Annotated in this window: 47 protein-coding genes and 2 pseudogenes (1 of these 49 only partly in view); 15 read left to right on the top strand and 34 right to left on the bottom strand. The window is 66.4% G+C overall.

Going from position 1 to position 57,671, the window contains the following annotated elements; genetic code table 11:
* The first annotated feature begins 267 nt into the window (after positions 1 to 267).
* Positions 268 to 651, top strand: a complete 384-nt coding sequence (locus tag PQB87_RS35855) for a c-type cytochrome (protein ID WP_489245020.1) — start codon at positions 268 to 270, stop codon at positions 649 to 651.
* 212 nt (positions 652 to 863) lie between these two features.
* Entirely contained in the window at positions 864 to 1,247 is a 384-nt protein-coding gene (locus tag PQB87_RS35850) for a hypothetical protein (RefSeq protein WP_059687148.1), read from the top strand.
* Positions 1,248 to 1,359: 112 nt separating this feature from the next.
* Here PQB87_RS35850 and PQB87_RS35845 read toward each other — a convergent pair whose 3' ends face one another.
* From PQB87_RS35845 to PQB87_RS35805, 9 genes are all read right to left on the bottom strand, one after another.
* Positions 1,360 to 1,680 carry a high-potential iron-sulfur protein gene (locus PQB87_RS35845; RefSeq protein WP_027792793.1) on the bottom strand — a complete coding sequence of 107 codons (321 nt, stop codon included), beginning with the start codon at positions 1,678 to 1,680 and terminating at the stop codon, positions 1,360 to 1,362.
* Between the two features lie 140 nt (positions 1,681 to 1,820).
* The gene (locus tag PQB87_RS35840; RefSeq protein WP_027792794.1) at positions 1,821 to 2,162 is read right to left on the bottom strand and encodes a cytochrome C oxidase subunit IV family protein; all 342 of its coding nucleotides are present in this window, start codon (positions 2,160 to 2,162) and stop codon (positions 1,821 to 1,823) included.
* Between the two features lie 8 nt (positions 2,163 to 2,170).
* Complete coding sequence (locus PQB87_RS35835; RefSeq protein ID WP_111939430.1) at positions 2,171 to 2,917, bottom strand: heme-copper oxidase subunit III family protein; 747 nt, start codon at positions 2,915 to 2,917, stop codon at positions 2,171 to 2,173.
* Positions 2,914 to 3,525, bottom strand: coding sequence for a cytochrome c oxidase subunit 3 (locus PQB87_RS35830; RefSeq protein WP_489245019.1), 612 nt, complete (start codon positions 3,523 to 3,525; stop codon positions 2,914 to 2,916). Before PQB87_RS35830 ends, PQB87_RS35835 begins: the two co-directional genes overlap by 4 nt.
* Positions 3,522 to 5,276 (bottom strand): cytochrome c oxidase subunit I, encoded by a 1,755-nt coding sequence (ctaD, locus tag PQB87_RS35825; RefSeq protein WP_489245018.1) that lies wholly within the window; start codon positions 5,274 to 5,276, stop codon positions 3,522 to 3,524. Before ctaD ends, PQB87_RS35830 begins: the two co-directional genes overlap by 4 nt.
* A 13-nt stretch (positions 5,277 to 5,289) precedes the next feature.
* Positions 5,290 to 6,441, bottom strand: a complete 1,152-nt coding sequence (locus PQB87_RS35820; protein WP_489245016.1) for a c-type cytochrome — start codon at positions 6,439 to 6,441, stop codon at positions 5,290 to 5,292.
* 104 nt (positions 6,442 to 6,545) lie between these two features.
* Positions 6,546 to 7,061: a hypothetical protein gene (locus tag PQB87_RS35815; protein WP_059687142.1), complete on the bottom strand. Its 516-nt coding sequence runs from the start codon at positions 7,059 to 7,061 to the stop codon at positions 6,546 to 6,548.
* Positions 7,062 to 7,258: 197 nt separating this feature from the next.
* On the bottom strand, positions 7,259 to 7,768 hold the full coding sequence (locus PQB87_RS35810) for a hypothetical protein (RefSeq protein WP_027792800.1): 510 nt from the start codon (positions 7,766 to 7,768) through the stop codon (positions 7,259 to 7,261).
* 119 nt (positions 7,769 to 7,887) lie between these two features.
* A complete protein-coding gene (locus PQB87_RS35805; RefSeq protein ID WP_027792801.1) occupies positions 7,888 to 8,103 on the bottom strand; it encodes a DUF3820 family protein in 216 nt (71 codons plus the stop codon).
* 165 nt (positions 8,104 to 8,268) lie between these two features.
* Between PQB87_RS35805 and PQB87_RS35800 the strand changes: the two genes are divergently transcribed.
* Entirely contained in the window at positions 8,269 to 8,457 is a 189-nt protein-coding gene (locus PQB87_RS35800) for a hypothetical protein (protein ID WP_021156550.1), read from the top strand.
* Positions 8,458 to 8,649: 192 nt separating this feature from the next.
* On the opposite strand, the gene cuyB is transcribed toward PQB87_RS35800, so the two are convergent.
* The 3 genes from cuyB to PQB87_RS35785 form a co-directional block, all read right to left on the bottom strand.
* The gene (cuyB, locus tag PQB87_RS35795; protein WP_489245015.1) at positions 8,650 to 10,110 is read right to left on the bottom strand and encodes a cysteate racemase; all 1,461 of its coding nucleotides are present in this window, start codon (positions 10,108 to 10,110) and stop codon (positions 8,650 to 8,652) included.
* Positions 10,107 to 11,381 carry a dicarboxylate/amino acid:cation symporter gene (locus PQB87_RS35790; protein WP_489245013.1) on the bottom strand — a complete coding sequence of 425 codons (1,275 nt, stop codon included), beginning with the start codon at positions 11,379 to 11,381 and terminating at the stop codon, positions 10,107 to 10,109. Before PQB87_RS35790 ends, cuyB begins: the two co-directional genes overlap by 4 nt.
* Positions 11,382 to 11,545: 164 nt before the next feature.
* A complete protein-coding gene (locus PQB87_RS35785) occupies positions 11,546 to 12,460 on the bottom strand; it encodes a LysR substrate-binding domain-containing protein (RefSeq protein ID WP_059485557.1) in 915 nt (304 codons plus the stop codon).
* On the opposite strand from PQB87_RS35785, the gene PQB87_RS35780 reads away from it, so the two are divergent.
* Positions 12,432 to 12,794: a hypothetical protein gene (locus PQB87_RS35780; protein WP_301861426.1), complete on the top strand. Its 363-nt coding sequence runs from the start codon at positions 12,432 to 12,434 to the stop codon at positions 12,792 to 12,794. The genes PQB87_RS35785 and PQB87_RS35780 overlap by 29 nt on opposite strands.
* A 19-nt stretch (positions 12,795 to 12,813) precedes the next feature.
* Here PQB87_RS35780 and PQB87_RS35775 read toward each other — a convergent pair whose 3' ends face one another.
* Together PQB87_RS35775 and PQB87_RS35770 are read right to left on the bottom strand one after the other, a co-directional pair.
* Complete coding sequence (locus tag PQB87_RS35775) at positions 12,814 to 13,476, bottom strand: OmpA family protein (RefSeq protein WP_489245010.1); 663 nt, start codon at positions 13,474 to 13,476, stop codon at positions 12,814 to 12,816.
* 127 nt (positions 13,477 to 13,603) lie between these two features.
* Positions 13,604 to 18,406, bottom strand: coding sequence for a YadA-like family protein (locus tag PQB87_RS35770; protein ID WP_489245008.1), 4,803 nt, complete (start codon positions 18,404 to 18,406; stop codon positions 13,604 to 13,606).
* A gap of 1,437 nt (positions 18,407 to 19,843) precedes the next feature.
* On the opposite strand from PQB87_RS35770, the gene PQB87_RS35765 reads away from it, so the two are divergent.
* The 4 genes from PQB87_RS35765 to PQB87_RS35750 all read left to right on the top strand — a co-directional run bounded on the left by PQB87_RS35765 (position 19,844) and on the right by PQB87_RS35750 (position 27,120).
* On the top strand, positions 19,844 to 20,677 hold the full coding sequence (locus PQB87_RS35765; RefSeq protein WP_059485554.1) for a response regulator transcription factor: 834 nt from the start codon (positions 19,844 to 19,846) through the stop codon (positions 20,675 to 20,677).
* Positions 20,670 to 23,018, top strand: coding sequence for a sensor histidine kinase (locus tag PQB87_RS35760; protein ID WP_489245006.1), 2,349 nt, complete (start codon positions 20,670 to 20,672; stop codon positions 23,016 to 23,018). The genes PQB87_RS35765 and PQB87_RS35760 overlap by 8 nt, the downstream gene beginning before the upstream one ends.
* Before the next feature lie 284 nt (positions 23,019 to 23,302).
* Positions 23,303 to 24,823 (top strand): sensor domain-containing diguanylate cyclase, encoded by a 1,521-nt coding sequence (locus PQB87_RS35755; RefSeq protein WP_174415539.1) that lies wholly within the window; start codon positions 23,303 to 23,305, stop codon positions 24,821 to 24,823.
* Between the two features lie 335 nt (positions 24,824 to 25,158).
* On the top strand, positions 25,159 to 27,120 hold the full coding sequence (locus PQB87_RS35750; RefSeq protein ID WP_489245004.1) for a phosphatase PAP2 family protein: 1,962 nt from the start codon (positions 25,159 to 25,161) through the stop codon (positions 27,118 to 27,120).
* 169 nt (positions 27,121 to 27,289) lie between these two features.
* On the opposite strand, the gene PQB87_RS35745 is transcribed toward PQB87_RS35750, so the two are convergent.
* The 20 genes and pseudogenes from PQB87_RS35745 to PQB87_RS35650 form a co-directional block, all read right to left on the bottom strand.
* Positions 27,290 to 28,933, bottom strand: coding sequence for a DUF2334 domain-containing protein (locus PQB87_RS35745; RefSeq protein WP_174415541.1), 1,644 nt, complete (start codon positions 28,931 to 28,933; stop codon positions 27,290 to 27,292).
* 17 nt (positions 28,934 to 28,950) lie between these two features.
* Positions 28,951 to 29,217 (bottom strand): hypothetical protein, encoded by a 267-nt coding sequence (locus PQB87_RS35740; protein ID WP_124672355.1) that lies wholly within the window; start codon positions 29,215 to 29,217, stop codon positions 28,951 to 28,953.
* 720 nt (positions 29,218 to 29,937) lie between these two features.
* A pseudogene (locus PQB87_RS35735) lies at positions 29,938 to 30,211 on the bottom strand (hypothetical protein); the annotation flags it as partial.
* A gap of 14 nt (positions 30,212 to 30,225) precedes the next feature.
* Positions 30,226 to 31,413: a M20 aminoacylase family protein gene (locus tag PQB87_RS35730; protein ID WP_489245002.1), complete on the bottom strand. Its 1,188-nt coding sequence runs from the start codon at positions 31,411 to 31,413 to the stop codon at positions 30,226 to 30,228.
* Between the two features lie 69 nt (positions 31,414 to 31,482).
* A pseudogene (locus PQB87_RS35725) lies at positions 31,483 to 31,590 on the bottom strand (aldehyde dehydrogenase family protein); the annotation flags it as partial.
* Between the two features lie 36 nt (positions 31,591 to 31,626).
* Positions 31,627 to 32,598, bottom strand: coding sequence for a threonine/serine dehydratase family protein (locus PQB87_RS35720; protein WP_233345101.1), 972 nt, complete (start codon positions 32,596 to 32,598; stop codon positions 31,627 to 31,629).
* An 11-nt stretch (positions 32,599 to 32,609) separates the two neighbouring features.
* The gene (locus tag PQB87_RS35715) at positions 32,610 to 33,602 is read right to left on the bottom strand and encodes an ornithine cyclodeaminase family protein (protein WP_027791935.1); all 993 of its coding nucleotides are present in this window, start codon (positions 33,600 to 33,602) and stop codon (positions 32,610 to 32,612) included.
* 591 nt (positions 33,603 to 34,193) lie between these two features.
* Positions 34,194 to 34,385 (bottom strand): ATP-binding cassette domain-containing protein, encoded by a 192-nt coding sequence (locus PQB87_RS35710; protein WP_489245001.1) that lies wholly within the window; start codon positions 34,383 to 34,385, stop codon positions 34,194 to 34,196.
* Between the two features lie 256 nt (positions 34,386 to 34,641).
* Entirely contained in the window at positions 34,642 to 36,099 is a 1,458-nt protein-coding gene (locus tag PQB87_RS35705) for an aldehyde dehydrogenase family protein (protein WP_489244999.1), read from the bottom strand.
* Positions 36,096 to 37,373: an NAD(P)/FAD-dependent oxidoreductase gene (locus tag PQB87_RS35700; protein WP_489244997.1), complete on the bottom strand. Its 1,278-nt coding sequence runs from the start codon at positions 37,371 to 37,373 to the stop codon at positions 36,096 to 36,098. The genes PQB87_RS35705 and PQB87_RS35700 overlap by 4 nt, the downstream gene beginning before the upstream one ends.
* A gap of 93 nt (positions 37,374 to 37,466) precedes the next feature.
* Positions 37,467 to 38,792, bottom strand: a complete 1,326-nt coding sequence (locus PQB87_RS35695) for an NAD(P)/FAD-dependent oxidoreductase (RefSeq protein WP_059686167.1) — start codon at positions 38,790 to 38,792, stop codon at positions 37,467 to 37,469.
* A 2-nt stretch (positions 38,793 to 38,794) separates the two neighbouring features.
* Positions 38,795 to 39,529: a cupin domain-containing protein gene (locus PQB87_RS35690; protein WP_059686169.1), complete on the bottom strand. Its 735-nt coding sequence runs from the start codon at positions 39,527 to 39,529 to the stop codon at positions 38,795 to 38,797.
* Positions 39,530 to 39,620: 91 nt separating this feature from the next.
* Positions 39,621 to 40,085, bottom strand: a complete 465-nt coding sequence (locus PQB87_RS35685) for a helix-turn-helix domain-containing protein (protein ID WP_021156530.1) — start codon at positions 40,083 to 40,085, stop codon at positions 39,621 to 39,623.
* A gap of 107 nt (positions 40,086 to 40,192) precedes the next feature.
* The gene (locus PQB87_RS35680) at positions 40,193 to 41,470 is read right to left on the bottom strand and encodes an NAD(P)/FAD-dependent oxidoreductase (RefSeq protein WP_059686272.1); all 1,278 of its coding nucleotides are present in this window, start codon (positions 41,468 to 41,470) and stop codon (positions 40,193 to 40,195) included.
* Positions 41,471 to 41,667: 197 nt separating this feature from the next.
* Positions 41,668 to 43,542, bottom strand: coding sequence for an ABC transporter ATP-binding protein (locus PQB87_RS35675; RefSeq protein ID WP_489244995.1), 1,875 nt, complete (start codon positions 43,540 to 43,542; stop codon positions 41,668 to 41,670).
* Positions 43,542 to 44,501 (bottom strand): ABC transporter permease, encoded by a 960-nt coding sequence (locus PQB87_RS35670; RefSeq protein ID WP_489244994.1) that lies wholly within the window; start codon positions 44,499 to 44,501, stop codon positions 43,542 to 43,544. Before PQB87_RS35670 ends, PQB87_RS35675 begins: the two co-directional genes overlap by 1 nt.
* A 30-nt stretch (positions 44,502 to 44,531) precedes the next feature.
* Positions 44,532 to 45,485: an ABC transporter permease gene (locus tag PQB87_RS35665; RefSeq protein ID WP_060375682.1), complete on the bottom strand. Its 954-nt coding sequence runs from the start codon at positions 45,483 to 45,485 to the stop codon at positions 44,532 to 44,534.
* A gap of 79 nt (positions 45,486 to 45,564) precedes the next feature.
* On the bottom strand, positions 45,565 to 47,151 hold the full coding sequence (locus PQB87_RS35660) for an ABC transporter substrate-binding protein (protein ID WP_318828865.1): 1,587 nt from the start codon (positions 47,149 to 47,151) through the stop codon (positions 45,565 to 45,567).
* Positions 47,152 to 48,028: 877 nt separating this feature from the next.
* Positions 48,029 to 49,567: a methyl-accepting chemotaxis protein gene (locus tag PQB87_RS35655; RefSeq protein ID WP_048027390.1), complete on the bottom strand. Its 1,539-nt coding sequence runs from the start codon at positions 49,565 to 49,567 to the stop codon at positions 48,029 to 48,031.
* A 174-nt stretch (positions 49,568 to 49,741) separates the two neighbouring features.
* The gene (locus tag PQB87_RS35650; RefSeq protein WP_111939448.1) at positions 49,742 to 50,410 is read right to left on the bottom strand and encodes a haloacid dehalogenase type II; all 669 of its coding nucleotides are present in this window, start codon (positions 50,408 to 50,410) and stop codon (positions 49,742 to 49,744) included.
* Between the two features lie 431 nt (positions 50,411 to 50,841).
* On the opposite strand from PQB87_RS35650, the gene PQB87_RS35645 reads away from it, so the two are divergent.
* The 7 genes from PQB87_RS35645 to PQB87_RS35615 form a co-directional block, all read left to right on the top strand.
* Positions 50,842 to 51,702 carry a GNAT family N-acetyltransferase gene (locus PQB87_RS35645; protein WP_027792827.1) on the top strand — a complete coding sequence of 287 codons (861 nt, stop codon included), beginning with the start codon at positions 50,842 to 50,844 and terminating at the stop codon, positions 51,700 to 51,702.
* 12 nt (positions 51,703 to 51,714) lie between these two features.
* Positions 51,715 to 52,641, top strand: a complete 927-nt coding sequence (locus PQB87_RS35640) for a 2-hydroxyacid dehydrogenase (RefSeq protein ID WP_059555402.1) — start codon at positions 51,715 to 51,717, stop codon at positions 52,639 to 52,641.
* Between the two features lie 161 nt (positions 52,642 to 52,802).
* Complete coding sequence (locus PQB87_RS35635; protein ID WP_489244992.1) at positions 52,803 to 54,203, top strand: aspartate aminotransferase family protein; 1,401 nt, start codon at positions 52,803 to 52,805, stop codon at positions 54,201 to 54,203.
* Between the two features lie 85 nt (positions 54,204 to 54,288).
* Positions 54,289 to 54,780, top strand: coding sequence for an Lrp/AsnC family transcriptional regulator (locus PQB87_RS35630; RefSeq protein WP_006749694.1), 492 nt, complete (start codon positions 54,289 to 54,291; stop codon positions 54,778 to 54,780).
* A gap of 99 nt (positions 54,781 to 54,879) precedes the next feature.
* Complete coding sequence (locus PQB87_RS35625) at positions 54,880 to 56,352, top strand: NAD-dependent succinate-semialdehyde dehydrogenase (RefSeq protein WP_060197022.1); 1,473 nt, start codon at positions 54,880 to 54,882, stop codon at positions 56,350 to 56,352.
* Between the two features lie 131 nt (positions 56,353 to 56,483).
* Positions 56,484 to 57,080, top strand: a complete 597-nt coding sequence (locus PQB87_RS35620; protein WP_048027395.1) for a TetR/AcrR family transcriptional regulator — start codon at positions 56,484 to 56,486, stop codon at positions 57,078 to 57,080.
* 50 nt (positions 57,081 to 57,130) lie between these two features.
* Positions 57,131 to 57,671: the 5' portion of an MFS transporter gene (locus PQB87_RS35615; protein WP_489244991.1), read on the top strand. 941 nt of this gene lie beyond the right edge of the window; the window shows 541 of its 1,482 coding nt (coding positions 1–541); it begins with the start codon at positions 57,131 to 57,133; its stop codon lies off the right edge, out of view.

The raw sequence follows: 57,671 nt of genomic DNA, 5'->3' as shown, positions 1-57,671 counted from the left end.
CGGTGCCGGAACGCTGCGGCGGATGCCCGCAGGCGCGGCGCACGCGCCGCAAGGGTTGCACCTGTGCGGCCCGATTTCGACGGACACTATACTGTATATTCATACAGTTTTCCATGACGACCCTGAGGGCGGCATGGGATGGCGGTGGGGGCCGGAATGAGCGATGCGGACGCCCGGTCGTCCGACCCGGTTCAGTCAGGCGCGGCCATTCCGCGATGACGCGTTTATACTCCCCGACCCGGCAATCCGCGTGATACGACAAGGAAAATGAAAGCAAGAGCATTGCTCATCACTTCGCTGGGAGCGTGGGTGTTGACTCAGCCTTCACTCGCCTTCTCGCAAAACGTCAACGGAAAAAATCTCTTCATACAGAGATGCGCGATGTGCCATGGCGCAGATATCAAGGGCAGCGGGCCATTGGCCGGGAAAAGCAATCCCCCCACGCCCGACCTCACGACTGCCGCGTTCAAAAAGCGGCTCCATGATTATCCAGGCGTCATCGTTTCATCGGTAATACTTCGCCCGAACGGGGACCTGATTCCGAGAACCTTGAGGGAGAACGGCGTAAAGCTGGCGCCGCATGCCTGGACCGTTCAGGATTTTCGCGACCTGAATCAATACATGAGCGACGTGATTTCCAGCAGCCGATGATTCCGTGTCGACCGGCTGACCGCTCCGGGTCGTTTCGAGCCGGTAACATACCGCCGACGCGCTATCCGGCGGAGGCATCCACCTTCCGAAAATGGTGCCGTTGCCCGGGTCAGACTTCGGCACACAAGCGGTGTATTGCGCCATCCGGATTCGACGCACCTGCCCCGGCGCCGCCCGTGCGATGATGCGCGCTGACCAACATGAGAGATGGAATGACGACTACCTTCGACGAGGCGACAACGGCGGCGATCGCCGCGTTTGCCGAACTGGATTTCTACACGGCCGTGCAAGCGATGCGCGCCGAAGCCGACTACGACCGCGAAATAGACCAGTGGATCTCGCGCTACATCGACGAGCACGGCGGCGGCGCGGACGATGCGGAATACGACGCGTTGCACGCGCAGGCCCAGGCAACCCCGGAATACGCGCAGTTCGTCGATGCGGCTCGCCGGGAGATCCTGGAATACTTCGACGTGACCGACGACCAACTGGACTGGATGGTCCTGCTGCGCAATGACGACAGCGACGAGCTTTGGGCGGAAGTCAACCGGCAGCGAACCGCGCTCGGAACCGGTGAAGTGCGCGGCGATCTCTGACCCTTGCCTGCCATCCGGATCTCGCGTCGCGCCGGGTGCGTGGCTCGAGTCCGATCAGCCATGAGGTGGGCCGGGCGTCACGTATCCCGGCCACCCGCTCGCCCCTGCCCGTCTACGCCTTTTTCGCGTAAGCGCCGCACCAGCCTTTCGCATTGACCTGCTTGCCGCCGAATATGGTGCACGGCGCCGTGGCCGCACCGGTCTTGCCCTGGAAGAACTGGCAATTCGCGCAGGCCTCGCCCGCCTGAAATTTCGGGAATTTCGCATGGTCGACCCGGCTTGCATCCGTCTTGTAGCCGAGGGCCTGGGCGTTTGCATCCGTTTCCTGCACGGCACCGGCCCCGGCATCTGCCGCGGCCGCGCGGCGTCCAACGGCCAGCGCGGATGCCAGAACGGTGGTGGCAGCAATAAAACGTCGGCGTGAAAACTTCATCTTGCCCTCCTCGATGTTTGCGTGGCCGGATGACCGGCATCCTCCGATGCCGCGACGCCTCCCGGCGCACAACCGCGGCCCGTCACCGTGCCCGTCGCGCCGCGACACGTTCATCCCCTGCGAACCGCCTTGCGAAGGAATCAGCGAAAAAACAATTCCCGCATCCCGAACGTGTGATGCGCCTCGGCCGCCATCAGCACCATGAGCACCAGCAGGCACAGCGGCGGCACGAGAATCGCGTACACCAGCGCCAGCCGCTCCCACATCATGTGCATGAAGATCGACACGATCAGCCCGGCCTTGGCGATCATCAGCACGACGATCAGTACCCAGCGCAACAGGCCCTGCACGTTGAAATAGTCGACCAGGTACGACAACGTGCTCAGCACGAACAGCAGGCCCCAGATCTTCAGGTAGAGGCCGATCGGATGCTGCTGGCCGTGCGCGGCGTCGGGTCGGTCGGCGGGATCGGTATGGTCCATGGCCTGCCTCACCACAAGTAGAACAGCGCGAAGATGAACACCCACACCAGGTCGACGAAGTGCCAGTACAGGCCGGCGATCTCGACGATCTGGAAGTTGCCGTGTTCGGTGAACCCCGGCTGCAGGATCTTGCGTGCGATCAGCAGCAGGTAGATCACGCCGCAGGTCACGTGAAAGCCGTGGAACCCGGTGATCGTGAAGAAGCACGCGCCGAACTGCGCCGCGCCCAGCGGATTGCCCCACGGGCGGATGCCTTCCCGGAAGATCAGGTTGCTCCATTCGAACGCCTGCAGCGACACGAAGGTGGCGCCCAGCAGCGCGGTCGCCAGCAGCAGCGCGGCGGCGGGCCTCGCGTTGCGCCGGTAGCCGAAGTTGACGGCCATCGCCATGGTGCCGCTGCTGCTGATCAGCGTGAACGTCATGATCGCAATCAGCAGCAACGGCACCTCCACGCCGCCCACGCTGAGCCCGAACACCTTCGCGGTATCGGGCCACGGCGCCGTGGTCGACATGCGCACCGTCATGTAGCCGATCAGGAAGCTGCTGAAGACGAACGTGTCCGACAGCAGGAAGATCCACATCATCGCCTTGCCCCACGGCACCTTGAAGGCTTCGCGATCGGCCGACCAGTCCGTGACGATGCCGCGCCAGCCGTCGGGCCGGGCGTCGGGCCGGCTGTCGGCAGATGGCGCATCGGCAGGCGGGGCCGCGGGCGAACCGGCGGCGGGTCCGGAGGGGGCCGTGGGCGCGGTCATGGCGCGGCTCCATACAGCGGCCCGCAGACGGCGGCGACGATCCCGGGGGTCAGCCACCACATCGCCGCCAGCAGCACAAGCCACACCGCGAGCAGGAAATGCCAGTAGAGCGCGCACAGATCGATGACACGCCGGGCCCGGAACGGGTCCGCGCGCCGGGGCTGCGCGATCGTCACCGCCCACGCCGCCAGCCCGCCCAGCACATGCAATCCGTGCAGGCCGGTGAGCAGGTAGAGGAAGCTGTTCGACGGATTGACCGCAACGGTCTGCCCGCCAGCCGACAGCAGGTGCCAGGCGATCAGTTGCCCGGCCACGAACACGGCCGCCAGCACGCCGCCGCACACGAGCCACGCGGTGCGGTGCAAGGTCGGTTGCCGGGCTCGCTGCATGGCGACGCTGGCCAGCGCCAGCGCGCCGGTGTTCCACCACAGCAGCGCCGGATGCGGGATCGGCTGCCAGTCGGGCTCGCGCATGCGCATCGCATAGGCGAGCAGCAGCAGCGAGAACAACGTCGTCGCGACCGCCATGAAGACGATCAGGCCGGTGCGGCCCGCATTCGGCAAGCCGGGTGGCGCGTCGTGAACGAAGGGGCGCGGCAGCGTGGTCATTCGTGGGCCTCGCCGGGGTGAAGCGCCGGGTGGGCCGGTTCAGGCACCGTCGCGGGCGGCTGGTTTTGCGGCACGAAATCTTCCTCTTGCCCCGGCGGACTGTATTCGTATGCCCAGCGGTAGACGACGGGAAGCGCCGCGCCCCAGTTGCCGTGCGCGGGCGGCGTTTGCGGCGTCTGCCATTCCAGCGTGGTGGCCCGCCACGGGTTGCCGTCGGCGCGCCGGCCGTGCACGAGGCTCCACGCCAGGTTGAACAGGAACAGCAACTGCGCGGCCGCGACGATCAGCGCGACGACGGTGATGAACGTGTTGAGCGTCTGCGCCGAATGCGGGATGAAGCTGTAGCCCTGATACGCGTAATACCGCCGCGGCATGCCGAGGATGCCGAGATAGTGCATCGGGAAGTAGATCGCATAGGTGCCGACGAAGGTGATCCAGAAGTGCGCGCGCCCGAGCGTGTCGTGGAGCATGCGGCCCGTCACCTTCGGGTACCAGTGGTAGAGGCCGCCGAACACCACCAGGATCGGCGACACGGCCATCACCATATGGAAGTGCGCGACCACGAAATACGTGTTCGACAGCGGGATGTCCACGCTCACGTTGCCGAGGTAGAGCCCGGTCAGCCCGCCCAGCACGAAGGTGCTGATGAAGCCGATGGCGAACAGCATCGGCACGGTCAGGTGGATATCGCCGCGCCACAGCGTCAGCACCCAGTTGTAGACCTTGAGGGCGGTCGGCACGGCGATGATGAGCGTGGTGGTGGCGAAGAAGAAGCCGAAATACGGATTCATGCCGGCGATGAACATGTGGTGCGCCCAGACCACGAAGCTCAACGCGCCGATGATGACGATGGCCCACACCATCATCCGGTAGCCGAAGATGCTCTTGCGCGCGTGCGTGCTGATCAGGTCCGACGCGATGCCGAAGGCCGGCAGCGCGACGATGTAGACCTCCGGATGCCCGAAGAACCAGAACAGGTGCTGGAACAGCAGCGGGCTGCCGCCGGCATGCTTGAGCGTCTGCCCCATCGACACCACGGCCGGCACGAAGAAACTGGTGCCGAGCGTCCTGTCGAACAGCATCATCACCGCCGACACGAACAGCGCCGGAAACGCCAGCAGCGCCATGATGGTCGCGATGAAGATGCCCCACACCGTGAGCGGCATGCGCATCAGCGTCATGCCGCGCGTGCGTGCCTGCAGCGTGGTGGTCACGTAATTCAGGCCGCCCATCGTCGCCGCGACGATGAAGATCGCCAGCGACACGAGCATCAGCACGATGCCCCATTCGACGCCCGGCGTGCCCGGCAGGATGGCCTGCGGCGGATACAGCGTCCAGCCCGCGCCGGTCGGCCCGCCCGGCACGAAGAAGCTCGCCACCAGCACCAGCACGGCCAGCAGGTAGACCCAGTAGCTCAGCATGTTGAGAAACGGGAACACCATGTCGCGCGCGCCGAGCATCAGCGGGATCAGGTAGTTGCCGAAGCCGCCGAGGAACAGCGCCGTCAGCAGGTAGATCACCATGATCATCCCGTGCATCGTGACGAACTGGTAGTAGTGGTTCGCGTCGATGAACGCGAACTTGCCCGGGAAGCCGAGCTGCAGCCGCATCAGGTCGGACAATACGAGGCCGACCAGCCCGATCGCGATGGCCGTCATCGCATACTGCACCGCGATGACCTTGTGGTCCTGGCTCCAGACATAGCGGGTCCAGAAGCTGTGCGGGGCGTGGTCGCTGTGCGCGTAGGTCATGGTTTCTGCTCCGCTATTGCCTGGCCGCGGTACCGGCCGGAGGCGGCCCGCCTTGCGCCTCGATATATGCCACCAGTGCGGACAGTTCCTGGTCGCTCAGGTCGAAGTGCGGCATGATCGGCGAGAACCCCTTCACGACCCGCGCCGCCGGATTGCGGATGAACGCGCGCAGATAGGCCTCGTCCACCTGCGCGGTGGTGCCGTCGGCCATCGTTTCGGTCTTGCCGTACAGGCCCTTCCAGGTCGGGCCCACGAGCGGGCTGCCGTCCACGGTATGGCAGGCGACGCAGCCCTTGGCCGCCGCGAGCGTCTTGCCCAGTTCGGCGAGCGCGTGCGCGCTGCCGCCGGCAGCGGCGGGGGTTGCCTGCACGCGGGCAAGTTGCTGCCGCGCGAAGGTGGGCTGCTGCGCCAGCCAGCGCGAGAACGCGGCTTCGTCTTCCACGACCACCACGCCGCGCATGCCGGAGTGTCCGATCCCGCAGAGCTGCGCGCACAGGATGTCGTAGCGCCCTGCCTTGGTCGGCGTGAACCAGAAGGTGGTCACCATGCCCGGCACCATGTTCATCCGCGCCCGGAACGGCGGAACGTAGAAATCGTGCAGCACGTCGCGCGAGCGCGTCAGCACCTGGACCGGCCGGTTGAGCGGCAGGTGCACCTCGGGCGTCTCGATCAGGTAATTGTCACGGCCGTTGTGGTCGGCGGGGTTCAGGCCGAACGGGTTGTCGTTGCTGATGTAGCGCACGTCCGTCGTGCCCAGCTTGCCGCCGGGGCCCGCGAAACGGAAGCGCCATTGCCATTGCTGGCCGAGCACTTCCATCTGCAGCACGTTGCGCGGCGGCCGGATGTAGTCCGCGTAGACGAACAGCCCCGGCGCCAGCAACGCCGCCACGCCGACGGCGGTCAGGCCGATCAGCCACCATTCCAGCGGCCGGTTGTGCGGCTCGTAGGCCGCGCGATGCCCGCTGCGGTGGCGATAGCGCACCAGTGCGACGACGATGAACAGGTTGATGGCGATGAAGAATGCACCGGTGATGACGAGCGTGATCGTCAGCATGTCGTCCATGCGCACCCAGTTCGACGCGATCGGCGTGATCCACCACGGACTGGCAAAGTGAAACCCCACCGCCAACAGGATGATCAGGACCAGGGCAATCGCAAGGGCCATAGGCCGCCTCGCTGCGTATCACTCGCCGGCGCCGCCGACACCGGGTTCCATGTCTCCCGCGAACGCCGGGTGGTCAGGCTCGGCGCGGCGGAAAACGCGATGTATCAGTCGTCCACGTTCCGCTTGCGCAATCGCTCCAGCCTGCCGTAGGTGATGGCCGCAACCACGCCGAACAACAGGTTGGCCAGCAACGGCCCGGAACCCCGCTCGGAGACGAACCACGGGAACACGGCCGTCATGACGTAGAAGTTCCACCCATACGCGACGATCCCGAACGCCAGCCCGATGGCGGCTTCCATGCCCACGCTCGAATCGAAGCGGAAAGGCGCCATGATCGCGGCGAGCATCACCCCCATGATCGCGCCGAGCACGTAGTGCAGCAGCAGCGCCATCGCGACGATTTCAAGGTTGAATTGCGTCATCTGGCCGAGCGCGCTGCGGCCCATCACCATCGCCGCGATCTTGTGTGTCGGTTGCCACGGGCTCGAGCCGAGCACGAGTGTCGACCAGACGAATTCCAGCGCGATCACCAGCGCACCACCTGCGAGACCGGCCACGGCGGCGGCGACCCAGTCCGGCGTCCGACGCGCCCAATGGTGCGATTGCATGTGCAGTTCCATACGACCTCCTTGCCGACGCTTCGACGTCGGCGCTTCGGTTCCGGGGGCGTCACGCGCGTCGGGCCTGCGTCACTCGAGCGATCCGGAAGCAGGGTTGCGTGCGCAACAGGCGAACGCCCTTCTCCGCGCGCGGCCGTGCGCTCGACGAAATGCGTCGATGAACCCGGGTATCGGGCAGGCCGGCTTGCTGTCGCGCGTCAGGGGAAGATCGGTGTCGTGGGCTCGGCGCCTTCCAGGTCAGCCGTCGGAAAGTGCCTGGCGACCATCTCCTCGATTTCCTGCTCTCGCAATGCCGGCACATCGGCCATGATCAGGATCTGGCCTTCCTGTATGGCCTCGCGAAATCGCTGGAGTCGCGCGTTCGGCTCGGCGATGCCGATCATCGCGGCGGTCCACGCCCCGAAACCCGCTCCCGCCAGCGTCAACCCGACAACGGCGCCGCCTGCGATCACGAGTTCCGCCGGGGGAAATACCAGCGCGACGAGGCCGATCAGTGCACCCGCCGCGCCGCCAAGCGCGACGCCGCGCTCGAGCGCATGCACGACATCGCTGCTTTGCAGCAACGATGCTTCGGGCAACTGATCGAGTGTGACGCTGTGATCGGCGAGGACGTGGATATGGCGCCAGATGATACGTGCGCGCAATAGATCGTCGACGATGGCCTTGGCCATCTGCGTATCGGGTACGAGGAAATAAAGGCGTCTCATGTTGGCACCCCTTTGTGCCGTCAACTACTCTTTCCATTCTATGTCAGCAACGGCAACACAGTAGGTGCGCGCGGGCCAGCGCCGGTGCCCTATGCAAAGCCGTTCGGCCCCGAGCGACGCTATCCGCGTTTGCGCAACGGCTCCAGCAAGTCCCGCAGGCCGTTGTGGTCGATTTCATGCATCAGCGCAAGCTGCCGGCCGATTTCGCCGCGCGGGAACCCTTCGCGGGCCAGCCAGTTGAGGTAAGGCCCGGGCAGGTCGGCAATGAGTCGGCCCTTGTACTTTCCAAAGGGCATGGTGACGGTGACGAGGTGTTCGAGATCTGGGGTCTGCATGCCGGTATTGTGCACGGCTTTCCGCTCCCGTCGCACGCCAGTGCTGACATCCGACGCGGCAAACCCTCCGGCGACCGCCTTGCGGAAACGGGCGCTGCAAACCGCCCGCGCCCCTTTTCTGGCCTGCTAGACTGAAATTTCCCCCTGCAAACGATGGAGGGAATCATGTTGTCCGTCTATGTCGTGAAGACCGGCGAGCAGTTCCTGTGCACCGCCGAGGATGGCGATATCGGCATGGCACCGGCGGTTGAAGATGCCACGTCGTTTCGTTCGTATGAGGAAGCGGAAATGGCGGCGCACCTGCATGCCGACCCCGGATACGAAATCGTCGCTGTTTGCGTGCTCAGACACTGACGTGGCGCCCGCTACCGGGCGCCCGGTTTGTCGGCCTCCGGAAACTGCTTCGTCACGCGCGCGGTCGTCGCGGAATTGAACAAGACCAGCATCGGCTGATCCACGCCTGCGTCGCCCGAACCGCGCGGCACATCCGACACCCGCCGGCCGCCGCGTCGAAGGCGGCGCGGCCGCTTAATCTCAATCTCAAGCTCAACCACCGGCAGCCGTCGCATACGCCACGCATTGACGCGCGAGCACGTCGGTCGGATCGACCAGCGTCGCACGCCCACCGTTCGGCGCGACATATTCGCGGCCCGGCAGCAGGATCGGAAGCTCGGTACAGCCGAGAACGATCACGTCGATACCGTCGGCAATCAGCGCGTCGACGGCGGCGCCGATGTCCGCTTTGCACTGGCCGGTCGTAAAGCCGGCCTTGACACCCCGCTCGCCGTAGATCGCTTCCATCACGCGTGCCTGCAGTGCCGGCGCCGGCGCGACCTGTCGGAATCCATACGATTCGAGCGCCTTCTCGTATACGCCGCTTTCGATCGTGCCCGACGTTGCCAGCACGCCGACCTCGCGCAGCCACGGATACGCATCGCGCAGATGGGCGGCCGTCACGGTCAGCATGTTCACGATCGGAATGCCGAGGTGCGGTTGAACCCGCTCGACAAACGCATGCGCGGTATTGCACGGAATCGCGATGAGATCCGCCTCCCCGTCCTCGAGCCGCCTGCACGTCGCATATAGAGAGATCGTGGGGTCGGTACCGACACCGACGAGGTTCGCCGTCCGGTCCGGGATCTGCGGATTCTGTTCGACCAGCAGCTTGATGTGCTCCTGGTCGCGCGAAGCCGGCGTGTTTCGAACGATCTTGTCCAGGAAGTCCACCGTCGCGGCCGGCCCGACGCCACCGACGACCCCGATCTTGAATACCGGTGCACGGGCCCCGCATCGGGTCGAAACCGCGTACTGCGCATACGCGAGATTCGAATCGATCAGCGGGATCCGCAGCGGCCCGATTTCGTCCGCCACAAGCGCGATCTCCGTCAGCCCCGGAACGATGACCTCCGCGCCCTGGTCCGCCAGATCCTCGCATGCGTCGCGCAGCAGCTCGACCGGCCGGCCGCGAAGATTGCCGCGCTTGATGCCGTCCGCCCCGTAGATCGCCTCGGTGACGGGATCGACATCGCCGCGCGGCCGCGGATGGACGATCTCGAACTGCGGCGCCGGGAAATACCGTTCGAACAGCCCGTCGGCCCGCACATGGTCCGAAGCCAGCACGCCGACGCGTATGGCGCCGGGATACGTGCGCTGCACGTGGCTGCGAACGGCTTCGACGATGTCCACGATCGGCAGGCGCGTATTGGCCTTCAGTTCGTCGATGAAGGTGTGGCTCAGGAAGCACGGCAGCACCACGGTCGTCACGCCGCGTTTCTCGAACGCGCGGATCATGTCGAACACGTACAGCTTGCGCGCCGTCGTCGCCGCGCTGCCCGAACCCGAACCCCTGAACGGGTGCTGCTCGAAGATCAGGTCGACGTGATCCTCGTCGGACGACGCGGGCGTCGCCCTCACCAGCTTGAAGAACACGTCGGCGCTTCCCAGCGGCCCGAGGCCGCCGACCACGCCGAACGTCCGTCCCGTGCCTGCGATGTCCCGGTGCGTCATGCGTTCAGCTCCCGCGGATCGAACGCGGCGCTGTCCGGCTGCGCGGCGCGCGCGCCCTCCCACTTCGCGATCACGGCCGTCGCCACGCTGTTGCCGATCACGTTCGTCATCGTGCGGCCCATGTCGAGCACCTGGTCGATCGCCAGGATCATGGCCACGCCGGCGGCCGGCAAATGGAACATCGGCGCGACGGCCGCGACGACGACCACCGATCCGCGCGGCACGCTCGCCATGCCCTTGCTGCTCAACATCAGGATCAGCAGCATGAACACCTGCTGCGAAAGCGGCATGTGCACGCCGAACGCCTGTGCGATGAAGAGGGCCGCAAACGCCTGATACATCATCGAGCCGTCCAGGTTGAATGCATAACCGAGCGGCAGCGTGAAACCGACGACCTTCTTGCCGACACCGAACTTCTCGAGCTGCTCGGTCAGGCGCGGATACGCCGCTTCGCTGCTGGCGGTCGAAAACGCGATCAACGCGGGTTCGCGCACGGCCCTCAGCAACGCGCCGACGCGCCGCCCGAGGAACAGGTATCCGGCGCCGATCAGGATCGTCCAGAGGACGAGCAGCCCGAGATAAAACGCGCCGATCAGCTTGCCGTACGTGTAGATCACGTCGAGCCCGCGCAGCGCGACGGACGACGCGATCGCACCGAAGACACCGAGCGGCGCCGCGCGCATCACGTAGTTCGTCAGGCGCAACATCACCGGCACCATGCCGTCGATCGACCGGATGACGATGCCGACACGCGGATCGTGCTTCAGCGCGCTCAGCGCGATGCCGAGAAAGACGGAGAAAACGAGAATCTGCAGGATGTCGTTGCGCGCCATCGCGTCGAGCAGGCTGGTCGGAAACGCATGCGTGATCACGTCCCTGGCGTTCAGTGCCGCGGTATTCAGGCCGAGGTTGGCCTCGCCCGCGGCTTCCGTCAGGTGCAGGCCGGCGCCGGGCTGCAACGCGTTGGCCATGACGAGGCCGAGACCCAGCGAAACCAGCGATGCGCAGACGAACCACGCAACCGAGCGCAGGCCGATGCGCCCGACGTCTTCGCCGCTGTCCATGCCGGCCAGGCCGGAAACGAGCGTCACGAACACCAGCGGCGCAATGATCATCTTGATCAGCCGAAGAAAGATGTCCGTCACGATCGAGAAGTACCCTGCGACCGTCTTGAGCGTGCCCGCGTCCGCGATGCTCGTGTGACACGCATAGCCGGCGGCGACGCCGAGGACCATGCCGATTGCAATGCTTAAGGTAAGCCGATTTTTCATGTCCATCCGTCCTTGGGTGAGGCCCGACCGCCGGCAGGCGACGGGCCGCGCGACGCGAGCCGCGCGTCACATTTGCCGTTGGAACGAATGGTAGGGACGGCCGAACAGACCATGATGCCGGTACATCATGGCGGTATGCGAGACTCGCATAAGGCGGGAAAACCCTAGCCGCGCCGCGACGGTTCGGCGCGCAGATGCTGCCAGAGCGTCTCCAGGAACTCGCTGCGATTGGACGCGTCGCGATAGACGCGCAGCTCGATTTCGAGGTTCCATGCCGCCGGCCCGGCCGGTACGAGTTCGCCGGCCGCCAGCTCGGCGGCGATCGCACTCCGCGGCAGCCACGCCACGCCTTCGCCTTCCATCACGAGCTTTTTCAGCACTTCGGCCATGTCGGATTCATAGTGCAGCTGCAACGCCGGCGCATCCGCGGCGCGATCGAGCAGCAACGCGAGGCAGCGCCCGAAGTAGCTGGTGTCCGTATAGGAGATCAGCGGCAGCGGGTGCTGCTTCGTTCCGGGAAGGCGAAATGCGGGCGCCGACCGGCGGTTGGGCCGGCAGGCCGGCATCAACGTGTCGAGGCCGACCGTCACGTGTTCGTACCTGACCGGGTCCAGATGGAGCGGCAGCTCCGGATGGTGATAGGCGAACATCAGCTCGCAGTTGCCGTTGACGAGCATCAGGATCGAATCGTGGACATTCGTCGGAACGACGCGTGCCCGCACCTCGCCGAAATGCGGCGCAAGCGCCTTGAGCCAGGACGGCAGGAAATTCAGCGCGATCGTATGGCCCGCCGCGATCTGCAGGCTCTTGCCCGCGATGCGCTGCTCGGTGCGGATGATCGCGCGTGTGTCGAACAGGCGGCTGAGGACGTCTTCCGCCGTCTCGCGAAACAGCCGCCCTGCCGGCGTCAGCACCGGCGGAAAACTGCTGCGGTCGATCAGTTCGGCGCCGATCCATTGCTCGAGCGACTGGATGCGACGGCTGAAGCCCGACTGCGTGACGTTGCGGAACTCCGCCGCCCGGGAAAAGCTTTGATATTGAGCGAGGGCGATGAAATCCTCGATCCACTTGATTTCCATGTTTGCCTTGGAGGTCAGCAACCGGATCGACTTGCTGCCGACCGGGGCACGGCGCCGATTGACCGGGCACATCGTGATGGAACGCACGGCGGTCGTCATGCCGACGACCGCCGCGGAACGCGCGAAAGACATGGACAGGGTACAGGATCGGGAAACCCGGCGGTCGTACGCTCCGCGTTCGGTCCCGCGCCGGCTGTCCCGGTTCGCCACGATCGACGCGGAGCGCGACGGCAGCGGAGCCGGCAGCGGCTGCCGCGCGCGACCAACGTTGAACATCATGGCGACGATACGGCCGCGAGGGATGCGGCCGCGAGCCGGCCGCCTTCGCCGGTAGTGCTCGCAGCCCCCACCCGCTACTTCTGCAGCAGGATCTCCACGCGTCGATTGCTCGCCCGCCCTTCGGCGGTCTCGTTGGAGCCCACCGGATCGGCCTCCCCCTTTCCGGTGGCCGTCACGGAATCCGCGTTCACGCCGTGCTCGCGCAAATACGACCCGACCGCCTCCGCGCGGCGCATCGACAGCGCCAGATTGTGCGCATCCGAGCCGACCGAGTCGGTATAGCCGGTCACCTTCACCAACGAGAAATGCCGGTCCGCCTGACGGCTCAGCAATGCGTCGAGCGAAGCGCGCGCGGCGGGCGTCAGCGTTGCGGAGTCGGTCGCGAAATACGTGTCGCCGGTCAGGCTGACCTTTTCCACGGCGGCCGGTGCCGCCGCCACCGGCGCCGGAAGCGGCGCGGGTGCCGCACCGCACTGGAACTCGATCGATCGCGGATCCGCGCCGTCGTGGAACGGCGCCGCCGAATCGACCAGCCGAACCGGCTGCGTGTCGCACATGCGCGTCGCGACCTTCATGCAGGTCTTTGCGTTCGACAGGATGCCGTGACAATCGACGCGAAACGTCCGCACGCCGTTCCTCGGCTGCAGTTCGTAGGCATTGAACGTCGGCCCGGACGCGCTCGAGCAGGCGGCCAGGGAGACCACGGACACGAGCAGGGCAAGAGAGGTTTTCTTCACTGATTCACTCCCGAAAATCGGTTCGATATCGCGCATGCGGCGCGGCAGTGCGGCCGCATGCGGATGCGTTCTCGTTCAGCGCGAACCGTTCCGGCGCTGCACGCCGGAACGGTTCGCTGCGCACGGATCACTTCCACTGATACAACATACCGGCGCCGACCACGCGCTGACTGCCGGCGAAACCGCCGTTCAGCGTCGCCTTCAGGTTCTCCGTGAGGCGCGCCTGCATGCCGACGGCCATCGCCTTCTGGCCGAGGAAGCTCGCCGTACCGACCCCCATCGCGAAGTTCGAGTCGCGGTCCATGTGCGGGATCGACGCCATCGCGGCCGTCGCGGCAATCCCGTCGCGCGCCATCGAATCGGTCTGCTGGATCTGCTGCTGCATCTGCGTGAGCTGGTTGTTGACCGTGTTCAGCGATTGCGTGAACTGGTTCGATACCGCGTTCAGCTGGTTCACGTTGACCGCGTCGGTGCCCTGCGTGCCGGCCGCGACGTTGACGACCTGGCGCGCCGACTCCGCCGAGCCGACCGCGACGACGTTCGAGCGCCCGCCGTCGTTGCTGCCCGTGCCGATCGCGGTCGACCCGTTGCCCGTTGCGGTCGAGCCGACGCCGATCGCGGTCGATCCGTTGCCGGACGCCAGCGAGCCGTTGCCGACCGCCGTGCTGTTCGAGCCCGATGCGACCGCGCCCGAGCCGCCCGCCGACGAATTCGGCCCCGTCGAGCCCGGCGGCACGTTCGTGCCGGCCGGGTTCGTCGTGTACGACCCGCCGAGGTTGGACGTGCGCTGGGTGATCAGCGTCGTCAACTGGTTGGCGACCGAGTCGAGCTGCGACACGTTGACCGCGTCGGTGCCGCTCTTGCCGGCCGCGAGGCCGGTGATCTGCCGGTTGCCGATGTTGACTTCGCCGGCCGACGACTGCGGACTGCTCAGGCCGTACGCGATGTAGTTCGCCTGCGCGCCGACGGTGGTCAGCGAACCCGAACCGAGCGCGATGCTGTTCGCGAGCGTCGCCGATGCGCCGGCCCCGAACGCGAGCGCATCGGTTGCCGTGGCGTGCGCGCCCGACCCGAGCGCGACGCTGCCGACGCTCGCCGCGACCGCGTTGGCGCCCTGCGCGACCGATTGCGCGCCGGTGGCCGTCGCGCCGCTGCCGAGCGCCATCGCATCGGCCTGCGCGGCGCTTGCCGCCTGGCCGATCGCGACGCCGCCCGGCGCGGTGGCATCGACGATCGCACCGTTGCCGATCCCCACGCCGTTGTCGCCGTTGACCACCGTCGTCGGGCCGACCGCGACCGACTCCGCGCCGACCGCGAGCGAATCGACGGCCGTCGAGTTCGCGTGGAAGTACTTCGTCGTCGTGACCGCGAACGACTGCAGCGCGCCGGCCAGCTGCCGCACGGTCACCGCGTCCTGCTGGCCGGTTCCGTCCGCGACGTTGGTGATCTGGCGATACGTCTTGCTCGTCGCGTCGCCGACCGATACCGCGCCCAGCAGCGTCTGGTCGGTCGTGTTGAACGGAATCGACGCGCTACCGTTGCGGATGGTCCCCGAGGCCGGCACCGTCGCGCGATCGGACACCGACCCAGCGCCGAGCGCGATGCTGCCGTCCACCTTCGCGACCGCGTTCGGGCCGATCGCGACGCTGTCGAGCCCGAGCGCCTGGCTGTCCGGCGCCGTGGAGTTCGCGTGGAAATACTTGATGCCGTGCGCGTTGATGTTGTCGATCGCCGAGCCGACGTTGTTGTTGACCGTCGTCGAACCGTCGCTGTTGTACGTCACGTAAGAAGGCGCGGAGATCGTGCCGGTCGTCGGATCGTAGGTGGCCCCGCCGCCGATCGCGCCGGCCGTGCTGTTGCCGAGATTGCTGTTGTTCGACGCGATCGAGCTGAGGCCGGTCGACAGCGAACCGATGCCCGTCGACGTCGCGGTGGACAGCGACGTCAGGTTGCTGTTCGTGCTCGACAGGCCGGTGGACAACGAGCCGACGGTCGTCGAGGTCGACGTCGACAGCGACGAAATCGAGCTGGTCGTCGAGCTGAGGCCGGTGGACAACGAGCCGATGCTCGTCGACGTCGCGGTGGACAGCGATGTCACGGTGCTGTTGGTCGTGCTCAGGCCGGTGGACAGCGAGCTGATGCCGGTCGACGTCGAGGTCGACAGCGACGTGACCGTGCTGTTCGTCGAACTCAGGCCGGTGGACAGCGAGCTGATACCCGTCGACGTCGAAGTCGACAGCGACGTGACCGTGCTGTTCGTCGAACTCAGGCCGGTGGACAACGAGCTGATACCCGTCGACGTCGAAGTCGACAGCGACGTGACCGTGCTGTTCGTCGAGCTCAGGCCAGTGGACAACGAGCTGATGCCGGTCGACGTCGAGGTCGACAGCGACGTGACCGTGCTGTTCGTCGAACTCAGGCCGGTGGACAGCGAGCTGATACCCGTCGACGTCGAAGTCGACAGCGAAGCCACCGAGCTGTTGGTCGAACTCAGGCCGGTCGAAGTCGACGTGGACAGTGAAGAAATCGCGCTGTTGGCCGACGACAGCCCGGTCGACGTGGACGTCGACAATGACGTCACGGTGCTGTTGGTCGAACTCAAGCCCGTGGACAACGAGGAAATGCCGGTCGATGTCGACGTGGACAACGACGTGATCGCGCTATTGGCCGACGACAGGCCGGTCGACGTGGACGTCGACAATGACGTCACGGTGCTGTTGGTCGAACTCAAGCCCGTGGACAACGAGGTAATGCCGGTCGACGTCGACGTGGACAGCGACGAAATCGCGCTATTGGCCGACGACAAGCCGGTCGACGTGGACGTCGACAACGAAGTCACCGAGCTGTTGGCCGAACTCAAGCCCGTGGACAACGAAGTAATGCCGGTCGACGTCGACGTGGACAACGACGTGATCGCGCTATTGGCCGACGACAAGCCGGTCGACGTGGACGTCGACAACGAAGTCACCGAGCTGTTGGTCGAACTCAAGCCCGTGGACAACGAAGTAATGCCGGTCGATGTCGACGTGGACAGCGACGAAATCGCGCTGTTGGCCGACGACAAGCCGGTCGACGTGGACGTCGACAACGAAGTCACCGAACTATTGGTCGAACTCAACCCCGTCGACAGCGAGCCGATCCCGGTCGACAACGACGACACCCCCGTCGACAACGAACTGACGCTCGACGCGGTCGACGTCGACAGCGAATTCACCGCCTGGTTCGTCGCATCGAGCTGCGACCCGTTGATCGCATCCGTGCTCGCCGAATTGATGCGCCCGGCCGCGAGGTTGGTGATCTGGCGCTCGGTGCCCGCCGCACCGACGCTGACGACGCTGGTCGGGTTGGTGCCGTTGAAGTTGTAGGTGACGCCGCCAATCACCGCGCTCGCCGTCGGATTCGGCGCGGCCGTCGTCGACCCGGAACCGAGCGCGACGTCGTTTGCATTGTTCGCCACGGCCGACGCGCCGAACGCCACCGCACCGGGTGCCGCTGCCGTCGACGTATTGCCGAGCGCGAGCGAGCCCGTGCCCTGCGCGATGTTCGAATTGCCGATCGCAACCGCGCCGTCGCCGTTCGCGGTGTTGTTCGAACCCATCGTGACCGCGCCGGTGCCGATCGCGGTGCTCGGGTCGCCGATCGCCACCGCACCGTTGCCGCTGACCGTCTGCCCCAGGCCGAGCGCGACCGCCCCGACGCCGCTCAACACCTTCGAGCTGTTGCCGCCTGCGATCGACCCCGCGCCTGCCGCGGCCGCGACCGAGTTGCTGTCGCCGATCGCCACGGTGGACGCCGCGGCCGCGACACTGTTGATGCCGATGGCCGTCGCATTCGTGGCCGACGCCGTCGCACCGGGCCCCAGTGCGGTCGCCGAGATGCCGCTGCCGAGCGCGAGATTGCCGAGCGCGACCGCAAACTGCTGCGTCGTGGTCGACTGCACACCCATCGCGATCGAACTGACGCCCGACGCATTTGCGCTCAGGCCGTACGCCATTGCCTGATCGGCACCGGCCGTCGTCTTCGAACCCAGCGCGATCGAACTGACGCCAAGCGACTGCGTGCCCGAGCCCGGTACGCCAGCCGTGCCGCCCCAGCCGATCGCGATCGATGTTGCGCCCTTCGCGCCGCTGTTGACGCCCATCGAGATCGAGGAATTGCCCGACGTCAACGCACCGCTGCCCACCGCCACGCCGGCTGCGCCGGAACTCGTCGACTGGTTGCCGAGCGCAATCGCGCCCTGATTGGTCGCCTGCGACGAATAACCGAGCGCAACGCCGCCGATGCCCGACGAAACCGCACCGAGTCCGAGCGCAACCGCATACTGACCCGATGCCGTTGCATTGTTCCCGAGGCCGACGGCGGACGTGCCGTTCGCGGTCGCGCCACTGCCGATCGCCACCGTGCCCGTCTGCGTCGCCTGCGCCGAATTACCGACGGCAACCGAATATGCGCCCGAACCGATCGCCTGCACGCCGAGCGCCGAACTGTTGACGCCGGTGGCCTGCGCGTTGATGCCGACGGCCGTCGACGCATCGGCCATCGCATGCGCGCCCGGACCCAGCGCCGTGGCGGAAACGCCTGCTGCCGTCGACAGGTTGCCCAGCGCGGTCGAGTTCTGCTGCGCGGCACTCGACCCGACGCCGATCGAGATCGACGTCACGCCGCCGGTCGCGGAACCGCCGTCCGGCGCGTATTGCGCGTGCGCCCCCGCATGGAACAACGCAAGATACGTGGACGCCATCAGCACGGCCAGCCGTCGCGGCGACGGCGCCGAAAGCGGGCCCGCGCGTCGCGCGGCACCCTCGTTCGCCGCCTGCTCGCGCGGGCCGCTCGCCGACGCGACACGCTTGCCGCGCGCACGGTCAAGCTCGGAAGCCGCGACCCAGGCCCCCAGTGCTTCGTTCCAGATCGACTTGAACGACTTGTTCATCTTGTGTTCCCTCGGTTCTCATGTGCTGGATGACGCGGCAGCAAACGCGACGGCAGGCGATGACGCACCGGTCTGCCTCCTCGTCCGTGCCGCGACGCTTCGCGCTTCACTTTGGATAGCTAACTAAACGATCGAACAACACTGCTCGGTAATCGCGATCGCGCGGGCGATCGCACGACTGCACGCCGCACGCGTGCATCGGCACGCGGCGCGGCGGCACTCGCCGGTTATCGGTTCATCGAAGCCGAAGTCGCGCGAAAGACGGCAACGCGCGACCCCGCGCATCGCGAATCCGCGTGCGTGTGCCGTCGCGCCGAGCCGGCGGCGACCTCGAATTTCATGGGAAGGCGTCGTTCAGACGCCGGATGGACGGATGCCGACCCGAACCCCGGGACGGCCCGTCACGATTCATTCAGGAGGAGGATGACGCCGAGTGGTCCCCGGGTATGAAGCATGCGCACCCGGTTCGCTCGAACCGGTGCGTTGACCTGCCATGCCTGTCGCATTCATGTTTTTCGTGCCCGCCTGATTCGAGAACGCGCTGCGCGATCGCACCCGGACGGATCAGGCCGCCGGGCTGCGCACGCAGCCGCTCACTCTCTCCGCCGGCAGTCAAACGCCTTTCCGGATTTCCGGAAATAGCGCCTGACTTGCCGAACGCCCCCGCATCGATTTAATCGGTCGAATTTTCTTGACGATTTTTTCCGGTCGATGCGTCACACCCTGACCAACCTCACAATCTTTCCGCTTGTCTTTTATACGTACTCGTTCGGAAAATTATGAAATTTGTATTACCCTCGTGCCAATTTTCTTGTCCATCATCGCATTCCCACATCCTGAGAATTGCCATCATTCGATGTCACATTGGATATCGCGTCATCCGAATATGGCAGCGGCAGGAATCCATGCAAAACCGTTCCCCTCGAAGAACCGATTCCAGCCGCGCCGGGGCTAGTGTGCGGTCATCCATTCAAACGCATCTTTTCTCGAGCGGAAAAAAGCTTTTCCCGAGCGGACGGTATTTACATTCATACATTCACGCCCGAAATCCGGCTTTCATCCAGATAAATCTTGACCACCCCGCAAAAAGACATTAATCGGGCGAGCGTCGAGTCAGTGCATCAACTTCACACTGGAAAGCATCGTCTCTCGACACAACTCGCTCGAATTCATTCTGCGGGCCAATTCGATTCGGCAATCGATAAAACCCGGAAATAAAGACCGACATTAAAATGCACTTCGGCATGTTTTTCCACTCCGATTCCATTCGGCGGAGCGCCGGTGCCGAAACCGTGCAGCGCCCCGCCGAATATGCCCACACGGGCCGCACGGAATCCTCACAATCGGTACTGTTGTCGACATATAATTTTTCGCAACAATCGCGCTGAAAGCGAAGCTTTCAATCCGACCGACCACCCTTCCACCGCGTCCGCCACCATGTCATCCCGCTCGTCCAGCCCGGCGTCGCTTCGCTCCACGCCGGATCTCGCCGACGCCCATATTCTTGTCGTCGACGATCGCCCGAACGACCTGCGGCTCCTGACCGAAATCCTGCGTGCCGCACGGTGCCGGATCAGCGTCGCGTTCGACGGGCTGCAGGCGTATCACCGCGCCCAGGCGATCGCACCCGACCTGATCCTGATGGATGTCCGCATGCCGCGCATGGACGGCTTCGCCGCGTGCCGGCTGCTGGCGTCGACGCCGTCGACGCAATCCATCCCGGTCATCATCCTCACGGCCGCGGGCGATCTCGAGGATCGCATCGCAGGGCTCGAAACCGGCGCGATCGACTACATCGTCAAGCCGTTCGAGCCGACCGAAGTGCTGGCCCGGATCCGCAACCACCTGAAGCGCGCGCGGCGCAGCCAGCCGTTCGCGCACCTGCCCGAGATGCCCGACAACCCGGAGGCGGCCCTCGTGCGCGCGGCGGCCGAGGTCCTGCTGCGCGACCTGCGCCATCCGCCGGCGCTCGAGGATCTCGCCCGGCAGGTCGGCACCCACGAAAAACGGCTGTCGCGCGTGTTCCGCGACCAGCTCGGCCAGACCGTGTTCGAGTACCTGCGCGACACGCGCCTGCGCGCCGCGATGCATTTCCTCGCGGAGACGTCGATGGGAATCGGCGACATCGCCGAGGAAATCGGCTTTTCCACGCCCGGCAATTTCGCGACGGCGTTCCGCGAACGCTTCGGCATCACGCCGTCCGACTGGCGGCGCCAGCGCCATGCGGTCAACGCGCCGCCCACACCCGGCGGGCATCATCCCGATGTGTAGTCGCGGCGCGGCGTGGGCAGCCGGATGGCGCGCGGTGCTGCTGCTTCTGATCGCACTGGCCGTCACCTGCGCGACGGCCAGCGCGGCAGCGACGCCGAACCCCGCGCAACTGGAAGCCGTGTCGGTGTTCGAGGACACGAGCACGACGATGACCGCCGAACAGGTCGCCGCGCGCGTTGCCGATCGGCCGCACGATGCGTCCACGACGACCGCGCCCTCGTTCAACATCGAGTTTTCGCGGTCGGCATGGTGGGTCAGCGCGACGCTGACCAACCGCGACAGCGCCGCCCGGCCGCTGGTGCTGGCGATTCGCGATGCGCGTGTCGACCAAGCCGACTTCTATGTCGGCCGGAACGGCCGGTGGACGCTCGACAGCCGCTTCCCGGCCGCCGATGCCGGCGGCGATACGGCCGGCCCCCCGTCGCGCTACCCGGCACTCGACGTGACGCTGCCCGCCGGCGCAAGCATCCCCGTGCTGATCCGCGTCACGTCGCGCAAGGAGATGCGGCTCGCGCCGGTGGCATTCACCCGTGCGGCATGGGATGCGCTGGAACGGCGCGCGACGATGTGGGACTTCGGTTTCTTCGGCGGGCTGCTCGCGCTCGTGTGGTGCGCGCTGCTGATCGGGTTCTTTTCGCGCAGCGGCGTGTTCTACGTACTGGCCGGGATTGCACTGGGCACGACGCTGTTCGAGGCGGCCTACCGCGGTTATACGGCGATGGCGCTGCCGCCCGCGCTGCGCGAGTGGTCGGCACGCGGCGAAATCATCTTCGTGTACCTCGCGATCGCCTGCTTCATCGTCTTCATCCTGACGGTCGCCCGGCGCGAACAGGCCAGGCTGCCGTTGCGCGCGGTCTACATGGCATTCCTCGCGCTCGAGTTCGTCGGCACGGCCGGCGCCGCTTGCGGCGACCTGCTGACCTTCACGTGGTTCTGCCTGCGGCTGAACGCGGCGCTGGGGATCGTCAACATCAGCCTCGCGCTGTGGCTCGCCGTCCGCCGCACGCCGACCGGCCGCGTGATGCTGATCGCGATCGCGTTCGCCACCTTCAACATGCTGATCCGCGTGCTCGACGGCATCGACGCGTTACCGCCGGTGCTGTCCTGGCTCAAGTCCGACATCTATCCGAACCCCGTCATCGCGATCGTCGGGCTTGCCACGCACCTGCTGGTGCTGGCCGCGTGGATCCACCACGTGGGCCGTCAGCGCACCGAGGCGCGCAAGCGGCTCGAACACTGGCAGCTCACCGAACAGGATCGCCTGCGCGACGAAGTCGCACGGCGCACGCTCGCGCTCAACGACGCGCTCCAGCAGGTCACCACGCACATGCAGCAGAAGATCGAGACGCTCGGCTACGTCAGCCACGACCTGCGCGCGCCGCTATCGACGATCAACGGCTACGCGAAGCTGCTGCTGCAAGGCGCGACGCGCGGCCAGGCGCGGCTGATCCGCTCGATCGACCGCAGCATCCGCTACCAGCTCACGCTGATCGACGAACTCCTTGCGTTCACGAAAGCCGAGCTGCAGCCGCTCGGCGTGTCGCCGGACACGACCGACCTGCCCGGCCTGCTCGACGACATCGGCCACTATGCGCTCGCGCTGTGCGCGCAGCAGGACAACCGGTTCGTGTACCGGCCGGCCAGCCCGCTGCCGCGCACGATGTCGATCGACGGGATGCGGCTGCAGCAGGTGCTGCTGAACCTGCTGTCCAACGCATCGAAGTTCACGCGCGACGGCACGGTCACGCTGTCGGTGCATGCGTCGCGCGAAGGCGACGCATGGCGCCTGCTGTTCGAGGTCGCCGATACGGGCATCGGCATCGACATCAGCGGCACCCGCGACATCTTCCGCGCGTACCAGCAGGTGCAGGCCGTCAACGGCGGCACCGGGCTCGGCCTGTTCATCGCGCAGCGCATCGTCGGCGCGATGGGCGGCGAGCTGGCCGTCGCGAGCCAGCCGGGCGTCGGCACGTCGTTCTCGTTCGCGATCGTCGCGCCGGCCGTCGGGCACGTGCTCGTTCCGGCATCGGAGCTCGTGCGGCGGTTTCATGCGGCGGACGAGGTCGTGCCGGGCGGCACCGCGCCCGCGATGGGCTGCCCGCCCGACGATGCACTCGACGCGCTGATCCGGCTCGCCGGCAACGGGCAGCTCACCGATATCGAGGAATGGCTCGGCCAGTACGCGGACGAACAGGAATACGCGGCCTTCGTGCAGGAGGTGCGCGAGCATCTCGATACGCTGGACCTGCATGCGATCGAGAAGCTGGCCGGTACGCTGAAACGCGCGCGCCACGCGGCGGCGACGGATGACGCGGAGACGGACGCGGCCGGGCCGGCCTGATCGCGCGGGCGGGACGCCGCCGGCACCGCGTCAGGCCCGCGTTCCGGGTTCCGGGTTCCGCCGCACCGAACGTCGAGCCCGCGACGCGATCGCTTCGCCAGCCGTTCCCCCGCTCGCGCTTGCCGATACGCGCCCCGTCGAGCACCCGGCACGCACACGTTTGCGTGCCGCGCCGCGCCCACTTGCGTTGCATCCGGGCCTCGATTTCTTCGACGACCTGCCGTTAACCCGGGTTTCAGCGCAGCCCGGTTCATCGCGCCGGGCCTCCCCCTGCGAGCGCCAGCATGTCCGCATCCACCTCCATCGAGAAAATCGCCGACTGGGCGGGACGAAACCATCTTGTCGTCGGCGCGTTGGGCACGCTGATGTCGCTCGCGGCGATCGGCATCAGCGCGGCCACGCTCTGGGCCACGAGAAACGAAGTCGTCGAACACGCGCACGAAACCTCGCGCAACGTCGCCGCCGTGCTGGTCAGCGAGATCGCGCGGACCGTCGAAACGTCCAACAACGCGCTGATCGCACTCTCCGCCGATCTCGGCAAGCCGGAGGTGCGACGCATGGATGCCGGGCTGCGGCACGACCTGCTGTTCCAGCGCGCGGCCGCGCAATACGTGACGGGGATGGGCGTGACGGACCGCGAAGGCCGGCTGATCGACGCGTGCTGCGGCCCGTCCCACCACTGGAACTTCGGCGATCGCGACTATTTCAAGGTCCATCGCGACTCGCCGAACGTCGGCCTTTACGTGTCGGAGGCCTATCGTGCGCGCTCGCGCGGCGGCACGGAATCGATCGCGCTCTCGCGGCGCATCGAACGACCGGACCACACGTTCAACGGCATCGCGGTGGTCGCGATCGATCTCGCCTATTTCGATCAGCTGCTGTCCCGGCTGGACGTCGGGCCGCACGGCATCAGCGCGATCGTGCGCGCCGACGGCACCATCCTCGCCCGCAACCCGTCGCTGAACGATCACCAGATGATCCGCCTGCGCCGCTCGAAAGCCTTCGATCGCATGCTGAACCAGGATTCGGGCTTTTATGCGGCGTATTCGCGCATCGACGGAACGCTGCGGCTCTATACGTTCCAGCGGGTGCCCGGCACACCGCTGATCGCCGTCGTCGCGCCGGCCGAAGCCGACGTGCTGGCCGGTTTCATCCGGATGTCGTGGTCGGTCGGCGTGTCGGCGTCGCTCCTCTGCGCGCTCTTCTGCGCGGTCGTGTGGCTGCTCGCGTTCGCGTTGCGGGACAACCTTCGCAAGCAGACGCTGCTCACCGATCTCACGCGCACCGATCCGCTGACCGGCCTGCACAACCGCCGCGCGCTCGACGTCGCGCTGGCCGACGAATGGGAACGGCTCCAGCGCGGCCACGACGGCAGCCTGTCGGTGCTGTTCATCGATGCCGACCACTTCAAGCAGTACAACGACCGATACGGGCATGCACGCGGCGACACGGCGCTCCGGTTCCTCGCCGCATGCATCCGTGCCCATACGCAGCGGCGCGGCGACTTCGCCGCGCGTTACGGCGGCGAAGAGTTCGTCGCGGTGCTGCCCGACACCGACGAACGCGGCGCCGCGAAGGTCGCGGAGGCGATTCGCCGCGAGGTCGAACGCAACCGGCTCGACGGGTTTGCGGAACCCGTTCCGCCGTTCACCGTCAGCATCGGCTGCGCGACCGGCCATCGCGCACGCCCCGCCTCCGTGCATGCGCTGTCGCATCAGGCGGACATGGCGCTTTACCGCGCGAAGCGCGAAGGCAGAAACCGGGTATGTTGCGCGGAAACGGAACCGCTCGCGCGCTCGGCATGACGGCCATCGGTCGAGTCGCGGTTCCGGGCCGCAGGTTGCACACAAACGATTGCCCTGGGCCACTGTTCCGTCATGGGTCGTTCCGGCAACAGGGATCGTTTTCGATTTCGAAGCCGCCGGACTTTCCATCCATACGCATGGCCGGCGCGTAGCGGCACGCCGCCAAATATCCGTCTCGGGCGCGAAAAAATGGCATCCGCGATGTTCAGTATCGGGAATTAACCAGATAGTGGGAATTTTCGCGCACGGAGCACGACACGCAACAAATCCTTAACGGCCGCGTAACGAATCGTCACCACAATTCGCCATCTTTGACCATCAGGATGGAGTCTTGCATGTTTGCGTCACGAAGCCGTTTCCCGCTGCATGTCGCCGCGCTGTCGAGTGCAATCGTTCTCGCCGCGTGCGGCGGCGGCGACGATGTCGCCTCGACCACCCCGACCAGCGCGGCCATGCCGGCGCCGCCGGCCGACCCCGGTTTCGTCGACAGCGCGCCGGTTCCGGGCGTGCCCGCCTTCGTCGACAACGTCGCGACCAACCAGCGCGGCGACGCGCGTTACGCCACGCTGTCGACGAACGCCGCGGTACGCGTGGTCAGCCGCTTCCTCGACCTGTGGCAGCCGGCGACGATGCTCGTCGATGCGGGCGTGAGCGCGCCGGCCAACGGCGCGTTTCCGGCCATTTCGCCGTCGACCTGCACGGGGCTGCCCGGCAACGGCACGCCGTGCGGCACGATCCTGAACGATGCGGTGCTGCAGGCGAACGTGCAATACGTGGTCAACGCGACGACCGCACGCACGCCGCAGCAAGCCGACGCCGCGTACTACGACGACCGGCGCGGCAAGGGCTACAGCGTGACCGACGGCATGGGGCCGCTCACTTCCGCATGGCGCACGGCCGCGCAGCAGACGACCAGCATCACCAGCGTGCCGGCCGACGCGACGACCGTCCTGTACAACGACACGGGCAACAACGTGGGCGTGGGCGGCAGCGCGAACGCGAGCTTCGGGAAAGTCGTCGACCTGCTCAACGAGATGGGCAACAACGCGTCGACCGAACCCGCGAAACGCTTCTACAAGTATGCGCGGCCGTACCGCTGGAGCACGAGCGTCGTCGTCGCCCCCACGCTCGTGCCGGCGGAAAGCACGACGCCCGCGACCGACGGCGGGTTCATCAGTGGCCATCAGGCGGAAGCGATGCGCGACGCCGTGACGATGGCGTGGCTCGTGCCTGAGCGCTACCAGGAAATGGTCAGCCGCGGCCTCGAACTCGGCGAGAACCGCATCCTCGCCGGCATGCACTCGCCGCTCGACGTGATCGGCGGGCGCATGCTCGCGCTGGCAATCAGCGCGGCCAATCTCGCGGCGTACGCGAACGACGCGCAGGCCGCCTACGGGCAGGCGCACCAGACGCTGCAGCAGCTCACCGGCACGACCGGTTCGACGTTCGCGGCATTCGCGCGCTCGGGCACGACGGCGACCGACCGCTTCGCCGACTACGCGACGAACAAGGCGGCCTTCGCGCGCCGCATGACCTACGGCTTCGGCGCGCTCGACGCGACCGGCGCGCCGCCGGTCGTGCCGAAGGGGGCGGAGATCCTGCTGCAGACGCGTTTCCCGTACCTGGGCGCGGATCAGCGGCGCGTCGTGCTGAAGACCACCGAGCTGCCGTCCGGCTACCCGGTGATGGACGACGCGGAAGGCTGGGGCCGGCTGAACCTGTTCGCCGCCGCCGACGGTTACGGCGCATTCAACGGCAACGTGACCGTCGCGATGGATGCGTCGAAGGGCGGCCTCAACGCCGCCGACCTGTGGCGCAACGACATCGCGGGCGCCGGCAAGCTGACGCTGCAAGGCAGCGGCGCGCTGACGCTGGCGGGCAACAACAGCTATACGGGCGGCACGCAGGTCAGCGGCGGCACGCTCGCCGCGGCGTCCGCGACGGCGTTCGGCAACGGCGACGTGTATGTCGGCGCCGGCGGCGGCGGCATCCGGATCGCGGCGGGTGCGCCCGTCACGATCGCGACGCGCTATACGCAGCTCGACAACACGACGCTCGAACTCGACATCGACGGCAACGGCGGCGGCCGCCTGCGCGTGGGCGGCGCGTTCACCGTCGCGGGCGGCACGCTGCATGTGAAGTTCGTGAACGGTTATGCGCCGAAGGCCGGCGACACCATCGCGCTGATCGACGCGGCAGCGGGCGCGGCGAAGTTCGCGACGGTGACCGTCGACGGTTTCAAGGCGACGCCGGTCTATACGGCGACGGGCGTGTCGATCGTGCTGTCGGCTACGTAACCGGCACCGGTGTCGAACCGCGCGACGTCGCCTCCGACCGGCGGCGACGTCCATGCGAAACGACCGTGCGCCGCGTCCGGGTCGTTCCGGCGAAGTGAAACGTGGCGCCATCGAACCCGGTGAGGGAGTCGAGCCCGGTTCCCCGGCTCGCTCCCGATTCCGGAATCATCTACTTGACGCCATTCCCGGCGACCCACTGAAAGCCGAGACCGGTGATCCCGTTCACCAGGCTCTGGAAATCCTGGAACCCGGGCGTGCCGAGGTCGGGCTCGAGCCAGAACGGATGGAAGAAGAAGGACGCGAAACCATCCCGAACCGTCAGCGCGTACTGTGCATTCGTGTAGAGATCCTGCCACGTGTAGGACAGGCACGAGAACGGATCGATACTGCAGATGTTGTATTCGATGTTCCCGAGGTTCTCGGGCAGCACCCGTTGCCCGTAATAGTCGGAATTGATGATGTACGGGAAGAATTGCCCGACCGAATAATCGTGATTCGGCGCGGTCGAATTCAGGTTCGGCTGATCCGACGTGTAGTAGACGACCCGCTGGTACGTCGTCTTGAACAGCGGCGGAACGGCCTTGATCGAAAGGGGCGACGACTGGTAGTGCGGCGCTTCCCATGCAAAGGGAACATAGCCGTTCGTCGACAGTTCCAGCAGGCCCGCTTTCAGACGGTTCGATGCCCACTGCGTCGAATCTTCGTCCACCGGACGGTTCTGCGTCGCCAGCCAGAACTCGTAGTCATTGCCGCTGACCGCGTTGTCGATGTTCGGCGTCGAATTGTATTGATGCGTGTAACCGTGCATCACGATACTGCCGCCCCGGATCAGCGCGTAATTGAGCGCCTGCTTCAGGCTGCTCGCCTGCGCGAGGTGTACGGTCAGCGGCACACCGCCGTTATAGGCACCGAGCGGATCCTGGTACAGCGGGATGGTCGCAATCGAAAACGGAATTTTCTTGGAATACATGTAGTCGGTCAGCGTCTTCATCGACGCCGAGGTCGTGAACGCGTTGACGTCTTCCAGACGCACCATCGCGCGATGCAGCACCGGCTGGTTGGTCCCGAGGATGTCGTGCAGCAGATCGCAGATCACCAGGTACCGGTCTCGCGGCCCGATGTACGAGAACGGCATGTCGGCGAAGTACCAGAAATTGCCCGCGCGCATGACATAAGGCGCCTGCGCACCGGTCTGACTGTCCTTGATGGTGACGAGTACACTGGCCTTCGTCGCGTCGGACACCGCGGTGACGCCGATGTCGGGGTCCGCGCTGACGACGCCGGTGCTCGCGTTGAACGCATAGTATTTGACCATGCTCATGTTCTTGTAGAGCACCGTGTCGAAGAAGTCCGGGTTCGGGTTGCTGCTGGTCGGCGCGTAGGCCAGCCCGCTGATCCCGCTAAAGGTGAATCCGTAGCGGGCCGTGAAGTTGTACGACGGGTCCCACGCGACTTCCCACAGGTTGTCCTTGAACCACACCACTGTCTTCGATGTCTTGACGACGTCCGACAGAAATGCGGCTGGAAGCGTGTTGTTGTAATAGTTCCCCAGGTAGAAAGTCGCCTGGTACTTTTCGACGGTTCCGGCCGTATAGCTGTCGACGGGCGCAAGCGTGACATTGGTGTTGAAATGGCCAAGCAGATTGCGCAGCATGATCGCGTAAGCCATGCCGAGTTTCGTGTACGGGTCGTTCGGTGGGGCGTCATAGAGCACGAGGACGTTCGCCGTGGTGGTCTGGGCGAGCACGGTGGATGGCATCTGGCCGAATGCGAATCCGAGCACCAGCACCCATGCGAGGATGAGCTTCTTCATTGTGATCTCCTTCGTGCTTAGTCGCGCTGAATGTCGCCGTTGGCCCGACGATGTTTGCCTTCGTTGAAGGTCGGTCCCCTGCCGTGCTCGCGCTCGGCATTCCGCTTCTCGTCTTCCGCCACGCCTGGCACGATCTCCGTCGCGACGGCCGCGCGCGGTGGCGGCTCGACGCGTTTGTGTGAGGCGGAAGCACCGGACGCTCCCGCGTTGCAAACGGGGCTCATCAATGCCGTCGCGGACAAGATCGCTGCACATGCCACGGCAAGCTTGAGTGGGGATTTCATTGGAGAACTCCTTTCACTGGTCTCTGCGCGAAAACCGGGGGTCTGTCATCGGAACAACGCCTGGCCTGAGCATTGAGTGTCCGGGGATCGCGAACCCTGGGGGATGTCGATGCCTGAAACAACCTCATACGAATTGCGCCCCGCATCGTCACTTGCGTGACGACGGAACCGCCGCCGGCGTCGGTCACGTCGCCCTGTGATGACCGCGACTGCACCCGCAAACGGCAGACACCCGATGCGCGTATCGAGCGTGCAGTTGCGGCCCTCGTTTGCTCATCACACCGACCACGCATGCATTAACGATGCCATGCACCGTTCCACCGAAGCGGGCCGGCAACAGACGAAGGAGGAGGACATCGCAACGCAAAAAAAACGTAACGCCAAAGAAACGCGGGGCCGCGATGCAACGTGGTACCGGCTCCATGGATCATCGATGCCGGCAGGGGGAGAGGAAATGCGTTTCGACGCTGCGCCTGGTTTGCGGCCGAGCCGGTGGGGTAAAAAATGCTATGGATCACGAATCGTGGGGCCTCGACGGCCTGCATGTCGAAACGTTTCGATCCTGAGAATTCGCGCTGTTCCGTGAAGACGGTCCTGTCTGGCGCAATTCGCCCGTGGCCGCGCGAACGTGTCCGGGAGTTTGAATACTTTGTCGTATGACAAAAGACGATCTTCCTGCAATCGTCAATCAGCTACGAGGATGGCTTTCATCGCATGCGGTCATTTGGCGACGCGCCTCGGCAGCGTGGCCTGACGATACGACGGCCGTGACACGGCGGAGGTTGGCACCGAACACGGCCGGCCAGGCCATGCGGCCGAATACGTCCGCCGGAAAGTCGACGCACGCACCTTCGCCGACGCAGCCAGCCGTGCCGGATACGCCGCCCACACGTTCGCGGGCTGCGCGACGCCGGGCAGCACCTGCACGAATGCGCACGCTGTCGAGCAGCGTGCGCACGTCCCATATCTAGCGCAGCACGATGCCGCGCCCCGATTTCAGGCACAGGTTCACGACGATCGCCTGTAGTAATGCTGCGCCAGCGCGACCCAATACCGGACACCGGCCGGGATGATTTCGTCGTTGAAATCGTATTTCGGGTGATGCAGCGACGGTGCCGCCGCGCCCTCCGGCGCATTGCCGATCAGCACGTAAGCGCCGGGCCGCTCCTCCAGCATGAAGCCGAAATCCTCCGACGTCATGTTCGGCGGCACGTCGCGGTACAGGCGTTCGCCACCGAACGTGTCGCGGATCACCGCTTCGCACAGCGCCGTCTCGGCCGGCGTGTTGACCGTCGCCGGGTAGTACTGGAAAAACTCGACGTCGACCTGCGCGCCATACGCACGCGCCAGCCCCTCGCACGTGAGCTGCACATCCGTCTGCAGTTTCTGCTGCAACGCGGACGACAGCGTGCGGATCGTCCCGCGCAGCTCGACGCTGTCCGGAATGACGTTGTCCGTCGTGCCCGCATGGATCATGCAGACGGAAATGACCGCAGGGTCCACGGGATCCTTGTGCCGCGCGGCGATGGTCTGACACTGCAGCACCATCGAACACGCGAGCGGAACGGGATCGATGCCCAGATGCGGCTGCGCCGCGTGCGCGCCCTTGCCGGTCACCTTGATCCTGAAGCGCGAGCCTGCGGCCATGATCGGGCCGGTGCGCAATCCGAAATGCCCGGCAGGCAAGCCGGGCCAGTTGTGCATGCCGAACACCGCTTCGGTCGGGTATTGCTCGAACAGCCCGTCGTCGATCATCTTGCGCGCGCCCGCGCCGCCCTCTTCGCCCGGCTGAAACACGAAATGAACGGCACCCGGCAATGGCGGCAGTTCCTTCAGGATGCGCGCGGCGCCGAGCAACATGACGGTATGGCCGTCATGCCCGCATGCGTGCATGATCCCGTGCGTGCCCGATGCGTGCGCGAAGTCGTTGGCTTCCTGGATCGGCAGTGCATCCAGATCCGCACGCAGCACGATGCCGCGCGCCGGGTCGGCACCGGGCAGGCTCGCGACGACGCCCGTGCCGCCCAGCCCACGCGATACCGCATAACCGAGCGCGTCGAGCTCGCGGGCAACGACGTCGGCGGTCCGGTGTTCTTCGAATCGCAGCTCGGGATGCGCATGCAGATCGCGCCGCAGCCTTGCCCAGTGCGCGTGATGCGCCTGCAGCGACATATCGGGAATGACAGGTTTTTCCAATTTCGGCACCTTCCGAAGGTAAGCGGCTTCCAGTCCGTGCTGCCGCCGCGTTCGCACGCAGCGGCTGCGTCAGTCGTAAAAGCCGATGATCGACTTGATTTCCATGTAGTCCTCCATCCCTTCGATCCCGTACTCGCGGCCGTTGCCCGACTGCTTGTAGCCGCCGAACGGCGCCTCTTGGAGGAGAACTTTTAACATCCTTTCCGGACAAGCTTACTCAGCCAGTTTGTATACGTCGGCAAGGTCGGACAAATCCCAGTTTCCGCCACTCAAAACCGCGCACACTTTTTCATCCGGCTTGACTTTGATGGAACCAGCCAGCAAAGCACCAATACCAATCGAGGCGGCCGGTTCAGCGATCAATTTCGCATCCCTGGCGAGTGCACGCATGCCCGCGATGATATGTTCGTCTTCAACGAGAACAATCTCATCCACATACTTTTCGATAATGGGATACGGGTTTTGGCCCGGAACACTGATTCGCACCCCATCCGCAATGGTATTTTTCAATGGAAGCGATGTGCGTTCCTTATTGATCCGGCTGTAATAATACTTCGGGGTCAAGGCGGGCTCTGCGCCGATAACACGCACCGACGGCTTCGTTTCCTTGATGGCGGTAGCGATGCCTGAAATCAGGCCGCCGCCGCCCAGGGGAACGATGACGGTGTCGACATCCTCCAGATCCGCCAGGATTTCGCACCCGATGGTTCCCTGGCCGGCCATGACCAGCGGGTCCTCGAAGCCGTGGATCGCCGCGTACTTGTTCTCTTCGGCGATCTCGCACACCTTTTTCCATCGGGCGGCCGTGTCGCCATCGAAAAGAACCACTTCCGCTCCCATGGCTTTGGTGTTCTCGATCTTGATTTTGGGTGTAGTCACCGGAACGACCAGGATCGCCTTGACCCCCAGCATCCTGGCGGCATAGGCGATCCCCTGGGCATGATTGCCCGAAGAAGTCGCAATGAGGCCGTTGGCGATTTCATCTCTCGTGAGTGACAGTGCCTTGTTCAGAGCGCCTCGAATCTTGAAGGCGCCCGTGATTTGCAGGGTTTCAGGTTTGAGATAGAGCTGGCAACCAACGGCGTCCTCGATTTTTTCCGCGCGCAATAACGGCGTATGCTTGATGTGGGGCTTCAGCCGTTCCTGGGCTTCGCGAATGTCCTGGATGGTAGGGGAGTTGCGCATTTGAAAAGTCCTTATTCAAAAAACTCGAAGAATGTTCCGACCTTGCTTTCGATGGCGTTCCGGTAGATTTTCGTCGACGTCGTGTTGTCCTGGATGGCCATCCCGGTGGAGTCGAAGATCGTGATTTCCTCATCACTCTCTCTACCAGGCTTTTTGCCCAGCAAGACCTCGCCGATCTCTGCATGGATGCTGTCTTTGGTAATGATGTTCTTGTTCAACGGATGCTGGATTTCTCCTTTTTCGCTGCACTGCATGATCGAGTCGACGACCACTTTGGCTTTCCTGAAGATTTCCGGATCGAACTCCTGCTTCCCATTTGCATCGGTTCCGATCGCAACGATGTGTGTCCCGGGCTTTACCCAGTCGGCTTCCACCAGGGATCCTTTCCCACGTGTCGTCGTAATCAGGATATCCGCCTGCTCAACTGCTTCTTTCTTGGAATTCGCGCTCACAACGGGAATCTCAAACTCACGTTCGATATCCACTTTGAACTTTGCCGCAGACTCCGCAGTGTGGTCCCATGCATGGATCTCTTCGATCTGCATGACCTCCTTGATTGCACGGATCTGCATCCGGGCCTGATTCCCGGTTCCGATCGATGTGATCTTTTTCGCGTTCTTCCTTGCCAGTGCTTTGACCGAAACGGCTCCGCATGCCCCGGTTCTGAGGCCTGTGATCAAACTGCCATCCATCACGCAGATCAGCGCACAGGTCATGGCATCAAACAGGAGAATCGTCCCCATGCCGCTTGGCACGCCGTACTCTGTCGGGTTATTGGGGAAGCCGCCGGAAGACGCTTTCATGGAGATGATTTCGTTGCCCTTGTAGTAACCAAGCTTGAAATCGATATCCCCACGCGGCGGATGGAGATCTATCCCAATATAGTCGGGCTGCACCACCTGGTCACTGTTGAAGGCTTTGTATGCTTCCTCCACCGTACCGATGACTTCCTTCATGGATATCAGTTGGCTTACTTCCTTTTTTTTGAGCAACAATGTTTTCATTTGCATCACCTATCTATTTTTTGAGCATTGCTGGCGGTGAACCAGGCTCCAATGTTGATCAGCGTCCCATCGCAATCGAAGGGATGTAATTTCGGCCTTGAGCCGGTCGTCAATTTCCAAGCATCTCGGTCGATGGTCCAACCGCACGGTAGTCATGGTTCTGGCGATATTCCAGACGAAAAGACCGGTTCCCTTTGTCATCGCGCTACAGAGCCGCGCAACGGGCGATGTCGTGATCGACCGTCCGATCTTTGTGTCCGGCGTACCGGCGGCTCCGCTTACGAAGCGGCGAATGTCGATCGACTCAGTCAGGGCTCTTGTGTTTCCCGTATAGATCAGCTCACTGCGCTCGTACTAGCGCGCACCGTTCTCCGTCGCGCGCCAAAATCCAGCAGTTCCGGCAGCCTCTCATCAAAGAGAAGCCCACGCGACTTTCTCCACCGAACTCCTACAGGCTCAACTGGCTCATGCTTGACTTACGCCGACCCCTCCATCACGTTTCCTCCCGCTATGCGATATGGGAACAGGTTGAAGCGCTGGAACTCCATACCGACCTTGTAGGGAAGCCGATTAATATGGCGCGAGCGCTGCTCAACAAACAACCTGATGCAGAAGTTTGATCTCGCCCGAATCGTAGGCCTCGAACGCATTGATGCGCCGAAGCAGCGTCGACTTGCCGGAGCCCGACGCCGGACTCAAGCACACTGCCTCGCACTCGTTTACCTTCAACGTGATACCCCTAAGCACCGGCACGTCGCCGAAGCTTTTGTGCAGGTCGGTCATTTCGATCATTTGCAACCTCACTTCACCTTGTCCGCAGATTCGCCGTTGAGGGCGGAACGCTCACGACGCACTACTGTTTCATTGAGCGTACTATTCCAAACGGTGCTGTTCCGCAGCCGAGTGGAACCGAAGACGTGAGTTGGTCTCACTGCGCGTTTGTCGAGTCAGCCCTTCCGGCGCCCGCGGCGTATCCACCTTGTTTGCCACGTTCCAAACCAGTTCAAATCTCGGCTGCCGCATCGCACGCATGGCCTCGTCAATCGTAGTAGCCCAGGACCGACTTGACCTCCATATACTCCTCCATCCCTTCGATCCCGTATTCGCGACCGTTGCCCGACTGCTTGTATCCGCCGAACGGCGCCTGAGGATCCCAAGCCGGGTAGTTCAGATGCACCTGGCCGGCTCGGATGCGTGCGGCCACCGCGCGCGCCTGCGCCTTGTCGGTGCCCTGCACATGCGCGCCCAGCCCGTAGACCGTGTCGTTCGCAATGGCGATCGCCTCGTCCACGGTATCGTAGGGAAGAATCGCGAGCACCGGACCGAAGATCTCCTGCTGCGCGATCGTCATGTCGGTGCGGACATCGGAGAAAATCGTCGGCCGCGCATAAAAGCCCTTGTCGAACCCTTCGGGCCGGCCGGGACCGCCGGCGATCAGCTTCGCCCGTTCGTCGAGGCCCGCGTCGATCATCTGCGCGACCCGGCCGAATTGCGCGCGATTGGCAAGCGGCCCGTGCGTCGTCGTCTCCTCGAACGGATCACCGACCACCAGCTTCTGCGCGGCCGCGAGAGCCAGCGCCTCGACCGTGCCGAGCAGGTTGCGCGGCACGATCATGCGGGTCGGCGCGCTGCACGACTGACCCATGTTCCGGAACGCGGCGGCCACGCCGGGCGCAATGGCCCGCTGCAGGTCCGCATCCGGCAAGACGATGTTCGGCGACTTGCCGCCCAGCTCCTGCGCGACGCGCTTGACGGTCGGCGCCGCCGCCTGCGCCACCAGCACGCCGGCACGCGTCGAGCCGGTGATCGACACCATGTCGACTTCCGGGTGCGAAGACAGCGCGGCGCCCACCACAGCGCCGTCGCCGCTCACCAGGTTGAATACGCCCGCGGGCACGCCCGCATCGGCGATCACTTCCGCGAACAGCAGCGCGCTGAGCGGCGACAGCTCGCTGGGTTTCAGCACGACCGTACAGCCGGCAGCGAGCGCCGGGCCGACCTTCGCCGTGATCTGGTAGATCGGCCAGTTCCACGGCGTGATCAGCGCGCACACGCCGATCGGCTCGCGCACGATCGCGGTCGTTCCCCGCCGCGAGACGAACGGATAACGCGCGAGATTGTCGCGCGCGACGCGGATATGCTCGGCCGCGAGCGGCACGTGCGCGGCGCGCGCATAGCTGATCGGCGCGCCCATTTCCGTGGCCAGCGCCGCGGCGAAGAGCTCCGCGCGCTCCAGCATCAACGCGTGCACGCGATCGAGTAGCGCGGCGCGCGCCTGCGGCGACGTGGCCGCCCACGGTTCGAAGGCCCTGCGCGCGGCGCTGACGGCCCGGTCGGCGTCGCGCGCGTTGCCGAGCGGGATCTCGCACAGTCCGTCTTCGGTGGACGGGCTGACGACCACGAACCGGTCGCCGCCGTCGGGCACGACCCAGTCGCCGTCGATGAAGAGGCGATCGAGCCTTCCGTTTTGCATCAGGTGAACAACAGGTGAATTCATTGCAGCGTGTCCTTGAGTCGATACCAGGCACCGACGAACGGCAGGAACCAGGGTTTGCCGAAGTGCCCGGGAATGGCCGGCCAGTCGAAGTCTTTCCAGGGGTTGAGATCCGCGCGCCCGTCCATGATCTCCGCCATCAGCGTGCCCATCAGCGTGGCCATGTGCGTGCCGTGGCCGCTATAGCCCATCGCGTAGTACACGCCGTCGCGCTCGCCCGCGCGCGGTAGTCGGTTGGCGGTCATGTCGACCATCCCGCCCCAACAGTAGTCGATGCGTACGCCGGCCAGTTCGGGAAACACGGCGGCCAGCTGCCGCCGCAGGATCGCCCCGCTCTTTTCGTCCGAACGCGGGTTCGACGCGGCGAACCGCGCGCGGCCGCCGAACAGCATCCGGTTGTCGGGCGTGACGCGAAAGAAATTGACGAAGTTTTTCGTGTCGGTGACCATCCGGCGCGTCGGCAACAGCCGGTCGAGCAGGTCGTCCGGCAACGGCTCGGTGACGATGATGAACGCGCCGACCGGCACGATCCTGCGGCGAATCCAGCCGAACGGACCGACCTGCGAAATGCCGCTCGCGAGCAGCACCTGGCGCGCACGGATCTCGCCGAGCGGCGTACGCACAGCGTAAGCGCCGCCCGCTTGCCGCTTCAGCCCGAGCACCGGCGCATGCTCGAGGACGTGCGCGCCGCGCGCTTGCGCGGCGCGTGCCAGGCCGCGCACGTAACGGCCGACGTGCATCCCGGCACTCTTGCCGAACAGCAGCCCGCCGTGATAACGGTCCGAGCTGATCTCATCACGCAACTCGGCTTTCGTTACCATGCGCGTGTCGGGGTCCACGCTCGCCGCGAGGAGTGCCTGACTTCGCGCGAGCTTGTCGTAATGCCCGGGTTTCGCCGCGAGCTTGAGCTTGCCGCGGCGCACGAAATCGCAATCGATCGACTCCTCCCTGACCAGTCGCTCGACCGTGTCGACGCCGGCGTCGAACGCGCGATAGAGCCGATTGGCCAGTTCCGTACCGATGCGCTGCGACAGCGCCGCGTAATCCTGCGCGAAGCCGTTGTTGCACATACCGCCGTTGCGTCCCGATGCCGCCTGCCCGACGGTGTCCGCCTCGCAGACGATCACGCGTGCCCCTTTCCTGGCCAGCGCCAGTGCGGCCGCCGAGCCGGTGATCCCGCCGCCCACCACCAGCACGTCACAACTGCCGTCGCGCAACGCCGGCGAGTTGCTCGCGAATGGCTCCGATGTATCGAGCCAGTAGGAACCGAAACGCATCCGTCACTCCCAGGTGGCCGCACCAGACGGTCAGGCCGGCGAAGGTTCGCCGCGCCGGTCCGGCCGCTCGCGTGCGAGCGTCGCGGCCTTGCATCAGAAATCCGCGACCTTGCCCCACGCGGAATCGCTGAACCGTTCCGGCCGATACGGCACCGGGTCGACCAGCGGTTGCGCACCGGTCGCGAGATCCGCGATCAGATGCCCGGCGCCCGGCCCGATTCCGAAGCCGTGGCCGGAAAACCCCGCGGCAAGGATCAGCCCCGGCACACCCGGCACTTCGCCGATGCCCGGCACGCCGTCCGGCGTGCTGTCGACGAACCCGGCCCATGCGTGCGTGATCTTCGCGTCGCGAAGTTCGGGAAACAGTTCGGCGGCGCGGCGGTAGGTTTCGTTGACCGTCGGCATGTCCGGTTTCGGATCCAGAATGCGTACCGCCTCCATCGGCGTCGGTTCATCGAGCCGCCAGCGCTTCAGCGTTTCATGCCCGCCGCGCACGCCTTCGAGCCAGCCCGGCAGAAGATTGCGCCAGCGCTTCGCGAACATCGGCAAGAACTGCGGCGCGAAGCGCAGGAACTGCGGCGTCACGTCCACCCGCGCGCGACCGCTGATCGCCAGCGCGTAGCGTCCGTCGCTGCGGCGCGTCACGGACACGCCGGACGTATACATCGCACCCGGCAGCGGACGCTCGACAGGCGACACGCTCAGGATCGACTGACGGATTGACGCCTGCGGAAAGCGGATGCCGAGCTGGCGGCAGAACGACGACGCCCATGCGCCGCCGGCAAGCACGACCGTCCTGGTCTTGATGACGCCGGCCTCGGTGACGACACCGCCGACACGCCCGCCCTCGAGTTCGATGCCGCGCGCCGCGCAGTGCTGGTGGACACTGCCGCCGAGCTTCATCAGCGCTGCGGCGACGGCCGGCGCGGCCTTCTCCGGGTCGGCCGTGCCGTCGGTCGGCGAAAAGACGCCGCCTTTCCACGTCCGCCCGGTCGCATGCCCGCGCTCGGTGGCCTGCTTGCGGTCGAGCATGTACGTCGTCACGCCCGCGGTCTTCGCGAACTCGCCCCAGTTGGCCCAGCGCGACAGCTCGGCCTCGTCGTTACTCAGGTACAACAGCCCGCAGCGATGAAAGCCGGTGTCTTCGCCGGATTCGGCGGCGAATCGTTCCCACAGATCGATGCTCTTGCTCGCCATCGGCAATTCGCGTTCGTCGCGGTTCTGCTGCCGGCACCAGCCCCAGTTGCGGCTCGACTGCTCGGCACCGATTCGCCCCTTCTCGACGAGCGCGACCGATACCCCGCGCCGGGCCAGGTAGTAGGCGGTAAAGACGCCGATGATGCCGCCGCCGATCACGACGACGTCGGCCGATGCCGGCGGCGTGGGCGAGGTTTCTATAAGGCGCAGCGGTGGGGACATGGTCAGTCTCGTTCGGTTGAGGCACGTACGTTCTGCACGACGTAAAACTTCGCGACGCGTTCGCTGCTTTCCCACCCGATCGATGCGCCGCGCGGCACGAACAGCGCATCGCCGGTGCCGAGCGACAGCACGCTGCCGTCGGGGTCGGCGAACCGCACGCTGCCGGCCAGCAGGAGCATGAACTCGTTGACGCGATGCGGGCGAACGATCCGGTGATAGGGCGTCGAATCCCACGTACCGGCGCAATACCCGGCACCGTCGTCGAGGAACACGTTGTCGCTGCGGCATTGTGGTGCGGGGCCGAGCAGCACCTCGGGCGGCAGCGATGCGGAAGGCTTGAAGTCGGCGTCGGCCCGCAGCGGAAACAGGCCGTGTTTCGTCGGCGTCGTGCACGCGGCTGCGCAGAACATCAGCAACACGCGCGATTCCGCGTTGATGCGAACCGCCGTGCCGGCGCCGATGACTGCCCCTTCCCCCGGCCCGAGCACCAGCGGAGCGGCCCCGGCCGCTTCGAGCGTCAGTTCGCCTTCGATGACCGCGATCGTTTCGATGTGCGGAAAGCGCGCCACGTCGAGTTCGCCGACGAAGGCGATACGTCCCGCGGCCATCGAGTCGGGCCCTTCCCACGCGATCTCCCGATGTCGCGCAAAAGGATCGCCCTCGCCGAATGCCTGCTTGCGGAACGAGGTGGAACAAGGCGCGCCATCGGCACGATGCAACACGAAAGCTGCGGTCATTTCTGCTCCTCTGCAGTGCGCGGCGGCCGGATCGAAAACCGTCGCGCAATATTGGAAATCTCCGTTCGCCGGCGAACCCGCCGGAATCCCGTCAGGTGTGCAAACCGCCCGCACTTGCGCCCGCGCGGCGTTCGGTGTGCGCGCGCGCCGACGTCGTGCGCGCCGACGCACCGCCCGGTCGCGCGACCACGCAAGCGCGCGGCGTGATCCCGAGCACGCGCCGAAAATGCCGGCACAGATGGCTCTGGTCGAAGAAACCGACGTCGGTCGCGACGACCGACGGCGCAACACCGGCACGCAACAGGTCCTGCGCGCGCCGCACCCGGACGAGGCACAGATACCGGTGCGGGGACAACCCGGTTTCGCTGCGAAAGCGCGCGGTGAAACGCGATACGCTCAACCCGGCCACCGCCGCGAGCGTGTCGAGATTCAGCGGCTGCGCGAACGACGCGTCGATCGTGCGCAGCACATCGCCGATCGCCGGCGAGACGGGCCGCGCGACGCGCGGTGTGCATGGCGTCGTGTCTTCGACCGAATCGTGAATCAGGTCGAGCATGCTGGCAGTCCTCATGTCGCCGCCTGCGGTGTCACGCCCGGCAAGGCGGCGCCCGCTGACGGGCAAACGAAACGCGCTGTCATGTTGAATTCTCCCCGGCGCCCGCTTCAGTGCAGGAAATCCTGCACCCGGTAATACGCGCCGACGAACGGCAGGAACCACGCGTGCCCGAAATGCCCGGGCATCGCCGGCCAGTCGAGCTCGCGCCACGGATTCGAGGCCGTCGCGCCATACAGCACGTCGGCCATGACGCGACCCATGTGCACCGACATCTGCACGCCGTGGCCGCTGTAGCCCATCGAGTAATAGAGCCCGTCGTGCTGGCCCGCACGCGGCAGCCGGTCGGCGGTGATGTCCACCAGCCCGCCCCAGCAGTAGTCGAGCCGGACGTCGGCCAGTTCCGGGAAATAACCGGCCATGCCGGCGCGCAGGATGTCGCCGCTTTTCGCGTCGGAGCGCGGGCTCGACATCGCGAAGCGGGCGCGGCCGCCGAACAGCAGCCGGTTGTCGGGCGTCACGCGGAAGTAGTTGCCGATCTGGCGCGACGTCACGTACGCACGGCGATGCGGCAACAACCGGTTCAACTGCGCGTCGGCGAGCGGCTCGGTCACGACGATGAAGCTGCCGACCGGCGCGATGCGCCGCCGGAACCATCCGAACGGGCCGTGCTGCGATGCGCCGGTCGCGACGAGCACGCGATCGGCGACGATCCTGCCGCGCGTGCAGGTGATCGCGTGCCGCTCGCCGTCGAGCCGGTCCAGTTGCGTGACGGCCGCATGTTCGTAGACGCGTGCGCCCGCGCGCACCGCCGCGTGCGCAAGCCCGACACCGAACTTGCCCATGTGCATCTGCGCACCGTTGCGCTGCAGGAGCCCGCCGTAGAAGCCGTCGGACGCGACTTCATCGCGAATCCGCGTAGGTTCGATCAGTTCGATGTCCGGATCGACGTCGCGCCGCAACGCGTCGAACGTCTTCGCCAGCCCCGCGAAATGCTGCGGCTTCGCGGCGAGCTTCAGCTTGCCCGCGCGCCGGAAATCGCAGTCGATCGCGTGTTCGGCGACGATCGTCTCGACGCTCTTCACCGCGCTTTCGTAGGCGCGATAGAACTGCTTCGCCGGCTCCGCGCCCATGCGCGCGGCCAATGACGCGTAATCCTGCGCGACGCCCGTGTTGCACTGGCCGCCGTTGCGGCCGGACGCTTCGCCTGCGACCTGCGCGGCTTCGAGCACGACCACCGATACGCCGCGCTGCGCCAGCGCGAGCGCCGCCGACAAGCCGGTAAAGCCGCCGCCGATCACGACCACGTCGGCGCGCCCTTCGACGGGGCCCTCGCAGCCCGCGCGAAATGCGGGGCGGGTATCCAGCCAGTACGATTCGAATTTCATCGGGTCCTTCTCGAGCTTGTCGGCGACGACGATCGGCTGCCGTTCATGGGAAATCATTTAATCACCATCAAAAACCGCAGTTGCCGCGTATTCGCGCACGGCACGCGCGCAAATCGCCGTTTTGTGCGACCGCCGCAGCAGACTATGCGGTGCGCCAGCCGCCACGTCGCGCGCGCCGAACGGCGGCGTGTCGCGCATCACAGCCGCACGGGCTGCCCGGGCGCGGCACCCGCCTGCGTCGGCTCGGCCTGGAAGCGCGCCAGGTCTTCCTCGTTGCGATGGCACAGCACCTGCGCGCCGTTGTCGAGCTTGCGCAGCACCGGGGGCGTCCGGTTGCAGACGCCGTCGACCCGCATCGCGCAGCGCGACAGGAACGGGCACAGCTCGCCGTCGTCCGCGCGCTCGCCGATCGGCACCAGCGGCCGATGGCAGCGCTCGGCCGCATCGTCGAGCCAGCCCGCGCACAGCTCCGGCGCGGACGACACGAGCAGGTGCGAATACGGGTGATAAGGCGGCGCGCACAACGCATCGCGGCTGCCCGTCTCCACGCGGCGGCCCGCATACAGCACGACGATGTCGTCGCTGATCGCGCGCACCTTCGCGATGTCGTGCGTGATGAACACATAGGACACGCCGAGCTTCGCCTGCAGGTCGCGCAGCAGGTCCATGATCGCGGCGCCGACCACGGTGTCGAGCGCCGACGTAACTTCGTCGCACAGGATCAGGTCGGGTTCGGCCGCGAGCGCGCGCGCGAGGTTCACGCGCTGCTTCTGCCCGCCCGACAACTCGCCGGTGCGCCGCGCGGCCACCGCCGGCGGCAACCGCACGAGTTCGAGCAGCTCCGCGACGCGCTGCCGCGCACGCGCGCCCTTGATCCCGTGGTAGAACGCGAGCGGCCGCGCGAGCGTGCGCTCGACGGTATGCACCGGATTGAGCGCGGTGTCGGCGTTCTGGAACACGATCTGCACGCGGCGGTGCTGCTCCTTGGTGCGCTTGCCGATATCGCGCGCGAGCGGCTCGCCGTCGAGCAGGATCTTCCCGGCCGCCGCCGGCACCAGGCCCGCGATCACCTTGGCGAGCGTCGTCTTGCCGGAGCCCGATTCGCCGATCACGCCGACCGTCTGTCCGCGCCCGATGCGCAGGTCGACTTCGTTCAGGATCAGCTTCGCGGGCCAGCCCTTCGCGTTGCGGCCGCCGTAACCTGCGACCGCGCCGCGCACCTCGAGCAACGGCGCCGGGTCGGCCGGCGCCGGTTTCCCGTCGCGTTGCGCATCGTTCGGCGTGACCGCCGCGATCAGGCTCTGCGTGTACGGGTGCGCCGGTGCATGCAGGATCTGTTCGGTATCGCCCGTCTCGCGGATCACGCCGTCGCTCAGCACGACGATCCGGTCGGCCATCTGCGCGACCACGGCCAGGTCGTGCGACACGTATACCGCGCTCATCCCGTAGCGCCGGATCACGCTCTTGAACGCCTGCAGCACGTCGATCTGCGTGGTGACGTCGAGCGCCGTGGTCGGTTCGTCGAGAATCACGAGCTCCGGATCGGTGATCAGCGCCATCGCGGCCATCAACCGCTGCAACTGCCCGCCCGACACCTGGTGCGGATAACGCTTGCCGATCGTCTCCGGCTCCGGCAGCGCGAGCGCGCGGAACAGCTCGACCGCCTTTGCCTGCGCATCGCGCTTCGACATCGTCCGGTGAATCAGCGCGCTCTCGATCACCTGGTCGAGGATCGTGCGTGACGGGTTGAACGAGGCAGCCGCGCTCTGCGCGATATACGCGACCTTGCGCCCGCGCAGCGCGGCCAGGCCCGACGCCGACAGCCTGCACACGTCCGTGCCGCCGATCTTCACCGAGCCGCCGGCGATCCGGCAGCCGGTGCGCGCGTGGCCCATCAGCGACAGCGCGATCGTCGTCTTGCCCGAGCCGGATTCGCCGATCAGCGCGAGCACCTCGCCGCGCCCGACCTCGAAGTCGACGTCGTGGACGATCGTCGTTTCCGCGGCGCCCGGGCGACCGCCGACAACGCGCAGCCCGCGCACCTCGACGAGCGGAGTCGATTGATCTCGCATCAGTGTTCTCCGGCGGCCGCGGCCGCGCCCTTGCGGCGGCCGCGATGCGGCAGACCGTCGATCAACAGGTTGACGCCCACCGTCAGGATCGCGATCGCGACCGCGGGCATGATCGCGACAGCCGAACCGTCGCCGAGGCTCGCGATGTTCTCGCGCACGAGCGAGCCGAGGTCCGCATACGGCGGCTGCACGCCGAGCCCGAGAAAGCTCAGGCCGCTCAGCAGCAGCACGACGAACGTGAAGCGCAGGCCCGTATCGGCGAGCATCGGATGAATCATGTTCGGCAGCATCTCGACGCACGCGATGTACAGCGCGCTTTCGCCGCGCGCCTTCGCGACCTGCACGAATTCGAGCGTGCTGATGTTGACCGCCAGCGCGCGCGCGATCCGGTACGAGCCCGGCATGTAGCTGACCGCGGCGGTCAGGACCAGCAGCGGCAGCGACGAGCCGAACGCGGCGACGAACATCAGCGCGAACATCTTCGACGGAATCGACGTGAGCGCGTCGAGCAGCCGGCTCATCGTCTCGTCGACCGCGCGGCCCGACACGGTCGCGAGCAGCCCGAGCGTCGTGCCGGTCAGCGCGGCGAGCAGCACCGCGGCGAGCGCGAGCAGCACGGTCAGGCGCGTGCCGTACAGGATCCGGCTCAGCATGTCCCGGCCGAGGAAGTCGGAGCCGAACGGCAGCTTCGCGTTGAACCGCGCGAACACGTCCGGCGTGACGATCGCGCCCACGTCGTGCGGCGCGAGCAGCGGGGCGAACACCGCGATGAACAGCATCAGCCCGACCATCGACAGGCCGACACGGCCGCCGGCCGTCAAGTCGATGCGTGCGGCACGGCGCTTGCGCGGCTGGTCGGGGGCCGGGGCGGCGGGCGGCGTCGCGCCGCCCCACGGCGGGCGCGGTTCGCCGGACGGCGGCAGCGTGTTGCTGCGTTGAACGGGGTCGGTCGGGTGCATGGGCGGCATCTCGGAAGAAGGACGGGACGGTCAGGTCCGCAGTCGCGGGTTCGACACGATCGAGCACAGGTCGGCGAACAGCACGAGCGTCAGGTACGCAACGCAGAAGATCATCGTGCACGCCTGGACCAACGGAAAATCGCGGTTGCTGACGGCGTCGACCATCAGGCTCGCGAGGCCCGGATAGTTGAAGATCGTCTCGACGACGATCACGCCGCCGAGCAGATACGACAGGCTCAACGCGATCGCATTGGCGATCGGGCCGATCGCGTTCGGCAACGCATGGCGCAGCACGACGCGTGCGGGGCTCGCGCCCTTGAGCACGGCCATCTCGACATACGACGCGCTCAGCTGCTCGATCACCGCGGCGCGCGTCATGCGTGCCATCTGCGCGATCACGACCGCGCACAGCGTCAGCACCGGCATCGCATACGCACGCAGGAAATCGTGCAGGCTTTCGATCTCGCCGCTGTACGACAACGCGGACAGCCAGCGCAGCTTCACGGCGAACACGAGCACGGCGACGGTCGCGATCAGGAACTCCGGCGTCGCGACGAGCGACAGCGTGCCGAGACTGATCACGCGGTCGACCAGCGACTCGCGCTTGACCGCCGCGAGGATGCCGAGCAGCAGCGCGATCGGCACCGACACGGCGGTCGTGATCGCCGCAAGCGTGAGCGACTTCGGCAGGCGTCCGCCGATCATCTCCGACACCGGCATGTCGCCGGACAGCGAACGGCCGAAATCGCCGTGCATCAGGCCGGCGAGCCAGTGCACGTAACGCACGTGCGCGGGCATGTCGAGGCCGAACTGCTGGCGCAGCGCGGCAACCGTCTCCGGTGTCGCCGACTGGCCGAGCGCGGCCTGCGCGGCGTCGCCGGGCAGCAGGTTCGTGATCGTGAAGATGATCGCGGACACGATCAGCAACGTCAGCGCGGTGACCGCGATGCGTCGGACGATCAGGCCGATGAGAATTCGGTTCATGAAGCGACACTCCCGAAAAGGCCGCGCGTGGCCGGCGCGGTCGCCCGCACCGGCCGCACGGCGGCCGCCAGCAACGACGTCACGCGTTCCACCACACGTGCTCGGCGAACATGAAGCCCATCATCCCGCCGGTCGGGATCGAACCGAGACCGGCGAGCCTCTTGTCATAACCGTCGAGGAAGCTGATGAAAGCCGGAATGCCGACCCGCCCCTGCTGCGCCACGATCACCTGCATGTCGCCGTACATCTGCTTGCGCTTCGCGTCGTCGGTTTCCGAACGCGCGGCGAGCAGCAGCTGGTCGAACTTCGCGTTCTTCCAGCCCGACTCGTTCCACGGCGCATCCGACTTGAAGAACTGCGTGAACAGCACGTCGGCGCTCGAGCGCGGGTTGATGTTGCCGAAGGTGAGCGGGTGCTTCATCCAGTGGTTCGACCAGTAGCCGTCGGGCGACGCGCGGTTGACCTGCAGGTTCAGCCCGATCTTCTGGCCGGCCTGCTGCAGCAGCACGGCCATCTCGACCGACCCGTTCGCGTCGGACGTCGCATACATCGGCGGCAGCGTGACGCCCAGCGCGCCCGCCTTCTGGAGCAGGAATTTCGCCTTGTCCGGATCGTGCGCGCGCTGCGGCAGCGACGCGTTGAAATAACGATGCCCCGGCGGAATCGGCTGGTCGTTGCCGATCACCGAGTAGCCGCGGAACACCGCCGAGCGGATCTGCTCGCGATCGAACAGGTACTTCATCCCTTCGACGAAATCGGGATTCGAGACGATCGGGTTGTCGCTGCGCATGATCAGGTCGGTATAGAGGCCCGACTTGGTTTCCTTCAGCGCGTAGCCCGGCGTCGACGAGACCCGCTGCGTCGAGCGCGGATCGATCGCGTTGATCAGGTGCACGTCGCCCGACAGCAGCGCGTTCAGGCGCGCGGCGCTGTCGCCAATGCCGATCAGCTCGATCTCGTCGAGATACGGCCGGCCCGGCTTGAAGTAGCTGTCGTTGCGCACGCCGACGGTCGACACGCCCGGCTTGAACGATTTGAGCTTGTAAGGGCCGCAACCGATGCCGGTGCTGAAGTCGGTCGTGCCGTCCTTGACGATCACGAGCTGCGGCGTCGCGAGGATCACCGGCAGATCGGCATTCGCGCTGACCAGCGTGAGCGTGACTTCGTCCGGCCCGCTCGCCTTCGCGTCGGCGAACTGGTCGGCGAGCGGCTTGACCTTCGATGCGGTGGCGGCGTTCTTGTGGCGCATCAGCGAATACACCACGTCGGCCGGGCCGACCGGCTTGCCGTCGTGGAACGTGACGCCCTTGCGCAGCTTGATGACCCACGTCTTCGCATCGGTGGTCTGCAGCGACTCGGCGAGGTTCATCTGCGGCGTCAGGCTCGCATCGAGCTGCGTGAGGCCGCTGTAGAACATGAAGAAGCGAATGTAGTCGGCGCCGGTCGAGCCCTTGGCCGGGTCGAGCGTATCGGCCGTCGAACCGGATTCGTTCGCGACCCGGATCTTGCCGCCGCGTTTCGCCGCGGGCGCCGCGAATGCGGACGCGGGGTTCATCAGGAGTCCGCCGGCGCCGGCGGCCATCATGCCGCTCGCCGCCATGACCTTCATCATGTCGCGGCGAGTGAAACCACCGTTGCCGCCGCCGTTGTCGATATCGTCGCTCATCCGAACTGCTCCTGACTGTTGAAAGTGGGTCCTGGGGTCCAGCGTGGTTCTCGAATCCCGCAGTGCCCGCTTGCTGGTAGCGGGCGCAACGTCGTACACATGCAATTCATTTAAGCATCGCCAAAATGCGGTTTGTCGCGATTCGGCCCGCCCGCACGATACGAATCGACCGTTTTGAGCCGCCCGCGCAGCATGAATTGCTGCGTGCGCCCACGTGTCGCCGTGTGCCCGGCGGCGTGTCACGGCGGCTGCCCAACCCGTGTCGATGCAGGAAATCGTAAGGCCGCAGCCGCCGCAGATTGCGCCGACAAAATTGTCCGTTCGGCATCCGGCGCGCGTTTGGCACACGCAAACCGCACGTTTGTGTCGAATGCGTGTCCGCATGCCGATGACGGCCGAAACGCACGGTGTATTGCGGCAGATCGCCGCATGCACGGGCGTCGACGGTGGGGATCGCGACGGGACGTCGCGCGGGAAAGTTCAGAAGAATGCCGCTCGATCGGAACGGCTTGGCGGGAAGACGGGAGGATGACGGGGCCGCCGGGAAACCGGACCCGTGCGGCCGTGCGGCCGTGCGGCCGTGCGGCCGTGCAGTCGTGCAGTCGTGCAGTCGTGCAGTCGTGCAGTCGTGCAGTCGTGCAGTCGTGCAGTCGTGCAGTCGTGCAGTCGTGCAGTCGTGCAGTCGTGCAGTCGTGCAGTCGTGCAGTCGTGCAGTCGTGCAGTCGTGCAGTCGTGCAGTCGTGCAGTCGTCAGGAATCGTATCGCCATGCGGCGACGCGCGCGTCACCGGCATGTCGGCGCGCACGCCGGGCGCATGCCGGCGCGGCGCGAGGCAGGCGCGATGATGCGCTGGCCGGCAGTGAGCGGCGCGAAGCCGTCAGGCAGCGAGCCGGAATACCGATACGGCGGCCCGCAGGCGCGCCGCCTGCTCGTCCAGCGACGAAGCGGCGGCCGCCGCCTGCTCGACGAGCGCGGCGTTCTGCTGGGTGACTTCGTCCATTTGCGCGACCGCCAGCCCGATCTGTTCGATGCCGGTGCTTTGCTCGGCCGACGCCGCTGAAATCTCGCCCATGATGCCGGCCACCCGGTCGATCGACCGGACGATCTCCGTCATGCGCTCGCCGGCCGTCTCGACGAGCCGGCTGCCGCTGCCGGCCCGCTCGACCGACGCGTCGATCAAGCCCTTGATGTCCTTCGCGGCCGCGGCGCTGCGTTGCGCGAGCGAGCGGACTTCCGACGCGACGACGGCGAACCCGCGCCCTTCCTCGCCGGCCCGCGCGGCTTCCACCGCGGCGTTGAGCGCGAGAATGTTGGTCTGGAATGCGATGCTTTCGATCACGACGGTAATGTCGGCGATCCGCACCGACCCATCCGAGATCTGCCGCATCGTTTCGACGACCGCCTGCACGGCGGCGCCGCCGAGTTCGGTCGCATCCTTGGCCTGGGCCACGAGCGCATTCGCCTGGCGCGCGTTGTCGGCGTTCTGTTTGACCGTGGACGTGATCTGCTCCATGCTCGCCGCCGTTTCCTGTAGCGACGCGGCCTGCTGCTCCGTGCGCTGCGACAGATCCAGGTTGCCTTGCGCGATCTCGCCGGTGCCGGTGGCGATCGAGTGGGTCGTGGTCTGGATCTCGGCGATGGTGTCGGTCAGCCGCGCCTTCATGTCGCCCAGCGCGACGAGCAGGCTGCCGGGCGCGGCGTGCGCCGTATCGAACTGCACGTCCAGTTCGCCGGCCGCGATGCGGGCGGCGATCTGCGTCGCATGCGCGGGCTCGCCGCCCAGCGTGCGCCTGACGCTGCGCAGCACGCCCCAGGCGATGGCCGCGAGCGCCGCGGCGATGACGAGCGCGACGGCGCCGAGCACCATCGCGAGCCGGGCAAACGCCGCGTTGATGTCGTCGTAGAAAAATCCGGTGCCGATCCACCAGTTCCAGTCCGGAATCGCGACCACGCCCTGCAGCTTCGGCTCCAGGTCCGCGTCCGGGCTACGCTTGATCAGCACGTCGACGAGCGCGAAATGCGCCTGCGCCATCCCCGCGCGGTACGCCTCGCTGTCGGTCATGCCGCTGGTCGTGCGGTTGCCTTTCGCGCGCGTGCCGATGAATTTCGCGTTCGGGTGCACGAGGTTGACGCCGTCGGACGTCGTGACCCAGAAGTAGCTCTTCGAATTCGCGTTGAGCGCGGCCAGCGCGGCCTTGGCCTGCTGCTGCGCCTGCTCCTGCGTGAGCGTGCCGCTCGTCTGCAGCGCGCGATACGAATCGACCAGATGCTCGGCCTTGGTCAGCAGAATGACGATCTCTTCGCGGCGGCTGTCGATCAGCGCGTCGCGCAGCGTGTGCAGCGACAACGCGGCGAGCAGGACGACGCCGAGCAGCGCCGCGGCGACGAGCATCAGCAGTTTGGTGGACAACTTCATGCGGGGGCCTCGAAATATTAACCGTTCGGTACATATATCGGCCGGGGCGGCCCCGCCTTGAACGACTCGATATCGGTAATTACCCTCGTTTCGTACGCTGATCGAACGCGTGACGGGGCGCGCCGGCATCGCGGCCGCGTCCCGTCGCGCGATGGATCGGCCGGCCCCGGCGGCTTACAGGCCGAGCTGCGTCGCGAGATGGCCGATATCCGACACTTCGTAATAGTTGTAGAACGGCGTGCCCGGCTCGTGGCCGCGATTGACGAACGCCTTGTGCTTGATGCCCAGATCCTCGGCCGTCATCAGGTCGTAACGCAGGCTCGACGACACGTGCAGCACGTCCTCGGGCTTGCAGCCGAGCTTGCCGAACATGTACTCGAAGCCCTGCATCCGCGGCTTGTACGACTGCGCCTGCTGCGCGGTGAACACCGCATGGAACGGCGCGCCGAGCTTGTCGACGTTGCTCATGATCTGCTCGTCCATCGCGTTCGACAGGATCACGAGCTTGTACTTGGTCGCGAGCCGCGACAGGCCCGCCGGCACGTCCGGATGCGGGCCCCACGTCGGCACCGCATGATAGAAGCGCTCGGCCTCGGCTTCGTCGAACTTCACGCCGACTCGCGCGCAGGTGCGCCGGATCGCGTTGACGACGACGTCGCGGTACGGCTTCCATGCGCCGAGCACCTCGTCGAGCCGGTAAGCGGCGAACGCACACACGAATTCCTCCATCGCGACCGGCGAGAGCCGGTCCGCGTAGATCTCGCGCGCCAGGTCCGCCATCTGGAAGCGGGTCAGCGTGCCGTAGCAGTCGAACGTGATGTACTTCGGTTCAAATTGGATCATGGTGACGTCCTGTCGGTGTGAAGCCCCGGCGGGGCCGGGGACGGGCTGGGTGGTACGAAATTGAATCAGGGCAAAAAACCCGGCGCACGTCGTTCGACGCCGCCCAAAACGCAGAATCGCCGCGTGTTGCGCGGCGCGGGCAGCACGATCTGCGGCGCTTGCCGGCGCGCGCCCGCCGCACCGGCGGGGCGGCTCGCCGGCAAGCGGCCGCGACACCGGTGTTTTCATCGTAGTGCCGTTCCCACAGCAGGCGCTGTCGGATTGACGGGCCGCGGCGGCACGATCCGCGCGTTCGCACGCGCCGATCGAGCCGGTTTGCGTCGATCTTGCACGGCCGCCCGCCGTCGCCGGAAAACAGGCGAATCATCCTATCCGTGCCGCGGTGTCGCTGGCAGAGTCGATATGTCATTCCTACCCATCCGGAGTCCAGCGTGTCCGATCTCAACCCTTCCCGCACGCTTATTTATCGTCGGTTCGCCGAAACCGACCTGCCCGCCGCGCATCGTCTGTCGGAAGCAGTCAAATGGCCGCACCGGCTCGACGACTGGCGCTTCGTGCTCCAGCTCGGCGACGGCTTCGTCGCCGAGGACGAAACCGGCATCGTCGGCACCGCGCTCGGCTGGCGCTTCGGCGAAGCGCACGCATCGCTCGGCATGGTCATCGTGTCGCCCGAGCACCAGGGCCGCGGCATCGGGCGCGAACTGCTCACCCGCGTGGTCGACAGCTTCGGCACGCGAACCATTTTTCTGCACGCGACGCCGGCCGGCGAGCCGCTGTACGCGAAATTCGGGTTCGAGGTGATCGATACGATCGACCAGCACCAGGGTGCCGCCTTCCAGCCGCCGCTGATATCGCTGCCGCCCGGCGAGCGCCTGCGGCCCATCGGCGCAAACGACGGCCCGCGACTTGCCGCGCTCGCGTCGCGGGCCGCGGGTTATCGGCGCGACGAGGTGATCGAGGCGCTGCTCGGCGTCGCGAACGGCATCGCGCTCGATCGCGACGGCGAACTGCTCGGCTTCGCGCTGTTCCGCCGCTTCGGCCGCGGCCATGCGATCGGCCCGGTGGTCGCGCCGGACGCGCAGCGCGCGCAGGCGCTGATCAGCCATTGGCTCGCGCTGCACGAAGGGAAGTTCGTGCGGCTCGACGTGCCGGGCGACAGCGGGCTGTCCGACTGGCTGCAGGGGCTCGGTCTGCCGCGCGTCGACACCGTCGTCGCCATGGCGCGCGGCGCAACGCCCGCGCGCGACCCGGCGCTGCGCGCGTTCGCGATCGTGAACCAGGCCCTCGGTTGAGCGGTACCGACGATGAGCTTTCTCTACAAGGCCGACCCGGTGCGCGGTGCGCAATGGGCACAGCGCTTCGCGCAGCAGGCGCCCGAGCTGCCGTTCCGGATCTGGCCGGACCTCGGCGATCCTGAAGCCGTCCGTTATCTCGCCGCGTGGCAGCCGCCCGACGATCCGGCCACGCTGCTGCCGAATCTCGAAGTCGTGTTCTCGGTCGGCGCCGGCATCGATCAGTTCGACCTGTCGCGCGTGCCTGCGCATATTCCGGTCGTGCGGATGATCGAGCCGGGCATCGTCGAAGGCATGGTCGAATACGTGACGCAGGCTGTGCTGACGATCCACCGCGACCTGCTCGACTACGCGGCGCAGCAGCGCGCGCAAGTGTGGCGCGAGCAGCCGGTGCGCGCGGCCGCGTCGCGGCGCGTCGGCGTGCTCGGGCTCGGCACGCTCGGCCAGGCCGTGCTCGATACGCTGCGCCGCTTCGGCTTCCCGTGCGCCGGCTGGAGCCGCACGCCGCGCACGCTCGACGGCATCGACTGCTACGCGGGCGACGCGGCACTCGATGCGTTCCTCGCCCGCACCGACATCCTGATCTGCCTGCTCCCGCTCACCGACGATACGCGCGGGCTGCTCGGCGCACGCGTGTTCGATGCGCTGCCGGCGGGCGCGTCGCTCGTGCAGGTCGGGCGCGGCCCGCAGCTCGACGAAACCGCGCTGCTCGCGGGGCTCGCGAGCGGCCGGCTCGACAGCGCGATCCTCGACGTGACGGACCCCGAACCGTTGCCGGCCGGCCATCCGTTCTGGACGCACCCGCGCATCCGGATCACGCCGCACATCGCGAGCGCGACGCGGCCGGACACCGCGGTCGAGGCCGTGCTCGCGAACCTCGCGCGCCATCGCGCGGGGCAGCCGATGATCGGCGTCGTCGATCGCGCGCGCGGCTACTGACGCGTGTGCCCGGCCCAGCGGGGCGCGCAGCAGAAAATGCCGCAGCGCCCCGCACAAACGCCGCGTTCGTATGTTTCAGACTGCAAATTGAAAACGCATGAGAATGGCTCGCCCGGTAGCATGAACTCATCGCTGACACCCGACGAGAGTCCCGCCCTGCCATGAACCACGCCGCGCTGATCGAAGCTGATCGTCAACACCTGATCCACCCCGTCGTCAACTATCGTGCGCACGAGGCGCGCGGCGTCACCGTGCTCGAATCCGCCGACGGCGTGTTCCTGCGCGACGCCGCGGGCCACACGCTGCTCGATGCGTTCTCGGGCCTGTGGTGCGTCAACGTCGGCTACGGCCGCGACAGCATCGTGAAGGCCGCCGCCAGCCAGCTGGCGAAACTGCCCTACGCGACCGGCTATTTCCATTTCGGCTCGCAGCCCGCGATCGAGCTGGCCGAACGGCTCGCGGCGCTCGCGCCGCCGTCGCTGAACCGCGTGTACTTCACGCTCGGCGGCTCGGACGCGATCGATTCCGCGGTGCGCTTCATCACGCACTATTTCAACGCGACAGGCCGCCCGTCGAAGAAGCAGATGATTGCGCTCGAGCGCGGTTATCACGGCTCGTCGTCGATCGGCGCGGGCCTGACCGCGCTGCCCGCGTTCCACCGCCATTTCGACCTGCCGCGCGCGGACCAGCACCACATCCCGTCGCCCTACCCGTACCGCCATCCGCTCGGCGGCGATCCGCAGGCGCTGATCGCCGCGTCGGTGGCCGCGCTGGAAGCCAAGGTTGCCGAACTCGGCGCCGACAACGTCGCCGCGTTCTTCTGCGAACCCGTGCAGGGCTCCGGCGGCGTGATCGTGCCGCCGGCCGGGTGGCTGAAGGCGATGCGCGACGCGTGCCGGCGCCTCGGCATCCTGTTCGTCGCCGACGAGGTGATCACCGGCTTCGGCCGCACGGGCCCGCTGTTCGCGTGCGAGACCGAACAGGTCGATCCGGACCTGATGACCGTCGCGAAGGGGCTGACGGCCGGCTATGCGCCGATGGGCGCGGTGCTGATGTCCGACGAAGTCTACGAAGGGATCGCGGGCAGCCGTGCGGAGTCGGCCGCGGTCGGGCACGGCCATACGTATTCCGCGCACCCGGTCAGCGCGGCGATCGGCCTCGAGGTGCTGAAGCTCTATCACGAAGGCGGGCTGCTCGCGAACGGCCAGGCGCTGGCGCCGCGCTTCGCGGCGGGGCTCGATGCGCTGCGCGCGCATCCGCTCGTCGGCGACGCGCGGTCGGCCGGCCTGCTCGGCGCACTCGAGCTGGTCGCCGACAAGGCGCACAAGACGCGCTTCGACGCGGCGCTGAACCTGCCGGACAAGATCGCGGCGGCCGCCTACGCGAACGGCGTGGTGTTTCGCGCGTTCGGCGACGGCGTGCTCGGCTTCGCGCCGGCGCTGAGCTTCACCGCGGGCGAGTTCGACCTGATGTTCGAACGCGTGCGCAAGACGCTCGACGACGTGCTGGCCGATCCGGGCGTGCAGCGCGCCCTCGACGCCGCGCACGCGCAGCCGGCCTGACCGGCCAAGGGAAAGCCGGGCTTGTGGCGGCCATCGTTCGACTCTAAAGTAACCGGACATTCCATTTTTTCCGACTCACGTGAACATGACGGACAGCAAGCTGGATCGCATCGACCTGCGCATCCTCTCCCAGTTGCAGAAGCGCGGCCGCATGACCAACGTCGAGCTGGCGGATGCGGTCGGGCTGTCGCCGAGCCCCTGCCTGATCCGCGTGAAGCGGCTCGAGAAGGCCGGCTACATCGGCGGCTACGGCGCGCACATCCAGCTCGAGAAGCTCGGCGACGTGCAGGTCGTGTTCACCGAGGTCACGCTGGCCGACCACCGGCGCGAGGACTTCGACCGCTTCGTCGCGGCGATCCGCAACGTCGACGAGATCGTCGAATGCCACCTCGCGAGCGGCGGCTACGACTATCTGCTGAAGTTCATCACGCGCAGCGTCAGCCATTACCAGACGATCGTCGAAGGGCTGCTCGAGCAGAACATCGGCATCGAGAAGTATTTCAGTTACGTGATCATCAAATCGCCGTTCGTCAAACGGCACTACCCGCTCGAATCGCTGTTCGGCGAACGTCACTGACGGGCGGCGTGCGGCAACCCCGAACGCGGCAACGTGCTGTCCGCGCGGGGTAGCCGCGCGCCCGCGCCTTCGCCGACCCGCTTCCTCCAAGGACCTGTCATGCCGCTTACGCTGTCCCGAACCGAACTCGTTCGCACCGCCAACCTGATCGACGGAACGTGGCGCGATGCGCTCGACGGCCGTCGCTTCGACGTCGTCGATCCCGCGACGCTCGACATCGTCGCGCACGCACCCGACAGCGGCGCCGCCGACGCGCGCGCCGCAACGGACGCGGCCGCGCGCGCGTTGCCCGCATGGCGCGCGACACCCGCCCGCGAACGGGCGGCGATCCTGCGCGCATGGCATGCCGCGATCGTTGCGCATACCGACGATCTCGCGAAGCTGATGTCGCGCGAACAGGGCAAGCCGCTCGCGGAAGCGCGCGGTGAAGTCGCATACGGCGCGTCGTACGTGCTGTGGTTCGCCGAGGAAGCGACACGCACGTATGGCGACCTGATTCCGCAGCAGCAGCGCGGCAAGCGGCTGAGCGCGGTGAAGGAGCCGATCGGCATCGTCGCCGCGATCACGCCGTGGAACTTCCCGCTCGCCATGATCGCGCGCAAGATCGCGCCCGCCCTCGCGGCCGGCTGCACGGTGGTCGCGAAGCCGGCGGAGGACACGCCGCTGACCGCGCTCGCGCTCGCGTTTCTCGCACAGGAAGCCGGCGTGCCGCCCGGGGTGCTGAACCTGATCGCCGCGTCGCGCGAACGTGGCATCGATGCAGTGGCCGACTGGCTCGCCGACGGCCGCGTGCGCAAGATCACGTTCACCGGCTCGACGCCTGTCGGCAAGCTGCTGGCGCGCGAGTCGGCGGCGACGTTGAAGAAGCTGTCGCTGGAGCTCGGCGGCAACGCGCCGTTCATCGTCTTCGACGACGCCGAGCTCGATGCCGCGGTCGACGGGCTGATGGCCGCCAAGTTCCGCAACGGCGGGCAGACGTGCGTGTCGCCGAATCGCGTCTACGTGCAGGCCGGCGTCTACGACGCATTCGCCGCGAAGCTCGCGGCGCGCGTCGCCGCGCTGAAGGTCGCGCCGGCGACCGACCCGGCCGCGCAGATCGGCCCGATGATCAACGCGCGTGCGGTGGACAAGATTGCCCGCCACGTCGGCGACGCCATCGAGCGCGGCGCGCGCGTGCTCGCCGGCGGCAAGCGTCTGGCCGAACTCGGCCCCAACTATTACGCGCCGACGGTGCTCGCCGACGCCACCGCCGACATGCAGCTGACCTGCGAGGAAACGTTCGGCCCGGTCGCCGCGCTGTTCCGCTTCGACACCGAGGACGAAGCGGTCGATGCCGCGAACGACACGCCGTTCGGGCTCGCCGCGTATTTCTATACGCAGGACGTGCGCCGGATCGCGCGCGTGTCGGCGCGGCTTGAAACGGGCATCGTCGGGATCAACGAAGGCGCGCTCGCGAGCGAGGCCGCACCGTTCGGCGGCGTGAAGGAATCGGGTTATGGTCGCGAAGGCTCGCGCTACGGGCTCGACGATTATCTGTCGATCAAGTACCTGTGCCAGGGCGGGCTCGACTGATCCGATGAATCCGGGCCGTCCGCGAGGCGGCCCTCGCCGCGCCCGGTCGACGGGCATGCGTTGACATCGGAACCGATCGGTCCATATAATGCATCCAACTTTTGGCACCGCATCGTTTGCGACACCGATCAATGGCAAATCCGGCTGGCGTGGGCCGCCCACGCGAATTCGAACTTGGCGATGCCGCGCGCGACGCGATGGACGTTTTCTGGGACCGCGGATACGAAGGCGCGTCCCTGCCCGACCTGATGGCCGGCACCGGCCTGTCGCGCGGTAGCCTGTACAAGGCGTTCGGCGACAAGAAGGCGCTGCTGCTGGCGGCGCTCGACCTGTACATGGCCGACGGGCTCAAGGCGACCGCGGACATTCTGTCGCAACCCGGCGCCGTCAAGGATGCGATTCGCGATTCGCTGCTGCGCTATGCGCGCCTGTCCGTCGGCGAGGCGGGCCGGCGCGGATGTCTCGCGGTCGCGATGACCACGGAACTGGCCGCGCGCGACGCGGATGTCGCGGAGCGCACCGGGCGCATGTTCCGGCGGCTGCAACAGCTCTATGCCGGTGCGATCGTCCGTGGCCAGGCGAGCGGCGAGATCGCCGAGCAGGACGAGCAGGTGCTGGCACGTTTGCTCGTCTGCCAGATCGAGGGCATGCGCGTGCTGGGCAAAACCGGCGTGTCGGAGCAGGACATGCTCGCGCTGGTCGATCGCACGATGCGCATCCTCGACTGATATTTTTTTACCCAATTTGGAACCGATTGGTTCCGTATGGAGAACCGTCCATGTCATGGAATGACCCCGTATCACCCGACCCGCGCCGCTGGGCGATGTTTGCGGTCCTGCTCGTCGGCGCGTTCCTGCCGCCGCTGGATTTCTTCATCGTCAACGTCGCGCTGCCGTCGATCCGCGCGGAACTGGGCGCCTCGTCGTCGGCCGAGCAACTCGTCATTTCATCGTATGCGGGCCTGTACGCGGTGACGCTGATCACCGGCGGGCGATTGGGCGACCTGTTCGGCCGCGGCCGCGTGTTTTTCCTCGGGTTGATCGGCTTTGCGATCGCCTCGACGCTGTGCGGTTTCGCCAGTTCGCCGTGGACGCTCATCGTCGGCCGCGCGTTGCAGGGCGTGACGGCCGCGATCATGGCGCCGCAGGCGCTCGCTTCGATCCAGGCGATCTTCCCCGAAGCGGAAAAGCCGCTCGCGCTCAGCTTGTACGGCGCGGTATTCGGCCTCGCCGCCGTGGTCGGGCAGGCGCTGGGCGGGATCCTGATCTCGCTGAATCTGTTGAATCTGGGCTGGCGCACGATCTTCCTCGTCAACCTGC

This window comes from Burkholderia sp. KL41 (assembly GCF_057005415.2).
The sequence above is the reverse complement of the archived record's forward strand: the minus strand, read 5'-3'. Positions and strand labels throughout refer to the sequence as shown.

What these genes read in the sequence shown, in the direction of transcription:
- PQB87_RS35855 (WP_489245020.1), top strand. Translation starts at nt 268, where the DNA reads ATGAAAGCAAGAGCATTGCTCATCACTTCGCTGGGAGCGTGGGTGTTG.
- PQB87_RS35850 (WP_059687148.1), top strand. Translation starts at nt 864, where the DNA reads ATGACGACTACCTTCGACGAGGCGACAACGGCGGCGATCGCCGCGTTT.
- PQB87_RS35845 (WP_027792793.1), bottom strand. Translation starts at nt 1,680, where the DNA reads ATGAAGTTTTCACGCCGACGTTTTATTGCTGCCACCACCGTTCTGGCA.
- PQB87_RS35840 (WP_027792794.1), bottom strand. Translation starts at nt 2,162, where the DNA reads ATGGACCATACCGATCCCGCCGACCGACCCGACGCCGCGCACGGCCAG.
- PQB87_RS35835 (WP_111939430.1), bottom strand. Translation starts at nt 2,917, where the DNA reads ATGACCGCGCCCACGGCCCCCTCCGGACCCGCCGCCGGTTCGCCCGCG.
- PQB87_RS35830 (WP_489245019.1), bottom strand. Translation starts at nt 3,525, where the DNA reads ATGACCACGCTGCCGCGCCCCTTCGTTCACGACGCGCCACCCGGCTTG.
- ctaD (WP_489245018.1), bottom strand. Translation starts at nt 5,276, where the DNA reads ATGACCTACGCGCACAGCGACCACGCCCCGCACAGCTTCTGGACCCGC.
- PQB87_RS35820 (WP_489245016.1), bottom strand. Translation starts at nt 6,441, where the DNA reads ATGGCCCTTGCGATTGCCCTGGTCCTGATCATCCTGTTGGCGGTGGGG.
- PQB87_RS35815 (WP_059687142.1), bottom strand. Translation starts at nt 7,061, where the DNA reads ATGGAACTGCACATGCAATCGCACCATTGGGCGCGTCGGACGCCGGAC.
- PQB87_RS35810 (WP_027792800.1), bottom strand. Translation starts at nt 7,768, where the DNA reads ATGAGACGCCTTTATTTCCTCGTACCCGATACGCAGATGGCCAAGGCC.
- PQB87_RS35805 (WP_027792801.1), bottom strand. Translation starts at nt 8,103, where the DNA reads ATGCAGACCCCAGATCTCGAACACCTCGTCACCGTCACCATGCCCTTT.
- PQB87_RS35800 (WP_021156550.1), top strand. Translation starts at nt 8,269, where the DNA reads ATGTTGTCCGTCTATGTCGTGAAGACCGGCGAGCAGTTCCTGTGCACC.
- cuyB (WP_489245015.1), bottom strand. Translation starts at nt 10,110, where the DNA reads ATGACGCACCGGGACATCGCAGGCACGGGACGGACGTTCGGCGTGGTC.
- PQB87_RS35790 (WP_489245013.1), bottom strand. Translation starts at nt 11,381, where the DNA reads ATGAAAAATCGGCTTACCTTAAGCATTGCAATCGGCATGGTCCTCGGC.
- PQB87_RS35780 (WP_301861426.1), top strand. Translation starts at nt 12,432, where the DNA reads ATGAAATCCTCGATCCACTTGATTTCCATGTTTGCCTTGGAGGTCAGC.
- PQB87_RS35785 (WP_059485557.1), bottom strand. Translation starts at nt 12,460, where the DNA reads ATGGAAATCAAGTGGATCGAGGATTTCATCGCCCTCGCTCAATATCAA.
- PQB87_RS35770 (WP_489245008.1), bottom strand. Translation starts at nt 18,406, where the DNA reads ATGAACAAGTCGTTCAAGTCGATCTGGAACGAAGCACTGGGGGCCTGG.
- PQB87_RS35765 (WP_059485554.1), top strand. Translation starts at nt 19,844, where the DNA reads ATGTCATCCCGCTCGTCCAGCCCGGCGTCGCTTCGCTCCACGCCGGAT.
- PQB87_RS35760 (WP_489245006.1), top strand. Translation starts at nt 20,670, where the DNA reads ATGTGTAGTCGCGGCGCGGCGTGGGCAGCCGGATGGCGCGCGGTGCTG.
- PQB87_RS35755 (WP_174415539.1), top strand. Translation starts at nt 23,303, where the DNA reads ATGTCCGCATCCACCTCCATCGAGAAAATCGCCGACTGGGCGGGACGA.
- PQB87_RS35750 (WP_489245004.1), top strand. Translation starts at nt 25,159, where the DNA reads ATGTTTGCGTCACGAAGCCGTTTCCCGCTGCATGTCGCCGCGCTGTCG.
- PQB87_RS35745 (WP_174415541.1), bottom strand. Translation starts at nt 28,933, where the DNA reads ATGAAGAAGCTCATCCTCGCATGGGTGCTGGTGCTCGGATTCGCATTC.
- PQB87_RS35740 (WP_124672355.1), bottom strand. Translation starts at nt 29,217, where the DNA reads ATGAAATCCCCACTCAAGCTTGCCGTGGCATGTGCAGCGATCTTGTCC.
- PQB87_RS35720 (WP_233345101.1), bottom strand. Translation starts at nt 32,598, where the DNA reads ATGCGCAACTCCCCTACCATCCAGGACATTCGCGAAGCCCAGGAACGG.
- PQB87_RS35715 (WP_027791935.1), bottom strand. Translation starts at nt 33,602, where the DNA reads ATGAAAACATTGTTGCTCAAAAAAAAGGAAGTAAGCCAACTGATATCC.
- PQB87_RS35710 (WP_489245001.1), bottom strand. Translation starts at nt 34,385, where the DNA reads ATGACCGACCTGCACAAAAGCTTCGGCGACGTGCCGGTGCTTAGGGGT.
- PQB87_RS35705 (WP_489244999.1), bottom strand. Translation starts at nt 36,099, where the DNA reads ATGAATTCACCTGTTGTTCACCTGATGCAAAACGGAAGGCTCGATCGC.
- PQB87_RS35700 (WP_489244997.1), bottom strand. Translation starts at nt 37,373, where the DNA reads ATGCGTTTCGGTTCCTACTGGCTCGATACATCGGAGCCATTCGCGAGC.
- PQB87_RS35695 (WP_059686167.1), bottom strand. Translation starts at nt 38,792, where the DNA reads ATGTCCCCACCGCTGCGCCTTATAGAAACCTCGCCCACGCCGCCGGCA.
- PQB87_RS35690 (WP_059686169.1), bottom strand. Translation starts at nt 39,529, where the DNA reads ATGACCGCAGCTTTCGTGTTGCATCGTGCCGATGGCGCGCCTTGTTCC.
- PQB87_RS35685 (WP_021156530.1), bottom strand. Translation starts at nt 40,085, where the DNA reads ATGCTCGACCTGATTCACGATTCGGTCGAAGACACGACGCCATGCACA.
- PQB87_RS35680 (WP_059686272.1), bottom strand. Translation starts at nt 41,470, where the DNA reads ATGAAATTCGAATCGTACTGGCTGGATACCCGCCCCGCATTTCGCGCG.
- PQB87_RS35675 (WP_489244995.1), bottom strand. Translation starts at nt 43,542, where the DNA reads ATGCGAGATCAATCGACTCCGCTCGTCGAGGTGCGCGGGCTGCGCGTT.
- PQB87_RS35670 (WP_489244994.1), bottom strand. Translation starts at nt 44,501, where the DNA reads ATGCACCCGACCGACCCCGTTCAACGCAGCAACACGCTGCCGCCGTCC.
- PQB87_RS35665 (WP_060375682.1), bottom strand. Translation starts at nt 45,485, where the DNA reads ATGAACCGAATTCTCATCGGCCTGATCGTCCGACGCATCGCGGTCACC.
- PQB87_RS35660 (WP_318828865.1), bottom strand. Translation starts at nt 47,151, where the DNA reads ATGAGCGACGATATCGACAACGGCGGCGGCAACGGTGGTTTCACTCGC.
- PQB87_RS35655 (WP_048027390.1), bottom strand. Translation starts at nt 49,567, where the DNA reads ATGAAGTTGTCCACCAAACTGCTGATGCTCGTCGCCGCGGCGCTGCTC.
- PQB87_RS35650 (WP_111939448.1), bottom strand. Translation starts at nt 50,410, where the DNA reads ATGATCCAATTTGAACCGAAGTACATCACGTTCGACTGCTACGGCACG.
- PQB87_RS35640 (WP_059555402.1), top strand. Translation starts at nt 51,715, where the DNA reads ATGAGCTTTCTCTACAAGGCCGACCCGGTGCGCGGTGCGCAATGGGCA.
- PQB87_RS35635 (WP_489244992.1), top strand. Translation starts at nt 52,803, where the DNA reads ATGAACCACGCCGCGCTGATCGAAGCTGATCGTCAACACCTGATCCAC.
- PQB87_RS35630 (WP_006749694.1), top strand. Translation starts at nt 54,289, where the DNA reads ATGACGGACAGCAAGCTGGATCGCATCGACCTGCGCATCCTCTCCCAG.
- PQB87_RS35625 (WP_060197022.1), top strand. Translation starts at nt 54,880, where the DNA reads ATGCCGCTTACGCTGTCCCGAACCGAACTCGTTCGCACCGCCAACCTG.
- PQB87_RS35620 (WP_048027395.1), top strand. Translation starts at nt 56,484, where the DNA reads ATGGCAAATCCGGCTGGCGTGGGCCGCCCACGCGAATTCGAACTTGGC.